This window comes from Rhabdonatronobacter sediminivivens (genome assembly GCF_013415485.1).
In the GTDB taxonomy this organism is placed as follows: Bacteria; Pseudomonadota; Alphaproteobacteria; order Rhodobacterales; family Rhodobacteraceae; genus Rhabdonatronobacter; species Rhabdonatronobacter sediminivivens.
Map to the genome: position 1 here is coordinate 1 of NZ_JACBXS010000014.1, position 55,991 is coordinate 55,991.

54 protein-coding genes and 1 tRNA gene (1 of these 55 running past the window's edge) are annotated in these 55,991 nt (G+C 65.5%); 25 read left to right on the forward strand and 30 right to left on the reverse strand.

What is annotated here, in order from left to right; genetic code table 11:
- Positions 1 to 52: 52 nt before the first annotated feature.
- The 13 genes from HUK65_RS08380 to HUK65_RS08440 all read right to left on the reverse strand — a co-directional run bounded on the left by HUK65_RS08380 (position 53) and on the right by HUK65_RS08440 (position 14,585).
- Entirely contained in the window at positions 53 to 343 is a 291-nt protein-coding gene (locus HUK65_RS08380; protein WP_179905713.1) for a hypothetical protein, read from the reverse strand.
- Between the two features lie 230 nt (positions 344 to 573).
- Entirely contained in the window at positions 574 to 924 is a 351-nt protein-coding gene (locus tag HUK65_RS08385; RefSeq protein WP_179905714.1) for a hypothetical protein, read from the reverse strand.
- 64 nt (positions 925 to 988) lie between these two features.
- A tRNA-Leu gene (locus tag HUK65_RS08390) sits at positions 989 to 1,075 on the reverse strand.
- A gap of 231 nt (positions 1,076 to 1,306) precedes the next feature.
- Positions 1,307 to 3,745 carry a GcvT family protein gene (locus HUK65_RS08395; RefSeq protein ID WP_179905715.1) on the reverse strand — a complete coding sequence of 813 codons (2,439 nt, stop codon included), beginning with the start codon at positions 3,743 to 3,745 and terminating at the stop codon, positions 1,307 to 1,309.
- 91 nt (positions 3,746 to 3,836) lie between these two features.
- Complete coding sequence (locus HUK65_RS08400) at positions 3,837 to 4,868, reverse strand: GlxA family transcriptional regulator (protein WP_179905716.1); 1,032 nt, start codon at positions 4,866 to 4,868, stop codon at positions 3,837 to 3,839.
- 30 nt (positions 4,869 to 4,898) lie between these two features.
- Positions 4,899 to 7,268: a DUF1989 domain-containing protein gene (locus tag HUK65_RS08405; protein WP_179905717.1), complete on the reverse strand. Its 2,370-nt coding sequence runs from the start codon at positions 7,266 to 7,268 to the stop codon at positions 4,899 to 4,901.
- A 66-nt stretch (positions 7,269 to 7,334) separates the two neighbouring features.
- A complete protein-coding gene (locus tag HUK65_RS08410; RefSeq protein ID WP_179905718.1) occupies positions 7,335 to 8,672 on the reverse strand; it encodes an NAD(P)-binding domain-containing protein in 1,338 nt (445 codons plus the stop codon).
- A gap of 25 nt (positions 8,673 to 8,697) precedes the next feature.
- Positions 8,698 to 9,324, reverse strand: coding sequence for a hypothetical protein (locus tag HUK65_RS08415; RefSeq protein WP_235441850.1), 627 nt, complete (start codon positions 9,322 to 9,324; stop codon positions 8,698 to 8,700).
- Between the two features lie 46 nt (positions 9,325 to 9,370).
- Complete coding sequence (locus tag HUK65_RS08420; protein WP_179905719.1) at positions 9,371 to 9,784, reverse strand: hypothetical protein; 414 nt, start codon at positions 9,782 to 9,784, stop codon at positions 9,371 to 9,373.
- A 29-nt stretch (positions 9,785 to 9,813) separates the two neighbouring features.
- Positions 9,814 to 11,181, reverse strand: coding sequence for an FMN-binding glutamate synthase family protein (locus HUK65_RS08425; protein ID WP_179905720.1), 1,368 nt, complete (start codon positions 11,179 to 11,181; stop codon positions 9,814 to 9,816).
- A gap of 67 nt (positions 11,182 to 11,248) precedes the next feature.
- A complete protein-coding gene (locus HUK65_RS08430; RefSeq protein ID WP_179905721.1) occupies positions 11,249 to 12,115 on the reverse strand; it encodes a GltB/FmdC/FwdC-like GXGXG domain-containing protein in 867 nt (288 codons plus the stop codon).
- On the reverse strand, positions 12,103 to 12,981 hold the full coding sequence (locus HUK65_RS08435; RefSeq protein ID WP_235441851.1) for a class II glutamine amidotransferase domain-containing protein: 879 nt from the start codon (positions 12,979 to 12,981) through the stop codon (positions 12,103 to 12,105). Before HUK65_RS08435 ends, HUK65_RS08430 begins: the two co-directional genes overlap by 13 nt.
- A 122-nt stretch (positions 12,982 to 13,103) precedes the next feature.
- Positions 13,104 to 14,585, reverse strand: a complete 1,482-nt coding sequence (locus HUK65_RS08440) for a glutamine synthetase family protein (protein WP_179905723.1) — start codon at positions 14,583 to 14,585, stop codon at positions 13,104 to 13,106.
- Between the two features lie 307 nt (positions 14,586 to 14,892).
- On the opposite strand from HUK65_RS08440, the gene HUK65_RS08445 reads away from it, so the two are divergent.
- On the forward strand, positions 14,893 to 15,561 hold the full coding sequence (locus HUK65_RS08445) for a FadR/GntR family transcriptional regulator (protein ID WP_179905724.1): 669 nt from the start codon (positions 14,893 to 14,895) through the stop codon (positions 15,559 to 15,561).
- An 87-nt stretch (positions 15,562 to 15,648) separates the two neighbouring features.
- Here the strand turns inward: HUK65_RS08445 and HUK65_RS08450 are convergent, their stop codons facing one another.
- Together HUK65_RS08450 and HUK65_RS08455 are read right to left on the reverse strand one after the other, a co-directional pair.
- Positions 15,649 to 16,374, reverse strand: coding sequence for a type 1 glutamine amidotransferase (locus tag HUK65_RS08450; RefSeq protein WP_179905725.1), 726 nt, complete (start codon positions 16,372 to 16,374; stop codon positions 15,649 to 15,651).
- Between the two features lie 134 nt (positions 16,375 to 16,508).
- A complete protein-coding gene (locus HUK65_RS08455; protein ID WP_179905726.1) occupies positions 16,509 to 17,912 on the reverse strand; it encodes an ammonium transporter family protein in 1,404 nt (467 codons plus the stop codon).
- A 621-nt stretch (positions 17,913 to 18,533) separates the two neighbouring features.
- Here HUK65_RS08455 and HUK65_RS08460 point away from each other — a divergent pair.
- The 3 genes from HUK65_RS08460 to parE all read left to right on the forward strand — a co-directional run bounded on the left by HUK65_RS08460 (position 18,534) and on the right by parE (position 22,111).
- Positions 18,534 to 18,875: an ArsR/SmtB family transcription factor gene (locus tag HUK65_RS08460; RefSeq protein ID WP_179905727.1), complete on the forward strand. Its 342-nt coding sequence runs from the start codon at positions 18,534 to 18,536 to the stop codon at positions 18,873 to 18,875.
- 42 nt (positions 18,876 to 18,917) lie between these two features.
- Positions 18,918 to 19,964, forward strand: coding sequence for a permease (locus tag HUK65_RS08465; RefSeq protein ID WP_179905728.1), 1,047 nt, complete (start codon positions 18,918 to 18,920; stop codon positions 19,962 to 19,964).
- A 194-nt stretch (positions 19,965 to 20,158) separates the two neighbouring features.
- Positions 20,159 to 22,111 (forward strand): DNA topoisomerase IV subunit B, encoded by a 1,953-nt coding sequence (gene parE / locus HUK65_RS08470; protein ID WP_179905729.1) that lies wholly within the window; start codon positions 20,159 to 20,161, stop codon positions 22,109 to 22,111.
- A gap of 378 nt (positions 22,112 to 22,489) precedes the next feature.
- Here the strand turns inward: parE and HUK65_RS08475 are convergent, their stop codons facing one another.
- From HUK65_RS08475 to HUK65_RS08520, 10 genes are all read right to left on the reverse strand, one after another.
- Positions 22,490 to 22,723 carry a DUF2442 domain-containing protein gene (locus tag HUK65_RS08475; RefSeq protein WP_179905730.1) on the reverse strand — a complete coding sequence of 78 codons (234 nt, stop codon included), beginning with the start codon at positions 22,721 to 22,723 and terminating at the stop codon, positions 22,490 to 22,492.
- Between the two features lie 61 nt (positions 22,724 to 22,784).
- On the reverse strand, positions 22,785 to 23,285 hold the full coding sequence (locus HUK65_RS08480) for a hypothetical protein (RefSeq protein WP_179905731.1): 501 nt from the start codon (positions 23,283 to 23,285) through the stop codon (positions 22,785 to 22,787).
- A 310-nt stretch (positions 23,286 to 23,595) separates the two neighbouring features.
- Positions 23,596 to 25,395 (reverse strand): translation elongation factor 4, encoded by a 1,800-nt coding sequence (gene lepA / locus HUK65_RS08485; protein ID WP_179905732.1) that lies wholly within the window; start codon positions 25,393 to 25,395, stop codon positions 23,596 to 23,598.
- Between the two features lie 62 nt (positions 25,396 to 25,457).
- Positions 25,458 to 26,927, reverse strand: a complete 1,470-nt coding sequence (locus HUK65_RS08490) for an SLC13 family permease (protein ID WP_179905733.1) — start codon at positions 26,925 to 26,927, stop codon at positions 25,458 to 25,460.
- Positions 26,928 to 26,955: 28 nt separating this feature from the next.
- The gene (locus HUK65_RS08495) at positions 26,956 to 27,696 is read right to left on the reverse strand and encodes a YebC/PmpR family DNA-binding transcriptional regulator (RefSeq protein ID WP_179905734.1); all 741 of its coding nucleotides are present in this window, start codon (positions 27,694 to 27,696) and stop codon (positions 26,956 to 26,958) included.
- Between the two features lie 138 nt (positions 27,697 to 27,834).
- Positions 27,835 to 28,344 carry a CarD family transcriptional regulator gene (locus HUK65_RS08500; RefSeq protein WP_179905735.1) on the reverse strand — a complete coding sequence of 170 codons (510 nt, stop codon included), beginning with the start codon at positions 28,342 to 28,344 and terminating at the stop codon, positions 27,835 to 27,837.
- A 249-nt stretch (positions 28,345 to 28,593) separates the two neighbouring features.
- Positions 28,594 to 28,932, reverse strand: a complete 339-nt coding sequence (fdxA, locus tag HUK65_RS08505; RefSeq protein WP_179905736.1) for a ferredoxin FdxA — start codon at positions 28,930 to 28,932, stop codon at positions 28,594 to 28,596.
- A gap of 51 nt (positions 28,933 to 28,983) precedes the next feature.
- A complete protein-coding gene (locus HUK65_RS08510) occupies positions 28,984 to 29,361 on the reverse strand; it encodes an RNA-binding S4 domain-containing protein (protein WP_179905737.1) in 378 nt (125 codons plus the stop codon).
- A gap of 3 nt (positions 29,362 to 29,364) precedes the next feature.
- Positions 29,365 to 32,247 carry a helicase-related protein gene (locus HUK65_RS08515; RefSeq protein ID WP_179905738.1) on the reverse strand — a complete coding sequence of 961 codons (2,883 nt, stop codon included), beginning with the start codon at positions 32,245 to 32,247 and terminating at the stop codon, positions 29,365 to 29,367.
- 50 nt (positions 32,248 to 32,297) lie between these two features.
- Positions 32,298 to 32,867: a tetratricopeptide repeat protein gene (locus HUK65_RS08520; RefSeq protein ID WP_407692424.1), complete on the reverse strand. Its 570-nt coding sequence runs from the start codon at positions 32,865 to 32,867 to the stop codon at positions 32,298 to 32,300.
- Positions 32,868 to 32,944: 77 nt separating this feature from the next.
- Between HUK65_RS08520 and HUK65_RS08525 the strand changes: the two genes are divergently transcribed.
- Both HUK65_RS08525 and HUK65_RS08530 read left to right on the forward strand, forming a co-directional pair.
- The gene (locus tag HUK65_RS08525; RefSeq protein WP_179905740.1) at positions 32,945 to 33,232 is read left to right on the forward strand and encodes an SCP2 sterol-binding domain-containing protein; all 288 of its coding nucleotides are present in this window, start codon (positions 32,945 to 32,947) and stop codon (positions 33,230 to 33,232) included.
- Positions 33,229 to 34,170 (forward strand): alpha/beta fold hydrolase, encoded by a 942-nt coding sequence (locus HUK65_RS08530; protein WP_179905741.1) that lies wholly within the window; start codon positions 33,229 to 33,231, stop codon positions 34,168 to 34,170. Before HUK65_RS08525 ends, HUK65_RS08530 begins: the two co-directional genes overlap by 4 nt.
- A 12-nt stretch (positions 34,171 to 34,182) precedes the next feature.
- Here HUK65_RS08530 and HUK65_RS08535 read toward each other — a convergent pair whose 3' ends face one another.
- Positions 34,183 to 34,578 carry a MerR family transcriptional regulator gene (locus tag HUK65_RS08535; protein ID WP_179905742.1) on the reverse strand — a complete coding sequence of 132 codons (396 nt, stop codon included), beginning with the start codon at positions 34,576 to 34,578 and terminating at the stop codon, positions 34,183 to 34,185.
- A 130-nt stretch (positions 34,579 to 34,708) separates the two neighbouring features.
- Between HUK65_RS08535 and HUK65_RS08540 the strand changes: the two genes are divergently transcribed.
- From HUK65_RS08540 to HUK65_RS08550, 3 genes are read left to right on the forward strand one after another with little or no spacing between them, the layout of a single operon-like run.
- Positions 34,709 to 35,143: a PaaI family thioesterase gene (locus HUK65_RS08540; RefSeq protein WP_179905743.1), complete on the forward strand. Its 435-nt coding sequence runs from the start codon at positions 34,709 to 34,711 to the stop codon at positions 35,141 to 35,143.
- The gene (locus HUK65_RS08545; RefSeq protein WP_179905744.1) at positions 35,140 to 35,655 is read left to right on the forward strand and encodes a PaaI family thioesterase; all 516 of its coding nucleotides are present in this window, start codon (positions 35,140 to 35,142) and stop codon (positions 35,653 to 35,655) included. Before HUK65_RS08540 ends, HUK65_RS08545 begins: the two co-directional genes overlap by 4 nt.
- On the forward strand, positions 35,652 to 37,001 hold the full coding sequence (locus tag HUK65_RS08550; RefSeq protein ID WP_179905745.1) for an MATE family efflux transporter: 1,350 nt from the start codon (positions 35,652 to 35,654) through the stop codon (positions 36,999 to 37,001). The genes HUK65_RS08545 and HUK65_RS08550 overlap by 4 nt, the downstream gene beginning before the upstream one ends.
- Positions 37,002 to 37,052: 51 nt before the next feature.
- On the opposite strand, the gene rpsI is transcribed toward HUK65_RS08550, so the two are convergent.
- From rpsI to HUK65_RS08565, 3 genes are all read right to left on the reverse strand, one after another.
- Positions 37,053 to 37,550, reverse strand: a complete 498-nt coding sequence (gene rpsI, locus HUK65_RS08555) for a 30S ribosomal protein S9 (protein WP_179905746.1) — start codon at positions 37,548 to 37,550, stop codon at positions 37,053 to 37,055.
- 2 nt (positions 37,551 to 37,552) lie between these two features.
- Entirely contained in the window at positions 37,553 to 38,014 is a 462-nt protein-coding gene (gene rplM, locus HUK65_RS08560) for a 50S ribosomal protein L13 (protein ID WP_179905747.1), read from the reverse strand.
- 189 nt (positions 38,015 to 38,203) lie between these two features.
- Positions 38,204 to 39,010 (reverse strand): SseB family protein, encoded by an 807-nt coding sequence (locus HUK65_RS08565; protein ID WP_179905748.1) that lies wholly within the window; start codon positions 39,008 to 39,010, stop codon positions 38,204 to 38,206.
- 115 nt (positions 39,011 to 39,125) lie between these two features.
- Between HUK65_RS08565 and HUK65_RS08570 the strand changes: the two genes are divergently transcribed.
- The 5 genes from HUK65_RS08570 to HUK65_RS08590 all read left to right on the forward strand — a co-directional run bounded on the left by HUK65_RS08570 (position 39,126) and on the right by HUK65_RS08590 (position 44,807).
- Positions 39,126 to 40,043 (forward strand): DMT family transporter, encoded by a 918-nt coding sequence (locus HUK65_RS08570; RefSeq protein ID WP_179905749.1) that lies wholly within the window; start codon positions 39,126 to 39,128, stop codon positions 40,041 to 40,043.
- A 64-nt stretch (positions 40,044 to 40,107) separates the two neighbouring features.
- Positions 40,108 to 41,625 carry a malonate--CoA ligase gene (locus tag HUK65_RS08575; RefSeq protein WP_179905750.1) on the forward strand — a complete coding sequence of 506 codons (1,518 nt, stop codon included), beginning with the start codon at positions 40,108 to 40,110 and terminating at the stop codon, positions 41,623 to 41,625.
- A gap of 5 nt (positions 41,626 to 41,630) precedes the next feature.
- The gene (locus tag HUK65_RS08580; RefSeq protein ID WP_179905751.1) at positions 41,631 to 42,611 is read left to right on the forward strand and encodes a quinone oxidoreductase family protein; all 981 of its coding nucleotides are present in this window, start codon (positions 41,631 to 41,633) and stop codon (positions 42,609 to 42,611) included.
- 10 nt (positions 42,612 to 42,621) lie between these two features.
- On the forward strand, positions 42,622 to 43,296 hold the full coding sequence (locus HUK65_RS08585) for a GntR family transcriptional regulator (RefSeq protein WP_179905752.1): 675 nt from the start codon (positions 42,622 to 42,624) through the stop codon (positions 43,294 to 43,296).
- A gap of 113 nt (positions 43,297 to 43,409) precedes the next feature.
- Positions 43,410 to 44,807 carry an aspartate aminotransferase family protein gene (locus HUK65_RS08590; protein WP_179905753.1) on the forward strand — a complete coding sequence of 466 codons (1,398 nt, stop codon included), beginning with the start codon at positions 43,410 to 43,412 and terminating at the stop codon, positions 44,805 to 44,807.
- 234 nt (positions 44,808 to 45,041) lie between these two features.
- On the opposite strand, the gene HUK65_RS08595 is transcribed toward HUK65_RS08590, so the two are convergent.
- On the reverse strand, positions 45,042 to 45,374 hold the full coding sequence (locus tag HUK65_RS08595; RefSeq protein ID WP_179905754.1) for a DUF6477 family protein: 333 nt from the start codon (positions 45,372 to 45,374) through the stop codon (positions 45,042 to 45,044).
- A gap of 209 nt (positions 45,375 to 45,583) precedes the next feature.
- Here HUK65_RS08595 and HUK65_RS08600 point away from each other — a divergent pair, with 209 nt between their 5' ends.
- The 11 genes from HUK65_RS08600 to HUK65_RS08650 form a co-directional block, all read left to right on the forward strand.
- Complete coding sequence (locus HUK65_RS08600) at positions 45,584 to 46,678, forward strand: DUF6456 domain-containing protein (RefSeq protein ID WP_179905755.1); 1,095 nt, start codon at positions 45,584 to 45,586, stop codon at positions 46,676 to 46,678.
- Positions 46,679 to 46,938: 260 nt separating this feature from the next.
- Complete coding sequence (locus tag HUK65_RS08605; protein ID WP_179905756.1) at positions 46,939 to 47,130, forward strand: hypothetical protein; 192 nt, start codon at positions 46,939 to 46,941, stop codon at positions 47,128 to 47,130.
- A 114-nt stretch (positions 47,131 to 47,244) separates the two neighbouring features.
- Positions 47,245 to 47,463, forward strand: a complete 219-nt coding sequence (locus HUK65_RS08610) for a hypothetical protein (RefSeq protein WP_179905757.1) — start codon at positions 47,245 to 47,247, stop codon at positions 47,461 to 47,463.
- A gap of 30 nt (positions 47,464 to 47,493) precedes the next feature.
- Positions 47,494 to 48,684, forward strand: a complete 1,191-nt coding sequence (locus HUK65_RS08615; RefSeq protein WP_179905758.1) for a UbiH/UbiF family hydroxylase — start codon at positions 47,494 to 47,496, stop codon at positions 48,682 to 48,684.
- Positions 48,685 to 49,298: 614 nt separating this feature from the next.
- Positions 49,299 to 50,309 carry a TRAP transporter substrate-binding protein gene (locus tag HUK65_RS08620; protein ID WP_179905759.1) on the forward strand — a complete coding sequence of 337 codons (1,011 nt, stop codon included), beginning with the start codon at positions 49,299 to 49,301 and terminating at the stop codon, positions 50,307 to 50,309.
- A 168-nt stretch (positions 50,310 to 50,477) separates the two neighbouring features.
- A complete protein-coding gene (locus HUK65_RS08625; RefSeq protein ID WP_179905801.1) occupies positions 50,478 to 51,068 on the forward strand; it encodes a TRAP transporter small permease in 591 nt (196 codons plus the stop codon).
- A gap of 13 nt (positions 51,069 to 51,081) precedes the next feature.
- A complete protein-coding gene (locus tag HUK65_RS08630) occupies positions 51,082 to 52,365 on the forward strand; it encodes a TRAP transporter large permease (RefSeq protein WP_179905760.1) in 1,284 nt (427 codons plus the stop codon).
- A gap of 12 nt (positions 52,366 to 52,377) precedes the next feature.
- A complete protein-coding gene (locus HUK65_RS08635) occupies positions 52,378 to 52,815 on the forward strand; it encodes a universal stress protein (protein WP_179905761.1) in 438 nt (145 codons plus the stop codon).
- 69 nt (positions 52,816 to 52,884) lie between these two features.
- Positions 52,885 to 53,874, forward strand: coding sequence for a hydroxyectoine utilization dehydratase EutB (eutB, locus tag HUK65_RS08640; RefSeq protein ID WP_179905762.1), 990 nt, complete (start codon positions 52,885 to 52,887; stop codon positions 53,872 to 53,874).
- A complete protein-coding gene (gene eutC / locus HUK65_RS08645; RefSeq protein WP_179905763.1) occupies positions 53,875 to 54,858 on the forward strand; it encodes an ectoine utilization protein EutC in 984 nt (327 codons plus the stop codon).
- A gap of 17 nt (positions 54,859 to 54,875) precedes the next feature.
- A protein-coding gene (locus tag HUK65_RS08650) for a M24 family metallopeptidase (RefSeq protein WP_179905764.1) crosses the window boundary here: on the forward strand, positions 54,876 to 55,991 show its 5' portion. Its footprint extends 63 nt past the window's final position; 1,116 of the gene's 1,179 nt are visible here — the first part of the coding sequence; it begins with the start codon at positions 54,876 to 54,878; the stop codon falls past the right edge of the window.

A 55,991-nucleotide genomic window follows, 5' to 3' on the forward strand; every position in this document is an offset into this window, starting at 1 on the left:
ACCCCGAGCCTACGGCTCAGGGAGAGCAACGCCACCCTTCATCCCAAAAAGTTCAACATCGACCGGGACATTCCCCCCACCCTCGGAACCCAGAATGTAAACTTGCCCAAAGCCAGAATCGTCGATTTCTTGAGGAAACACGCACATCGGCCCGGCCCAAGTTTACATTTTCGAGGCTGACCAGATTGATGATCGCCGGCAAGCGCAGGGTGCGTTGTTCGACGGCCAGATCGCAGGCCATCTCGACCACGTCGATGCCATGCTCAAGTGCCAGCAGCAGCAGGTCGACAAACTCCCGGTCGCCACCTTTCTCGCGCATGTAGTGATCCTTGATCTGCTCCATCGATTTGGGCAATTCCCAACCGACAAAAGGTGCGCCATCACGCGAGCCGCGCCGGGCTTGCGATCGAGCAGCAGCACATAGTGCCAAGGCTCGAAGTAACTGATATTGCGTGTAAAGCGCCGTTCGCCAGTGGGCTTGAACCGTCGCCCATCGTCGCTCGGACCGATGGCGCAACGATGGGCAACCGCCTTCACTGGCTCACTGTTCAGCGATAATTTCATCGTTTGCGATCATGACAAGCCGATCAGCATAGGCGCGCAACGAGACGTGATGCCCCGCATGTTCGCACGGCACGGCTCGTAGCGATTGCTGTCATACTGCACGAGGCAGGTGGATCTATCGGTGACGGTGGTGACGCCGGTGTCATCGTCGGTGTCGATCAGGTAGTCCGCGCGGTTGCCGGAAAAGACCGCGGTGTTGTGGCCGCCGCCGAACAGCAGGTCGTCGCCGGTGCCGCCCTCAAGCGTGTCGTTTCCGGTGGTCTTGGCGATAATGGCGAAGGATGCGGGGTTGCCTCCAAACGAACAGTGCTCAGACTGGCCTTGGTGGAGGTCCTGCGCTATTGCCCGGATTCGGGCCATCGAACCGCCGAAATCCCCCTCCCTTTCAGGAAGTCAGGAGAGGTTTCAACGTCAGTATGCCAGATGGTGGCCCCTGTGGGACTCGAACCCACACGCCCAAACGGGCCTCAGATTTTAAGTCTGGTCTGTCTACCAGTTCCAGCAAGGGGCCTTTCCCTGTCCTCTATCCACAAGCTTCTGGTTTCTCAATACAAACTTCATGGCCTGACATTGGCCCGGACCACGCAGGTGATCCGCAAGCGCATGTTTTCATTTCGCAATTTCAGGGAAGCACAGGAATTCATGCCCTTTGTGTTTGCCCGACCTGCGCGCCTCGCACAGCGTCTGCCGCGCAGGGCGGCAGCGCCCTGTCATGGCTGCCCAAGGGATAAATTGCGCGCAATCACTGGCGAAGGATGCGGCCCTGCGGGTCAAAGGGCGGCCCCTCCAGCTGCACCGCGCGGTGCGGGCGGCCCAGGATCGCCACGTCGAACTCGGCGCCGGGCCGGGCGTGGGCGGCCTTGACATAGGCGATCGCCAGCGACTTGCCAACGCTGTAACCATAGGCCCCGGAACTGACCTGCCCCACGGGCGTGCCATCGGGCAGGAACACCGGTTCGGACCCGGTGGCATCGGCGTTCGAGGCCGCCACGGCTTCGGCGTCCACCTCCAGCATCACCATCACGTCGCGCGGGGCGTTGTCGGCCACGGCCGCATAGGCGGCGCGGTTCAGGAAATCGCCCTTGTCCATCTTGATCAGCCCCGCCAGACCGCTTTCCTGCGGCCAGTATTCGGGGCTGTATTCGCGGCCCCAGCTGCCATAGCCCTTTTCCACCCGCAGCGACATCAGCGCGCGTGATCCCACGGGACCGGCGCCAAATTCGCGCCCGGCCTCCAGCAATGCAGTGTAAAGCGCCACCTGATCGGCCGCGGCGCAATGCAGCTCCCAGCCCAGATCGCCGGTGAAGCTGACGCGGATGGCGATGCAGTCGATCCCGGCCACGGTGATTTGCGCCGAGCGCATGAAGGCGAAATCCCCGGTCGCCAGCGAGGCGTTGGTCAGCCGCGAGATCAGCGCACGCGACTGCGGCCCGGCAACGTTGAAGCCGCAGAGCGCCTCGGTCTGCGACTCAAACGTCGTCCCCTCGGGCAGTGGCACGGCGTTGAAGAAGCGGCGGTGGTAGCGTTCGGCCATGCCCGAGCCGACCATCAGGAATTCATCCTCGGCCAGCCGCGTGACGGTAAAGTCGCCCGCAACGCCGCCGCGCACGCCGATCAGGGGCGAGAGGCAGGACCGCCCCACCTTGCGCGGCATCCGGTTGGCCAGGAGCGCGTTCAGCCAGTCCTCGGCCCCCGGCCCCTTCACGCGATATTTGGCGAAGTTGGAGATGTCGATGATCCCCGCCTTCTCGCGCAGCATTCGGGCCTCGGCGCCCACCGGCTCCCACCAGTCCTGCCGGGTGAAGCCGTAGCTTTCCCGCGCCGCCTCGGGGCTGCCTGCGAACCACAGCGGATGCTCCCAGCCGTAGTTCAGCCCGAAGACCGCGCCCATTTCGCGCTGCATGGCGTGGGCCGGGCGGGTGCGGACGGGGCGACCGGCCGCGCGTTCCTCGTTCGGAAAGTGGATCTTGAAGCGGTTGGCGTATTGGTCGCGCACGCGTTCGCGCACGAAACCGGGGGTGTTGGCCCAGGTGCCGAAACGCGCCATGTCCCAGGCGAACATGTCATATTGCGGCTCGCCTTCGATCATCCATTGGGCTGACATCAGCCCCAGCCCGCCGGATTGCGAGAAACCCGGGATCAGCCCGCCGCAGCAGAAATAGCCCTTCAGCTCGGGCACGGGACCGAAGAGCGCCGCCGCATCGGGCGACCAGATCATCGGGCCGTTGATGACGCGCTTGACGCCTGCGGTGGCGGCGACCGGCACGCGCTCCATGGCACGCAGCATGTTCTCCTCGATCCGTTCCAGATCGTCGGCGAACAGCTCATGGCCGAAATCGGGCGGTGTGCCATCCTCGGCCCAGAAGCGCATGTCGCGTTCATAGGCGCCGATCAGCAGACCCTTGCCCTCCTGGCGCAGGTAATACTCGCCGTCCCGGTCGGCGACGGAGGGCAACCGGCGGTCCATCGCGTCGATCTCGGGGATGGTTTCGGTGACGAAATACTGATGCTCGGTCGGTTGCAGGGGCAGTTCGAACCCCGCCATCCGCGCCAGTTCCCGCCCCCAGAGCCCGGCGGCATTGACCACCCAGGGCGTGCGGATTTCGCCCTTCGGCGTTTCCACGATCCAGGTGCCGTCCGCTTCCTGGCGCAGGGCGGTCACGGGGGTGAAGCGGTGAATCTCCGCCCCCCGCGCCCGTGCCCCGGCGGCATAGGCGGCAGTCACGCCCGAAGGGTCCACATTGCCGCCACCCGGTTCGAACATGATGCAACGGATGCCGGTGAAATCGACCAGCGGGTGCAGGCGCTCGGCCTCGTCGCGGCTCAGTTCATGGAAGTCGATCCCGTATCGGCGACCCTTGGCCTCCTGCAGGCGCAACTGATGCTCGCGCGCCTCGGTCTGCGCCAGATAGAGCGAGCCGGGCTGGAACACGCCGCAGCCCTGCCCGGTTTCGGCCTCAAGCTCCTTGTAGAGGTTCATGGTGTAGTGCTGCATGCGCGAGATATTGGTGTTGTCATGCAGCCCGTGCAGGTTCGCCGCCGCGTGCCAGGTAGAGCCCGAGGTCAGCTCGTCCCGCTCCAGCAACACCACATCCGACCAGCCCAGCTTGGCCAGATGATACAGGATCGAGCATCCGATCACCCCGCCGCCGATGACAACGGCCTGTGCATGCGATTTCATGGTATCCTCCGCTCGGCGCATCTGCTGTTACCTGACACCGCCTGCGCCGCCCGGACCAGTGCAGTTTCCGACAGATACCGCATCAGAGCCGTCAGGCCGGCGCGGATGCGCGCACGCGAAACAGGTCCACGCCGTCGCGGTCCTCGCGCGGGGTGACCCCGAATGCGGCGCGGTAATGGCGCGCCATGCGCGAGGGCGTGGAATAGCCCACCGCAAAGGCGATGTCGCGCAGGCTGTCAGCGGAATAGCGCACCATCTGGCGGGCCTCGTTCAGGCGCATCTGCCGGTAATAGGCCAGCGGCCCCAGCCCCGTGGCCCGCTTGAAGGCGCGTTCCAGCTGGCGTTCGGACACGGCCACCTGCCGGGCAACATCACCGATCAGCACCGGGGTTTCGATGTTTTCGGCAAAGATGGCAATGGCGCGGGTCACCGGCGCGGGCAACATGTCACTGGCCGCGCCGCCATTGGCCGAAGGGCGGCGCTGGCTGACCGATTCCGAGCGCACCATCGGATGCTGGAACCAGCAGGCGACTTCGGTCATGATCCGGCTGTCCAGTTCAACGCCGATCCGCCGCAGCATCAGATCGAACACGGCATTCGCGCCCGATGCGGTTTCGCGCCGCCGGTCGATGGTCATGACCGCGTCATCGGGGATCGCCAGCGGAAACTCCGCGCGAAAGGCTGCCTCGTAACACCAATGCACCGACACGCGGTGCCCATCCAGCAACCCGGCGCGGGCCAGCGGGAAGACGCCGCCACTGAAGGCGCCCATCATCACCCCCTTGCGCGCAAGCCTGCGCAATGCGCCCAGCGTGCGCCGCGGGTCGGCCATGTCAGCCTGCGGGCTGGAGATGATGTAGAACGCATCCGCGCGGTCCAGTTCTTCCAGCGCCGCATCGGCGGCAAAGTCGATTCCGGCGCTGCAGGTCACCGGCGCGCCGCTTTCGCTGACGATCTTCCAGCGGTAGCTGTCCGTGCCCGATATCTGGTTGGCCGCCCGCAGCGGTTCGATCGCCGAGGACAGGCACCCCATGGGAAAGCCCGGCAGGACCAGCAGGGCAATCCGCAGCGGACCCCGGCCCGGATCAATGCGCAATCCGTCAAACGCGCGCTGCGGCTTCATGGGCTCCGGTCCTTTCTGCGGGGCTGCGGCTCAGCCATAGTTGCCTTTCACCCGCTCCTTGGTCGGGTCAAGATGCGGGGTACGCGCCACGCGCGCGGACAGGCGCTTTTGCTGGCCATCCAGTTGCCCCACTTCCAGTTCGGTGCCGATCTCGGCATGGGTCACATCCACCCGCGCCAGCGCGATGACGCGGCCCAGAATGGGCGAGCGCATGGCCGAGGTGATCTCGCCCACCTGCGCGCGGCCCAGCCGGATGCAGTCACCGCCCGCAGGCACGATGCCGCCGTCAATGTCCAGCCCCACCAGCTTGCGCACCGGGCTGGCCTTGCGCCGTTCCAGTGCTGCGCGGCCGATGAAATCATCCGGCTTGGACTTCAGCGGCACGGTGAAGCCGATCCCGGCCTCGAACGGGTCGGTCTGGTCGCAGAATTCCATGCCCGCGAAGACCAGCCCGGCCTCGATCCGCACCATGTCCAGCGCGGCCAGGCCAAAGGGGATCATCCCGTGCGGCTGCCCGGCCTGCCAGACGGCATCGAACACCGTTTCGGCATCCTTGGGCGCGCAGAAGATCTCGAACCCCAACTCACCGGTGTAGCCCGTGCGGCTGAGCACAATCGGCGCCCCGTCATAATCCCCGATCCGCGCGATGGCGAAGCGGAACACGCCCAACTCATCGACCGTGGGCTGCGTCGGCGGGGTCCAGATGATCTCACGCAGTATCTCGCGCGATTTCGGCCCCTGCACGGCGATGTTGCACAGATGGTCAGTGGCGCTGCGCACATGCACGTTCAGGCCCTTTGCCTGCGCCACCTCGCGCAGATGCAGCCCCGAGGCATCGGCGCCGCCCACCCAGCGGAAATTGGAATCCCCCAGCCGATAGACAATGCCGTCGTCCATCATCCCGCCGTGGTCATGGCACACAGCGGTATAGGCGCATTGCCCGACCGACAGCTTGCGCATGTCACGGGTCAGGCAGTATTGCAACAGCGCTTCGGCATCGGGGCCCAGCACCTCGAACTTGCGCAAGGGCGACAGGTCCATCACCACCGCGCGTTCGCGGCAGGCCCAGTATTCATCGATGGCGCCATGGCCGGTCATGTCCTGCGCCAGCCAGAAGCCGTTGTACTCGACGAAATTGCGGGTGTGGCGGGCGAAACACTTGTGGAAACCCGTCTCGCGGGTTGGCTGCACGGGGCTTTCGGCGCTCATGCGGTACCCTTTCGATGGTCTGAAATCCTGCCCCTGGTCATAGACCCGCACCTGGATGTCGGTGGGGTTCCAGCCATTGGCGGGGTCGATGTCGCACGGACAGGCGGTGGAGACGCAGACAAGGTCCGTCAGCGCCTGCAGCATCACATAATCGCCCGGGCGCGACCACGGATCATCCATGCCGATGGCGTTGGTCGCATCCAGCATGGTGTTGAAGAAGAAGTTGATCGCAGGCCAGCCCTTGCGCGGGCGCACGTTCCAGCGCGCCAGATCGCGGGTGATGTTGTCCGAGCAGTTCACATGGCCGGGATAGCCCATGTCCTCGTAATACCGCGCGGTGCAGGCGAGGCCAAAGGTGTCATGCCGCCCGCAGGTATCCTGCACGATCTGCACCAGCGGTTCATGGTCCACGCTCCAGTATTTCGAGAATATGCCCGGCTCGGGGTAAAGGCTGCCCATGAGCGAGCGCGTGGTGGTGGGGTCGATGTCACGCTCCAGCCCGTCATCCAGCGCGCGCAGGGAAAACGCCTGGAAATCCGAACACTCGCGCCCCTGCACATCCAGGATCTGGATGAACTGCCCCTTGCGCACCTCATAGGCCTTGGCCTCTCCGGGCAGGATGTTGAGGTCCGTCAGCGGGTCGGCCAGTGGCTCGGGCGGGGCCAGCCCGCCCTTGGCCGGTCCGGGATTGGCGCGGCGGACATAGAGCGCCAGTTCCGTCGGCGCCGTCTGCGCGGCGGGGTCCGGCACCGGGCCGGGCGCACAGACAATCAACAGCCCGTCGCAGGAGGCGTGCAGCCGCACATGATCGCCCGCGTTCGAGCCTTCGTCGAACAGCCGCACGGCATCGGCGCGGCCGATGTCAAAGCCCGTGGCCTTCAGCGCGCGCAGCACCCGGCGGCCCGATGCATCGGCCATGAGCGCCGCCTGCAGCCCCCCCGGCGCCCCCTGCCCCTTTGCGCCGATCATGCCCGCGTCCGAGCGCCCCTGCGGATCGAAGAAGGTCAGTTCCGCAAGCTGCATCCCCTCGCGGTCCATGATCCAGATTTCGTCGCCCGCCTCGATCCGCACGGCGCGCGAGCCGCCCCCCGGCACGGGGTGGCGTTCGGTGCCGTGGGGCAGGATCGGCAGGCCCGGCACCCGTGCCGCGCCCAGTTGCGTGACCCGTTCGAATGGCAGGTAAAGGCCCATTTTCGCCTCCGTCGCCTTAAGAATTTGCGCCCCGGCGGCCTTCGCCGAAGCGCGGTGCTGCGCGTGTCAGGCGCGCAGATAGGCTTCCATGCTGTCATCGAGCGCATCGACCCAGGGCGTGTGATGCTTCGGCGCCATAGAGCCGGTCATCACCGAGCGATAGCTGTTGTTGCGGAAGCCCATGATGTTTTCCTTCTTGTGCTTCTTCCATTCGTAGAAGGCCGCACAGGCGCCGTCCACATCGAAGGATGGATAATCAGTTTCCGCAATCAGTTCGCGCACATAGTCGCCCTGATACCCGATGGGATCGTCGCTGGCGTCTTCCTCGGCCACGCGTCGCTCCACGTCGCCGTCCAGCACCGCGCGGTCGGACGGGATCTCGATCCGCCCCAGGATCGCATCGCGCACCCACCAGGCCTGCGCGTCGAACATGTTGAAGGTGAACCACTGGTCCTGCATGCCCAGGTAGAACAGCTTGGGATTCGCGTTCCAGACCACCCCCTTGTAGAGGTCCGCCGTCGCCAGCCGGTTGGCGGTGCGCAGCTTCAGCGGCTCGTCCATGAAGGGGAAATGGTGCAGGTAGCCGGTGCACAGGATGATCGCATCCACTCGTTTCTGGCTGCCGTCCTTGAAGGTGCAGGTGTTGCCTTCAACCTTGGTCAGCAGCGGCACCTCTTCCCAGTTGTCCGGCCATTTGAACCCCATGGGCGCGGTGCGGAAGCTGACGGTGACGGATTTGCAGCCGTATTTCCAGCATTGCGAGCCGATATCCTCGGCTGAATAGCTGGTGCCGATGATCAGGATGTCCTTGTCCTTGAACTCCAGCGCATCGCGGAAGTCATGGGCATGGAGCACGCGGCCGTTGAAGCCGTTCAGCCCCTCGAAATGCGGCACATTGGGGGTGGAGAAATGCCCCGAGGCGCAGATCACATGGTCGAATTCCTCGGTATAGACCTTCTGCGCCTTCAGGTCCTCGGCGGTGACGTGGAAGGTGCCGGTATCTTCCTTGTAGGTGACCCAGCGCACCGGATGGCGGAAGCGCACCCAGTCGCGGACGCCTGCCTTTTCCACCCGGCCCAGGATATAGTCGCGCAGCACCTCGCGCGGCGGGTACGAGGCGATCTGCTTGCCGAAATGTTCCTCAAAGGTGTAATCGGCGAATTCCAGCCCCTCCTTGGGGCCGTTGGACCACAGGTAGCGATACATCGAGCAATGCACAGGCTCGCCGTATTCATCGAGGCCCGTGCGCCAGGTGTAGTTCCACAGGCCCCCCCAATCGTCCTGCTTTTCGAAGCATACGATCTCGGGGATCTCCGCACCCTTCTCCGCCGCTGATTGAAAGGCGCGCAGTTGCGCGGTGCCCGAGGGGCCGGCGCCGATGATGGCAACGCGTTTCTTGCTCATGTGATTGCTCCCTTTGGTCCTTGAATTATCGTTGCTGCGCCCCGGCGGGGGCGGGATCGGCGCTGGCGCCGGTCCAGTCGGGCGCAAAGCCCAGGATCACCGCCTCACGCGACAGCGCGGGGTTGAACAGCGCATTGTGCCACCAGGTCGCCTGCCACGCCGGGTTGTTTTCGGTCAGGGTCCAGACCCGCACCGGAATGTCGAAGCGCTGGTTGAAGGCCGAAAACCGCAGCCGCAACCGCTCGGCCCGGCGGAGCGCCGCAGCACCGGGCGATCCGGGCGCGAAACTGGCGCAGAGCATGTCCGAGAATTCATGCGGTTTCTGGTAGTAGAATTCGGAAAACAGCTTCAGCGCCGCCTCGCGCCGGGCCGCCGGGTCATTGGTGCGGCGCACCATGTGCTGCATTTCCGGTGTCTTGTCATGCGGGCCGGTCTTGTTCATCACGGTGATGATCTGGCCGAGGCTGTCGCCCCCCTGGGCGGGCAGCACATCGGGCATGATCCCGGGTCCGGGGCGGCCCATGTCCTCGCGCATCATCATCTGGCGCACGCGGCACTGCCAGCGCATGAAGGCCATGCGCAGCGCGCCGGCGGGGCTGTCGCCGGGGGGGGCGGATTGGGGCCAGAGCATCTGGCGCGCCTGTTCGCTCATGCAACCTCCGTCGGGCGGGCGGGGCATATGGCCCCGCCGCCCATTCTCAGAACTTCATATACGCCTTGCGCAACTCCACCAGCGGGTGCCGGTCCGACATCTGGAACTTGATCAGCAATTCGCGCGCGATCATGTCGCGGTCCTGCTGGTTGTCGGGCAGTTCGATACTGTCGGGCACGCGCACCCAGCCGTTGATGTTGCGGTCGAACACCGCCGGATGCCCTTCCTCATAGCCCATGTGCACGTCTTCCAGCCAGTTGAGGTCATCCCAGCCCATGACCTCCATGTATTTCGCCAGAAACGGCGTCAGGCGGTCATAGTCGGGGACCAGGTTCACATCGTAGCGATAGCCGATATGCTGGCCAATCTCCTTTTCACGCTCCGAAACCAGCCCGTCAGCATCCTTCAGGAACTGATCCACATCGGTGATTTCGGACCCGCGGTATTGGGTTCCTGCCATGTCATTCTCCTTTCACTGCCCTGCGGCGCTCACAGATGGTGATAATCATCGACGCCCACGGTCATGTTGGTGCCCGCCAGCGGCACTGCGGCCATGGCCGAGGCCTCCATCGTCAGCGCGGCCAGATCCTCGGGCTCCAGGCTGTGGATATTGGTCTTGCCGCAGGCGCGGGCAAAAAGCTGCGCCTCGATGGTCAGCGTGTGCAGGAAGTTGTAGACCCGCTCGGCGGCCTCATCGGGGTTGAGGCGCGCGCGCAGCTTGGGGTCCTGCGTGGCCACGCCGACCGGGCAGCGGCCCGTGTGGCAATGGTAGCAATAGCCCGGCTCCACCCCCATTTCGGATTCGTAATCGGCCTCGGGGATGTCCTTGTTGCAGTTCAGCGCCATCATCACCGAATGGCCCAGCGCGATGGCATCCGCGCCCAGCGCGATGGCCTTGGCCACATCGGCGCCGTTGCGGATACCGCCTGCGTAGACGAGGCTGATCTCGCCGCGCTTGCCCAGATCGTCGATGGCACGCCGCGCCTGCCGGATGGCGGCCATGCCGGGCACGCCGGTGTCTTCGGTCGCCAGATGCGGACCGGCCCCGGTGCCGCCCTCCATCCCGTCGATATAGATCGAATCGGGGTCGCATTTCACGGCCATGCGCACATCGTCATAGACCCGCGCCGCGCCCAGCTTGAGCTGGATCGGGATTTGCCAGTCGGTCGCCTCGCGGATTTCCTGGATTTTCAGCGCCAGATCATCCGGCCCCAGCCAGTCGGGGTGACGTGCCGGGGACCGCTGGTCGATCCCCGCAGGCAAGGACCGCATCTCGGCCACCTGATCGGTGACCTTCTGGCCCATCAGATGCCCGCCAAGCCCCACCTTGCAGCCCTGCCCGATGAAAAACTCGCAGGCATCGGCCAGCACCAGATGGTGCGGGTTGAAGCCGTAGCGCGACTGGATGCACTGGTAGAACCACTTGGTGGAATAGCGGCGTTCGTCGGGGATCATGCCGCCTTCGCCCGAACAGGTTGCCGTGCCTGCCATCGTGGCGCCGCGTGCCAGCGCGGTCTTCGCCTCATAGCTCAGCGCGCCAAAGCTCATGCCGGTGACATAGACCGGAATGTCCAGCTCAATGGGGCGCTTGGCGCGGGGGCCGATCACGGTCTTGGTCTCGCATTTCTCGCGGTAACCTTCGATCACGAAGCGCGTCAGCGTGCCGGGAAGGAAGGTCAGGTCATCCCAATGCGGGATTTTCTTGAACAGCGAGAAGCCGCGCATCCGGTAGCGGCCAAGCTCGGACTTGATATGGATGTCATCGATCACATGCGGCGGAAAGATCGAGGAATTGCCCAGCCGGTTGGGATCACGGTTGAGCGGTTTCTTGGTGCGGGGGATGTCGCCATCTGCCATGGGTCACTCCGTCAATTTCGGTGTTGCTGGCCCGCCCCGAGGGATGCCGGAGCGGGCGCGCTGACGCTCAGAGGATCAGCTTCTTCTCATTCGGTTCCAGATTGTCGTAGTTCCAGAGCTGCTTGCCCGCGACGACCTTGGTGAAATGATCCACTCCCTGTTCAGGCAACAGCCCGTACTGGCGCAGCTTGCGGGTCAGCCAGGCCTTGTCCAGATCGGTCAGTTCCGCCTCCACCGCATCCACCCCAAGCGACCGGATCTCGCCGCCCACATAGATGGTGCCGTCATACATGGAATCGCCGAGGTTCTTGCCCGCGTTGCCGCAGACCACCATGCGCCCGCGCTGCATCATGAAGCCCGACAGCGCGCCGGTGTCGCCGCCGACGATGATGGTGCCGCCCTTCATGTCGATCCCCGTGCGCGAGCCGACCGAGCCGCGGCAGACCAGATCGCCGCCGCGAATGGCCGCGCCGAAGGTGGAGCCCGCGTTCTTTTCGATCACCACGGTGCCGGCCATCATGTTCTCGGCGCAGGACCAGCCGACACGGCCCGTGATCCGCACATTCGGCCCGTCGATCAGCCCGACCCCGAAATAGCCCAACGAGCCTTCGAAGATCAGGTTCAGACGGCTGAGGATACCCACCCCCAGCCCGTGCTTGCCGCGCGGGTTCTGGATGACGACCGTGCCATAACCTTCGGCCATCAGGTCGCGCAGGCGCTTGTTGACCTCGGTCGTGGTCAGCCCGTCGGCGTCGATCTCGGTGCGCTTGTTGTAGTCGACTTCCGGCGCCCAAGGATAGGTGAAGCGCTCTTCTTCCGAAGGTTCAAAGAACACCTGCTGCGTGCGACCTGACAGCGCTTCGGTGGTCATGCCCATGTCGCGGGCGCGCTGTTCCTGCCCGTCACCGCGGGATTGTGCGTTCACGCCTGCCATACCCGAACCTCCTCATCATAAGGGTCAACCGTGTCGATTTCGTGGGGAAGGATGGCGCGGATCGCCACCTCTTCCGAGGCCATGGCGATCAGGTCATCGCTTTCGTAAAGCACCAGCGGCTTGGCGGCCATGGTGTCCTTGGCCATGCCCAGCTGGTCCTTGGTCGCCACCAGATAGGTGAACACGCCGTCAATTTCGTCGATGGATCGGCGCAGGGATTCCTCCAGCGTCATGCCATTGGCCAGGTTATGCGCGGTATAGACCGCCAGCAATTCGCTGTCGCAGTTGGACATGAAGCGATGGCCCCGGCGCTCCATCTCGCGGCGCATGTTCCAGTAATTGGTGATCTGGCCGTTATGAACCACGCTCACGTCATTATAGGGAAACGCCCAGTAGGGGTGCGCCGAGCGGATATCGACATCCGATTCCGTGGCCATCCGGGTGTGGCCGATCCCGTGCGTGCCCTTGAAGCCCTGCAGCTTGTATTCATCGGCCACGCGGGTGGCATCACCCAGATCCTTGATCAGCTCCAAGCCGTTGCCGAAGCTCAGGATCTCGGTGCCGTCGACTTCCTCGATGTATTTGGCCAGATCCTCGGTGTCGCCGTCATGGCTGAGCACGTAGCGCACCGCATGGGGGCGCACACGGTCGCGCAGCTTGATCACCGCGCCGCGCTCTTCCATGCGGCGCTCGACCTCGGCGATGCGTTCATCGACGATCTTGTCGATCCCGCGCCCCTTGCCCATGTCCTCCTGCTCGGCGGCCTTGAGCCGCAGCACATAGTCCCCTTCGACCGGCTCGCCGTAAACGGCAAAGCCGGTGCTGTCGGGGCCGCGGTGCTTGAGCGCCTGCAGCATCGCGGTCATTTCCGACCCTACATCGGACCGTTTGCCGCGATGAATCAATCCTGCGATTCCGCACATGTTTCATTGCTCCTGCGTGTTGCGCCGGGCGGGCGAGCCCGCACCGGCCAGCTTCCCTGCCCCGCTCAGGGCAGGCATTCCATGTAGAAGTCCTTGTCCCAGTCGGTGACGGTGGACATGAAGCGCGCCCATTCGTCGGACTTGTATTCGTGATACAGGCGATACATCTCGCCCGGCATGCCGCGCTGGACCACCTTGTCCTGCTCCAGCGCCTCCAGCGCTTCGCCCAGGCTCATGGGCAGTTTCCTGACCTGCTTGCCCGCTTCCATCGCCTCGTAGATGTTGCGTTCCTCGGGCGCGCCAGGGTCAAGGTTGTTGTCGATCCCGTCATCGGCGGCGGCCAGGATGGTGGCGCCCATCAGATACGGGTTCACCATGCTGTCCACCGAGCGGTATTCGAACCGCCCCGGCGCCGAGACGCGCAGCCCGGTGGTCCGGTTCTGGAAACCCCAGTCGGCAAAGACCGGCGCCCAGAAGCCCGTGTCCCACAACCGGCGATAGGAATTCACCGTGGAACAGCCGATCGCGGTCAGGGCGCGCAGGTGGTGGACAATGCCCCCGATCGCCGCCAGCCCGGCCTTGCCCGGCATCTGCGGGTCATCGCCATCGGGCATGAAGGTGTTGTCGCCGCCCTCCACATACATATAGTTGTCGGCCATCCCCGGCAGGTTTTCCGGGTCGTTGCCGCAGCGCACGAACTTGTCCTCGCCGCCGCGCCACAGGCTCATGTTGTGGTGACACCCCGAGGCCGAAACCCCCATGAATGGCTTGGTCATGAAACAGGCAAAGATGCCATTCTCGCGCGCGACCTGCGCGCAGATCTGGCGATAGGTGGTCAGCCGGTCGGCGTTGCGCAGCACGTCATCGAAATTCCAGTTCAGTTCCAGCTGGCCGGGCGCGTCCTCATGGTCGCCCTGGATCATGTCCAGCCCCATCTTGCGGGCGTAGCGGATCACCTGCATGGACACCGGGCGCAGGCTTTCGAACTGGTCGATATGGTAGCAATAAGGCTTGGAATAGCCGTCACGCGGCTTGCCATCCTCATCGAATTTCAGCCACATCATCTCGGGCTCGGTGCCGACGCGCAGCTGCAGCCCGTTGTGTTTCTTCTGGAATTCCTGATGCAGGCGCCGCAGGTTGCCGCGGCAGTCGGCGGTCAGGAAGGCGCCGGGATCGACCTTTTCCTCGCGGTTGCGAAACAGCGTGCAATAGAAGCGGCCGATCTCGGGCGCCCAGGGAAGCTGCATGAAGGTTTCCGGCTCGGGGATGCCGATCAGCTCGGCCGCCTCGGGGCCATAGCCCAGATAATCGCCGCGCCGGTTCAGGAACAGGTTCATGGTGGCGCCGTAAACAAGCTGGAAGCCCTTCTTGGCCACGCGCTCCCAGTGGTCGGACGGAATGCCCTTGCCCATGATCTTGCCGGTGACGGACACGAACTGAAGATACAGGTATTCGATCCCCAGCTCGTCAATCTTCTTGCGCACCTCGCGGATCTTCTCGTCGCGACCCTCGGCTTCGACAAAGGCTTCAAGGTCTGTTTCCGGCATTGCACCCTCCTGCTGTTGGCTGGGTGCTTCCGCGGCGCACAACACGTCCGGGCATTGACGCCCCGATCCGGCTGCTTGCTGGAACCACCCCGTTCTGGTTCTGGCCTGGCGCGAACCACTCCTCCCGTAGTTCGAGGGAAGACTGCACCAATACCCTACCAATACGCAACCACATTATTACCCATTTTGACCATAATTTTTGAATTTGGCTCAAGCGGAAATCTCACTATATCTTGAGTATGACCGCGCAGTGTGCATACAGGCGCGGATTTGTGCCGATACGAAATCCCTGCGAGTTCAAGATATGATGACCGTCAACGCCACCGATATTGCCACCACGCTGAAGCGGCAGATTTCATCTGGCCGATTCGGCGCGCAGGACCGGTTGCCGCCCGAGCGCGTGCTGGCCGAGCAATACGGCGTTGCGCGCGGCACCATCCGCCAGGCCCTGCGCCAGCTGGAGGAATCGCGCTTTGTCGAGCGGCGGCCGGGCAGCGGCACCTATGTCACCTGGACCGACGGCCATGATGAGCGTCCGATTTCCGAAGTGACGCGGCCCATGGATCTGGTCGATGCCCGCTTTGCGGTGGAACCGCAGATGTGCCGGCTGGCGGTGCTGCATGCGACCGGGGCAGAACTGGACAAGCTGCGCGGCTACATGGAGCGGATGGAGGCCTGCGAGCACGACAGCGCCACCTTTGCCGAGGTGGATGAGGCGTTTCACCTGGCGATTGCGCGTTGCACGCAGAACCCGATGATCCAGTGGATGATGCGCAAGATCCACGAAACCCGCAGCCATGCCCAATGGGCGCGCATGCGCGAACTGACCCTCGACCCCGAGATCATCCGCATCTACAACCGGCAACACCGCGCCGTGGTCGAGGCGATCGTCAACCGCGACCCCGAAGCCGCCGCCGAGGCGATGAAGAAGCACCTGTCCACGGCCCGTCAGACGCTGGTGGGGCTTGCGGACTGACGCCTTGCACGGACACCGGCGCCCGGGCGCGGGGGCGCGCCGCATCATGCCAGGGGGGAGGCTTCGGACGTGACGCCGCGCGCCGACTCAGCGCGTGTCGGCCTGGGTCATGGCCTGCAACCAGTTGATGTAGATCCGCTCGGCGGTGCGGTTCATGTCATCGACGGCGGCGGCGCAATCGGCTTCCAGCCGCCCCGCCCCGCCCTGCCCCAGCGCCGCATCCAGTGCCGCGGCATATTCGGGGATCTCCAGCCAGTTGCGCACCGTGTCGGCTTCCACTTCGACGTGAAATTGCAGGCCCAGCGCGCGCGGCCCCCATTGCAGCGCCTGCACGGCGCAACCGGCCGAGGTTGCCAGGATGCGCCCGCCTTCGGGGGCTGCCTGAACCTCGGCGCCGTGCCATTGCAGCGCGGGAAACGGCCCCTCGATCCCGTCGAAGAACACGCTGCCCATACCGGCCTCGGTGTAGCTGACCGGCAGGACGCCCACCTCGGTCCCGCCCTTGCCGACCTTGCCGCCCAGGGCATCGGCCAGCAACTGATGGCCCAGGCAGATACCCAGAAAGGGCAGAGCGCGTTCCGCCACAGCCGCACGGATGAAGCGCTTTTCCTCGGCCAGCCACGGAAAGTCACCCTCCTGCCAGACATCCATCGGCCCGCCCATGACCCACAGGGCCTCGACCGCATCCAGCGGCGGCAGTGGCTCGCCCCGGTGCAGGTTGACCGTGCGCATCTCGTGGCCGTCCTCGGCCAGGAACTGGCGCAGGCTTCCGGGGTGCTCCGGATCGGCATGCTGAAGCACAGTGATCTGCATGATCTCTCCTGTTTCCTGTGTCCGGGCAGGATGGCGGACCCGTGCAGGCCGTGCAACCGGCCGGACATGAGGCTGCCCCGGACGGGCCGGGGCAGCAGGTTTCAGCGCGCAGCGTGGCGCAGACGGCGGCCGGATCAGGCGCCGCGCGGGCCCGCCTCGGTCATGCCCGCCGCCTTTTCCTCGATCTCGGCCAGGGTCTTCACATCGGTCTTGATGTCCCAGAACCGAGCGTCCAGACCATCGATCTGCATGTCCTCATCCACGCGCAACCCGGTCGTGCGCTCCAGGATGAAGGTGAGGATCGCCGCCGTGACCACGCCCAGGCCGATCACCACGCCAATACCGACAAGCTGCATCACCAGGCTGATTTCGGCGTGCTGAAAGGCAAAGGCGCCCTCTTCGAAGCCCAGATAGCCGCTGCGCGGGGTCCCGGCCTTGAAGATGCCCACCATGATCAGCCCATAGACCCCGGCGCCCAGAAACAGCGGGATCAGCTTGTGCTCGTCGATCAGGCGCTTGTAGGTGAATTCATACACCACATAGGACACCACCGGCGCCCCCAGCGCCACCACGAAGGTCTGCCAGGGCATCCAGACATCGAAGCCCGATGCTCCCGCGACATAGCCCGCCAATGGCCCCAGCAGCAGATAGGTGTATTTGCGGGTGCTGTAGGCGATGATTGCCCCGCTTACAGCGCCGCCGGCCCAGGACAGGCCGTAATTGTTGAAAGCCACGCCGACGCTGGCCTCGGCCATGGTCACGGAAACGGCCAGCGCCTCGGGGTCGAAGAAGAACAGACAGGACAGGATGACCATGGGAATGCCCGCGAAAATGGTCATCACCCCGGCGGCGGCCAAGCCGATGCTGGGCGGGTAATAGCCGGACACCCGCGGATGCGGGCTGAAATACCCGGGACGCGCGCCCAGCTTGTAGGCGAAGACAACCCCCATGGCGGCGGGGAAGATATAGACGAAGCCCACGCCGAAGAAATCATGGAAGCCCGGATTGGTCAGCGGACCCACCGACCCCCAGGTCAGGAAGCTGAGATAGGACGAGACGATCGTCGCCACCACGCAGGTGATGTAATAGGCCGAGGCCTTCATCCGCTCCGACACTGCGTAATGCAGCAACACGTTGATGATGCCCGCAAAACACGCCAGGAAGAACACGAAGATCTGGAAGTTGTTCAACCCCGGGAACACCGCCGGGTCGATGTCCTGCGCATAGGCGTTCACCAGCCCGCCGCCAAGCCACCAGTCGGCGATGGAATCGCCCATGGTGAAGTCTTCCATGATGTAATACTGCGCCGCCCAGATCGCGAAGCCGATCACGAAATAGGTTGCAAACCCGATAAAGAAGCCAACGACCTTTTCGATGGTGGTGCTGAACAGGTTCTGTCGTCGGACCATGCCCGCATCGATCAGCAGCAGCCCCACCACAACAAAAATGGCACCAACGGTGCCAGATGCGTAGACCAGATTCTGTACCAGCGAATTCAGGGAAACCTGATCCGCAAAGATGACTGCTTCCGCTTCCATACCGCTTTCCTCCCGGTTTTATACCAAATTTATCATTGCAAGCAGACTCGGTCTGTCAAGCGTTCAGTTTTGGGTCATCTTTGGTTGTTGATCCGGCCGGGCAGCCCCGACGCCCTGCGTCACCTGGTCGCAGAGCCCGGGACTTTTGCCTGGCGCAGCGCGCAGGCAATCCAGCATGCCGCGCTGCGGCCAGGCCCCGCTCCGGCGCGCTCAAAGGGCATGACTTGCGGGCAGCGTCAGGCAAAAGCCCCTGACAACAATCGCTTGGCGTTGGCGCTGAGGGAACTGACACGCGCCTGCATCGCCACCGCGGCGCACCCGGCATCGGGCATGACATCAAAGAATGCTGCAACCCGGCACCAACGGGTCGGCAGGATCGCACCCTTGCCAAGGATGTGGTCACGGACCACGGGCAGGCGGGCAGACCGGAGCGGTGCTTTCGGGCCTGTCCTGCACGCAAAAGCAGCGCGCTCTCGCATGGGTTGAGGCGATTGCCGGGCTCAGGCCAGACCGGAGCGGGTGATTCGGCGCTTCCCGGGCACGACCCTGCAGGGCCAGACAACCAACGCCCCTGCATATGCACCCCATTTACAAATCCGGTTTTATAGTTATATTCAACCCATGACCTATGGCTCCGCCCCACCCCGCCTTTCGGTTCCGCGCGCCCTTGCCGCGCTGGGGCATGATGCACGGCTGTCGATCTTCCGCCTGCTGGTGCGCGCGGGCGATGATGGCATGATTGTCGGTGAGATCGGGCAACGGCTTGATCTTCCGGCGTCCACCCTGGCGCATCACCTGTCAACGCTGGTTCAGGCCGGACTTGTCACCCGTGAGCGGCGTGGACGCGAAACCGTGAATCGCGCCGATTACAAGGCCCTGCGTCAGGTGCTGGACTACGTGACCGAAGAGTGCTGCGCCGGTGTCGCCTCCGCAGACACGCGGGAGTCCCGGATTGCCGAGTGATTTCTGCACCTCAAAAACAACTACTAAACCGGATATATTGCCATGACAGACGTCAACATCGCCTCGCATCCCCGCCTTGCAGCGGCGCGGATATGGAAGCAACAGAAACCCTGGCTGGCGGTGCTGGCCATCCTGGCCGTTCTGACCACCATAGACGCGGGTCAGGCCATTGAAACAGCGGGCTTTGCCGCTGCACAGCTGGTGTCGATCGCTCCGTTCCTGCTGGCCGCGATCGCTGTTGCGGCCTGGGCGGGGGCAACGGGGGCTGACCATCTGATCGCACGCGCTTTTACCGGAGCCCCCGCGACCATGATCGCCATGGGGGCGCTGGTCGGGGCGCTCTCGCCATTCTGCTCCTGCGGGGTGATCCCGTTGATTGCCGCCTTGCTGGCCATCGGCGTACCGCTGGCACCGGTCATGGCCTTCTGGCTGGCCAGCCCCCTGATGGACCCGTCGATGTTCGTGCTGACCAGTGGCGTGCTGGGGGTCGAATTCGCGCTGGCCAAGACCGTGGCAGCGATTGGCATGGGGCTGCTGGGCGGCAGCGTGGTGCATCTGGCCCAGCGCGCGGGCGCATTGGGCGACCCGCTGCGCGAGGGGATCGGCGATGGCGGCTGCGGCGGGGCCAGACTGCGCGCGCCGCAAGCCCCCGTCTGGCGGTTCTGGCAAGACCCGTCCCGGCGCCAGAGATTCGGCCGGGAAGGCCTGCGCACCCTGCTGTTTCTGGCCAAATGGCTGACCCTTGCCTTTGTGCTGGAAAGCCTGATGCTGACCTATGTGCCCGCCGAAACCATCACCGCGCTGCTGGGCGGAACCGGGGTCATGCCGATCCTGACCGCAACCTTTGTGGGGGTGCCCGCCTATTTCAACGGCTACGCCGCGCTGCCGCTGGTGGGTGGGTTGATGACCCAGGGCATGGCCCCGGGGGCGGCCATGGCGTTTCTGGTGGCAGGCGGCGTGACCTCGCTTCCGGCGGCAATTGCGGTCTGGGCCTTGGTGCGCACGCATGTCTTTGCGCTTTACGTTGCCGTGTCGCTGGGCGGCGCCTTTGTGGTCGGCATGGGGTTTCAGGCCTTCTCGATGCTCTGAGCGCGCGCAAAGCGGCGGGGGGGCTCCCGCCCGTCGCCCTGCGCGCGGGGCGCGCAGGCTCCCGTTGGGCCGGGCAGCGCGCAGGCGCGCGCTGCGGTTGCCCTTCGGGGCCGTTGTGACCCAAGGTCTTGCGGCTGAGGGGCTGCAGTGGTCTATTGCTGGGAAACCTCCGCCATAACCGGAATCGAGCAGCCATGAATGACCTCCTGTCCTCGGCCCCTGAGACATATGACGCCGCCTCGATCGAGGTGCTGGAGGGGCTGGAGCCCGTTCGCAAGCGCCCCGGCATGTATATCGGCGGCACGGATGAGCGCGCGCTGCACCATCTGGTGGCCGAGGTTCTGGACAATTCCATGGACGAGGCCGTCGCCGGCCATGCCAACCGGATCGAGGTAGAGTTCCACGCCGACCACAGCGTCACCATCCGTGACAATGGCCGCGGCATCCCCATCGACCCCCACCCCAAGTTCCCGGAGAAATCCGCGCTGGAGGTGATCCTGTGCACGTTGCATGCGGGGGGCAAGTTCTCGGGCAAGGCGTATCAGACCTCGGGCGGGTTGCACGGGGTCGGGGCCTCGGTGGTCAATGCGCTGTCTGACCATATGCGGGTCGAGGTTGCGCGCAACCGCGAGCTTCATGCACAGGAGTTTTCGCGCGGGATCCCCCAGGGGCCGGTGGCGCGCGTTGGCCCGGCACCCAACCGGCGCGGGACCTCGGTCACGTTCCACCCGGACCCGGAGATCTTTGGCACGCTGAAGCTGCGGCCCGCGCGGTTGCTGCGGATGGCGAAATCCAAGGCCTATCTGTTTTCGGGCGTGGAAATCCGCTGGAAATCCGAGGTTGCGGATGGCGATACGCCGCTGGAGGCCACGTTCCATTTTCCGGGCGGGTTGGCCGATTACCTGGGCGAGCAGCTCTCGGGCGCCGTCACATATGCCGATCGCCCCTTTGCCGGGCGGGTGGAGTTTCAGGAGAAATTCGGCCAGCCCGGCGCCGTGGAATGGGCGATCAACTGGACCCCGGCGCGCGATGGTTTCGTCCAGAGCTATTGCAACACCGTCCCCACCCCCGAAGGCGGCACCCATGAGGCCGGGTTCTGGTCCGCGGTGCTGCGCGGCATCCGGGCGTATGGCGAACTGGCGGGCAACAAGAAGGCCGCCCAGATCACGCGCGAGGACATGGCCGCGGGCGGTTGCGCGCTGGTGTCCTGTTTCATCCGCGAGCCTGAATTTGTGGGTCAGACCAAGGATCGCCTCGCCACGCAGGAGGCCGCGCGCATGGTCGAGGGCGCGGTGCGGGACCATTTCGACAACTGGCTGGCCGCCGACACCAAGGCCGCGGGCGCGATCCTGGATTTCCTGGTGCTGCGGGCCGAGGAACGGCTGAAACGCCGCGCCGAGAAGGAGACCAGCCGCAAATCCGCCACCAAGAAGCTGCGCCTGCCCGGCAAGCTGGTGGATTGCACCGCCACCAACCGCATCGGCACCGAACTGTTCATTGTCGAAGGCGACAGCGCGGGCGGATCTGCCAAGATGGCGCGCGACCGCAAGACCCAGGCCCTGCTGCCGCTGCGGGGCAAGATCCTGAACGTGATCGGCGCAGCCAGCAGCAAGCTGGGCCAGAACGCCGAGATCAACGACCTGTGCCAGGCGCTGGGCGTGGGGCTGGGGTCGAAGTTCCGGCTCGATGACCTGCGCTATGACCGGATCATCATCATGACCGATGCCGATGTGGACGGGGCGCATATCGCGGCGCTGCTGATGACCTTCTTCTTCACCCAGATGCGCCCGATGATCGACGCGGGCCACCTGTATCTGGCCTGCCCGCCGCTGTTCCGGCTGACCCAGGGGCCAAAGCGCGCCTACGCGCTGGACGAGGCCGAAAAGGCGCGCCTGATCGCCGAGGGGTTTGGCGGCAAGGGCAAGATCGATGTCTCGCGCTTCAAGGGGTTGGGCGAGATGGACGCCAAGGACCTGAAGGAAACCACCATGGACCCGGCGTCCCGGCGGCTGATCCGGGTGAGCGTGGATGACGACCTGCCGGGTGAAACCGGGGACCTGGTGGAGCGGCTGATGGGCAAGAAGCCGGAACTGCGGTTCCAGTATATCAGCGAGAATGCCCGGTTTGTGGAGGAGTTGGATGTGTGAGGCTGTGGGCGGGGTGATGCCGTGCGGCGGGCTTTTGCGCTTGAAGAAGAATGAGCCAATCCATTTGACGACACCTCTTCGGCCCCCCGAGTGACCTTAGGGCGTGAACTCCGAAACCCGCACCCCGCGAAAACACCGTTCTCAGAGGGCGAAATGTTGACCTTTGGGGGAGAAGATCACGGACGAAATACCGCACGCTGGCCATGGTCCCGATGAACCCCACGACCACGACAAGGATCACGATGGCGATGACACGGGGGGACATGGGCAGGCGCTCCGGGTTGGTCTGGGGCGCGTTGTAGCTTGCGGGGGGGAGGGGAGCAACGGGGGCGGTTGTCGCTGTGGACGGGCGCCGGTGTTGGCGCGGTCACAAGCTGGTCAGGCGGCGCTGGTGGCGGGTTTGCCTGCGAGAAGGGCTGGGATCGAGATGTCTTCATCCAGCTCCGCCCAATGCAGGCCGAAAGGGGTAATCTCAACCGCTTCGCGCTGTTCCGGGGTCGCGTTTAGCAGGCGCGGGAACCAGACCAGCGGCACACCGAGGGTGCGGCCATCCGTCAGGGCGAGCCACAGGGTTGCGTCGTCGAAGCTGACCTTATGCGCTGAAATGGTCATTTGGAGATATTGTGGTACAAAACACTAGTTTCTTGATGCCGCTCACATTGTTCCAGACACTCTACTCAAGCCTAAACTCAACCCCACTTCGTTCAAAACTCTCGATCACTTGCTGTTGCTCTTGCGCGCTAATCCCAGAGAAGCTTCGGCGCGGTACAAACACCCAGTCTTTTTGCCCAAAACTTGAGTAATGAAAATCAGATAGCTTATTGCTTTGGTACAAGTGGAGGACCAAGTCATTCGGCAATAATTCAATAAAATTAGTAACATAGGTCGGGGCTATCGCATTTGTAGTAATGCCATCCGCTACAATAAGCAGGAATGCCTCATTTATTGGCTTGGCATCCATCCTAGCGATAGAGAATTTCATCTCTGAAATCTCGGTGAGTAGCTTTGATGTGTTTTCCGCTGCTTCGACGCTAGCGTCCATGGCGATCGAAATGCCATCATTCAATCGATCAAATTCGCGTGGTAGCCAAACGTACGTGGGGATTGCAACGAGCGCGATCGCGACTGCTCCTCCCGCAAAAGTTGCAGAGGCGGTTTTGAGCCAATCCTTCATTTCTGAATCCAACACATACTCACCCAATACGTCTATTTGAGTAACAAAAAAAGAGTACCCAAAGACAGCACACCAAAAGCAAAGAATGTCAAAAGCGCTGTCATAAATGCTATCAGGGTTTTGTGGCGCACGAGTCTCTCCCCAGTATCATAGCTTAACATGCTTACTCAAACAAACTAAGCTTCCGTTACCAACGCGGACGCAAATCTAGCTTATGATCCACCAGCCCTCCGCTTGCGCTCCGGGCGTTCGGACCTGAAAACGCTCCCCCGGAGCATTTTCACTCTCGGCCAAGGCCGAGGGTCGGTCCTCACCCATCCATCTTCAACGCGCTAATGAACGCCTGTTGCGGGATCTCCACTTTCCCGAACTGGCGCATCTTCTTCTTGCCGGCCTTCTGCTTCTCCAGCAGCTTCTTCTTGCGCGTCACGTCCCCGCCGTAGCATTTGGCGGTCACGTCCTTGCGCATGGCGGCCAGGGTCTCGCGGGCGATGACCTTGCCGCCGATGGCGGCCTGGATCGGGATCTTGAACATGTGCCGCGGGATCAGTTCCTTCAGCTTCTCGCACATGGCCCGCCCGCGCCCCTCGGCCCGGTCGCGGTGGACCATCATCGACAGCGCGTCCACGGGTTCGTCATTCACAAGGATCTGCATCTTGACCAGCCTGTCCTCACGGTAGCCGGTGATTTCATAATCGAACGAGGCATAGCCCTTGGTGACGGATTTCAGCCGGTCGTAGAAATCGAACACGACCTCATTGAGCGGCAGGTCATAGACCACCATGGCGCGCGACCCGGCGTAGGTCAGTTCGGCCTGGATGCCGCGCCGGTCCTGGCAGAGTTTCAGCACATCGCCCAGGTATTCATCCGGCACCAGGATCGTGGCCTTGATGCGCGGCTCCTCGATATGGTCGACATGGGTCAGGTCCGGCAGGTCGGCGGGGTTGTGCAGCTCCTGCATCGAGCCATCGCGCATATGGACATGATAGACCACGCTGGGCGCGGTGGTAATCAGGTCGATGTCATATTCGCGTTCCAGCCGGTCGCGGATGACCTCCAGATGCAGCAGGCCCAGAAATCCGCAGCGGAAGCCAAACCCCAGCGCGGCAGAGCTTTCCATTTCATAGGTAAAACTGGCGTCATTCAGCGCCAGCTTGTCGATTGCACCGCGCAGGCCTTCGAAGTCATTGCTGTCCACGGGGAACAACCCGCAGAACACCACCGGGATCGACGGCTTGAACCCCGGCAGGGGCTCGGTGCAGCCTTTCTTTTCATGGGTGATGGTATCGCCGACCTTGGTGTCGCGCACCTGCTTGATGGAGCCGGTGAAGATGCCGATCTCGCCCGGGCCAAGTTCCGGCGTGTCCACCATGGCCGGTTTCAGCACCGCCAGCTTGTCCACGCCATGGGTCGCGCCGGTCTGCATCATCTTGATCTTGTCGCCCTTGCGGATGACCCCGTCCATCACCCGGATCAGCACCACCACGCCCAGATAGGGGTCATACCAGCTGTCCACCAGCATCGCCTTCAGGGGCGCATCGCGGTCGCCCTTTGGCGCAGGCAGGCGGGTGACGATGGCCTCCAGCACCTCCGGAATGCCCAGGCCGGATTTGGCGCTGATCTCCACGGCTTCCGAGGCGTCGATGCCGATCACATCCTCAATCTGTTCGCGCACCCGGTCCGGTTCCGCCGCGGGCAGGTCGATCTTGTTCAGAACCGGCACGATCTCATGGTTTGCGTCGATGGCGGTGTAGACATTGGCCAGTGTCTGCGCCTCAACCCCCTGGGAGGCATCCACCACCAGAAGCGAGCCTTCGACCGCGCGCATGGAGCGGCTGACCTCATAGGCGAAATCAACATGACCCGGCGTGTCGATCAGATTCAGGATATAGGTGTGGCCATCCTTCGCCGGGTATTCGATCCGCACGGTGTTGGCCTTGATGGTGATACCGCGCTCACGCTCGATATCCATGGCGTCAAGCAACTGATCCTTCATGTCGCGTTCGGCCACCGTCCCGGTGAGCTGGATCAGCCGGTCGGCAAGGGTGGATTTGCCGTGGTCGATATGCGCCACGATGGAGAAATTGCGGATGCGATCAAGCTGGGTCATGGCGCGGATATGCGGCGCAAAAGGGTTGCGGTCAAGCGCTGTTCGCTGTGGCACGGTGCGGTTCAGCCCGCCCCGGGCAGCATCGGCGCCAGCAGCAGCGCCGCCCCCGTGACCAGGGCGATCGACAGCAGGTTCATCCACACCCCGGCGCGGATCATGGCGGCAACCGTCACATGTCCGGTGGCAAAGACAATCGCATTGGGGGGCGTTGCCGCAGGCAGCATGAAGGCGCAACTGGCGGCCATGGCCACCGCCGCCGACAGCACCACCACATCCATCCCCGTTCCGGCCGCAATCGTGGCCAGGATCGGCAGGAGCGCGGCCACCACGGCGGTGTTCGAGGCGATCTCGGTCAGCAGGATCACCGTGGCCGCCAGCATCAGGACGAACAGCACCGGCGGCACGGCGCCAAGACCGGCAAACGCTTCGCCGATCCAGACGGCCAGCCCGCTGCGCTCCATGGCGCCGGCCAGCGACAGCCCGCCGCCAAACAGCAGCAGCACCTGCCAGGGGATGCGCTTGCCCTCATCCCAGGTCAGCAGGGGCCGCGCCTGCCCCTGCCCGGCCGGGATCAGATACAGCGCCCCCGCACAGAGCAGCGCAATCCCCGCATCGCTCAGCCCCTCCAGCCCCGGCAGGCGGTTGAGCAACGGGCGGGTCATCCACAGCACCGCAGCGGTGGCAAAAACCAGGGCCACCCGGGCCTCAGCCCGTTGCAGGGCGCCGGGGCGCAGATCGGCCAGCAGCGCCTGACCACCGGCGCCATCGCCACGGGCCACCGGATAGACCAGCCGCGTCAGCACCAGCCAGCCCAGCGGCAGGAACACCACCACCAGCGGCAGGCCAACCAGGGACCAGGCGGCAAAGGACAGGTCAATCCCGTGGCTGTCCAGAAGATACCCCGCCAGCAACGCATTGGGCGGCGTGCCGATCAGCGTGCCCACCCCGCCGATACTGGCGCCGAACGCCAGTCCCAGCAGCAGCGACAGCGCAAAGCGGCGGCTGGCGGCGCCATCACTGGCCCGCGCCTCAAAGGCTGCGATCACCGACACCGCCACCGGCAGCATCAGCACCACGGCGGCGGTATTGCTGATCCACATGGACAGGAAACCGCTGGCCAGCATGAACCCCAGCACCAGGCGGCGCGGCGCGGTCCCCACCAGGCGCACCACCCCATGGGCCAGCCGCGCATGCAGCCCCCAGTGCTGGACCGCAGCCGCCAGCATCAGCCCGCCCAGAAACAGGAATATCAGCGGATTGCCATACGAGGCCGCCGCCGCCGCCACATCGCCGATCCCCGCCAGCGGCAGCACGATCAGCGGCAGAAGCGAGGTTATGGCGATGGGCACGGGTTCCGTGCTCCACCAGATCGCCATCATCAGCGCCAAGCCCAGCACCCGCCAGCCCGCCACCGGCAGATCGCCGGGGGGCGGCAGCACAAACACCACCGTCAGCGCCAGCACCCCTGCCACCAACCCCAACCAGGCCGAGGCAGGCAGCAATCCCTTCGGGGGCTGGTCGGTTGCGGCCATGTCTGCGTCCCTGCCGGGCCTGCCCCGCTCAGAGCTGGGCCATCACCTCGTCCGAAACCTCGAAATTGGCGGTGACGGATTGCACATCGTCATCATCCTCCAGCGCTTCGATCAGCTTCATCAGCTTCTGCGCGCCTTCCAGATCCAGTTCGGTGGTGGTCTGCGGACGCCAGACCAGCCGCGTGGTCTCGGATTCGCCCAACTCCCCTTCCAGCGCGGTCGAAACAGCGTTCAGATCCGACCCCTGGCACCAGATCACATGCCCGTCGTCCGAGCTTTCGACATCCTCGGCCCCGGCCTCGATCGCCGCCAACAGCACGGTTTCGGCATCGCCCACATCGGCCGGATAGACCACCTGCCCCATGCGGTCGAACATGAAGCCCACGGACCCGGTCTCGCCCAGGTTGCCGCCGTTCTTGGAAAAGGTGGACCGCACGTTCGAGGCCGTCCGGTTACGGTTGTCGGTCATCGCCTCGACAATCACCGCCACACCGCCGGGGCCATAGCCTTCGTAGCGGATTTCCTCGTAATTCTCGGCATCGCCGCCCGTGGCCTTCTTGATCGCGCGTTCGATATTGTCCTTGGGCATGGAATTCGACTTGGCTTCCTTGACCGCCAGCCGCAGGCGCGGGTTCTTTTCGGGGTCAGGGTCGCCCATCTTGGCGGCGACGGTGATTTCCTTGGACAGCCGCGAAAACAGTTTGGCACGGACCGCATCCTGCCGACCCTTGCGGTGCTGAATATTGGCCCATTTGGAATGACCTGCCATGGGGGCTCCGTTCTGACTGAATGATCCGGGCTTGCTATAGGACAGGGGCACCCTGCGGGGCAAGAGGAACCCCGCCCAGCAAAAAGGGCCGCGCCCCCTCCGGCACGGCCCTTGCGGGTGTGTTGTGCAACGGCGCGCTCAGGCGGCGCGGGCGCCCAGGACTTCGTTGACCTGCTGCTGGGCGCGCGACTCATCATTTCCGCTGACCGCCGCAACCTCACGGGTCAGGCGCTCCAGCGCGGCCTCGTAGAGCTGGCGTTCGGAATAGGACTGTTCGCGCTGGTCATCGCTGCGGTGCAGGTCGCGCACCACTTCGGCGATGGCCAGCAGATCGCCCGAGTTGATCTTCTGCTCATATTCCTGCGCCCGGCGCGACCACATGGCCCGCTTCACCCGCGCCTTGCCGCGCAGGGTTGCCATGGCCTTGTCCACCATATCCGGCGAGGACAGCGACCGCATGCCCACCGTTGCCGCCTTGTTGGTCGGCACGCGCAGGGTCATCTTGTCCTTTTCGAAGGAGATCACGAAAAGTTCGAGTTTCAGCCCGGCGATCTCCTGCTCTTCGATCGAGACGATCTGGCCCACGCCATGCGCAGGATACACCACATAGTCATTTGGCCGAAATTCGGCTTTCCTGGTCTTCGACATGCTTTGCTATTCCCCAAGGGTCCACGCTGCAGCCCGAAAAATGTCGCTCCAAGGGAAACCCTCCCCTGAACGACCATGAATTCTCCGACGATGCAGACCGCCTGGTCGAGCAGAACCGGCGGCCACGGGACAGGTTTCGTTGCGTAACGATTCTATAACACAAAACCGGCACGAATCATAGGGTCACAGGCAGCCCTCGGCTGGCCTCAAGGCGTGACCCTGCGTAAACTTTTCAGCACACCGGCGTGATCATCCCCCTTCGCCGGGCGCTTCCGAGAAGTATTTCTCCAGCTTCCCGGTCTCTCCGTCCCGTTCGTCCGCCTCGGGCAAGGGGTCTTTCTTGGTGATGATCACCGGCCACTGTTCCGAATACTTGCGGTTGAATTCGACCCACTGGTCCATGTCCGGTTCGGTATCCGGGCGGATGGCGTCGGCGGGGCATTCGGGTTCGCAGACGCCGCAGTCAATGCATTCATCCGGGTGGATGACCAACATGTTCTCGCCCTCGTAGAAACAGTCCACGGGGCAGACCTCCACGCAATCGGTATATTTGCAGGAGATGCAATTGTCGGTCACCACATAGGTCATGTCGAACGTCCCAAGGTTTCAGTCACCGGGGAACTAATCAACGGTGCCGGATCAATCAAGCGCATCCCGGCGGGCTGCGTCGAAAACACGCCGGGCGCGCTTTTCCGGGCGCCCTCCGGCGCGGGGGCGGGGGGCGGCGTCATCGCGCGGCGGCGGCGGGGGCGAGAGGTCCTCGTAGAGCGCCTGCGCCTCGGGCGCGGGGCCGCGGCGGTCCCCCAGGGCCAGCACACGCGCCACCCGGACACGCGGGCCGGTGGCAAAGGTCAGCACATCGCCCACCGCCACCGTGGCCGCGGGCTTGGAGACGCGCATGCCATTGATCCGCACCCCCTGCCCCGCCACGGCCTTGGCCGCCAGCGTCCGGGTGCGGAAGAACCGCGCGTGCCACAGCCATTTGTCCAGCCGCAGGGTCGGTGCCGGATCGCTCACGGCTCAGGTCTTGTCCCGCAGCCCCATGAGCGCGGCGGCAAAGGGGTTGTCCGGGTCGATCCGGTCGGATTTCTTCGGGCCGGCGCTGAAGCTGCCGGGGCGGTCATTGCCCTTTGGCCCCTTGCCACGCGGCGGGCCGTCGGCCTTGCCCTTGCGCGGCTTTCCGCCCTTTGCCCCTTTGGGGGCATCACCACGCTCGGGCCGTTTGGCGCGCTGGTCGCGCGGCCCGCCACGGCGGGCGCGCGGGGCCCAGCGGAAGGTGAAGAAGACCTCCATCTCGGGGGCGGCTTCATCGGTGGTGTCCGCGGCGCTGTCCGGCGCGGCCTCGGGCTGCGGGTCGGTGGGGGCTGCGTCGCTTTCGGCGGCTGGCGCGGGCGCAGGCTCGGCCGCTTGTGGGGGCGCCACTTCGGTCAGTGCCTCGGCCTTGGGTGTTTCGACTTCGGCCTCGGGCGCAGCCTCGGCAGCGGGGCTGTCGGGCGTGGTGCTGGCGGCGCCTTCGGGCGTGGCGGGGGTTTTCACACGCTCCCCACGTTCGGCGGTGTAGCCCAGCCCGGCCATCAGATCGGCGAATTGCTCCAGCGTCAGGCCGGTGATGGACAGCATGTCCGCCGTGGCCTCGAACCCGCCGCGGCTGTCCTGACCGCGCAGCAGATCGGCCAGACGCTCCAGCATGTCCACCCGGATCGCACGCTCACCCGAGGGGCGGTAGCCCGCCAGCAGGTAATCCTCGGGCGGGACCTCGGCCAGGTTGGGGATGGTGACTAGCCCCGGCGGTGGGCTTTCGGGGAACTCGTCGCGCCCGGCATGGAGCGAGGCCAGAACCAGCCGCAGCCGCGTCGGTGCGGGTTTCAGCAGCAGCGGCAGAAACACGGTGAACTGGCCAAAGCGCACCCCATGCTTGCGCAGACTGCCGCGCGCATCCTGATCCAGCGCGCGCACATCCTGGGCCACCTTTTCGCGCGGGATGACGCCCATCGCCTCGACCATCTGGAAGGCAAAGCCGCGCGCAAGCCCCGTCAGCGCCTCGTCGCGCGACATGGCGACCAGCGGTTCGAACAGCGCGTTGATCTTGCGGTCGATGAAATGCTGCAAGCGGCGGCGGACCTTTTCGGCCACATCCGGCCCGGCCTCGTCATCGACGAAGGCCTCGACCTGCGGGCGCAGGGCATCGGCGCCGCTGACCAGCTTGCCCACGGCCTCGGTCCCCCACATCAGCCCGCCCTGTTCGGTGAACTCGAACTCGGTATCCGGGGCGTTGTAGAAGCGGTCGGCGCGCAGATGGAACTGCGGCAGCAGCGCCGCCTGGGCGGCCTGGCGCAGGGTGCGCGCCTCATCGGGGCTGGCGGTCTTGTCCTGGCGGAAGCGGAACCCCTCCAGCCGGCCGATCAACTGATCCTCGACCGTCACTTCACCCTTGTCGTTCACCTCGGCCACAAGGCTCTCCTTCTGCTTCAACCGGCGCATCAGGACGCTGGTGCGCCGGTCAACAAATCGCTGGGTCAAACGTGCGTGAAGCGCATCCGACAAGCGGTCTTCTACAGCGCGAGTCGCCTCACGCCAATGGCTTTCATCATCTACCCAGCCCCGGCGCTGCGCCACATAGGTCCATGTGCGCACATAGGCCAACCGCTTGGACAGCGCGTCGATGTCGCCGTCGATGCGGTCAATCCGGGCCACGTTGCGGGCGAACCAGTCACCGGGGATACGCCCCGAATCGCGCAGAAAGCCGAAGATGCGCGCCAGCAGCCCGGCATGTTCCCCGCCCGAAATCCCCCGGAAATCCGGGATCCGGCAGACATCCCACAACAGCCGCACATCACGCCCGTCGCGCAGGGTGTCGGCGATCTCGGGCATGTCCGACAGGGATTTGAGCGCCAGCAGGTCCTCGGCCTCGCGCACGCGGGTCAGCCAGTCGTCGCTGGTCGGCGCCTCCAGCGAGGCGATCAGCCGCGCCGCCGATCCGAAATCCAGCGCCGTGTTGCGCCATTGCAGCTTCTTCACCGGCACGAAGCGGTGCGATTCGATGGCCTCGACCGTTTCTTCGGCCATGGGGCGGGCCTCGCCGGTGACGCCGAAGGTGCCCGCGTTCATGTGCCGCCCGGCGCGCCCGGCGATCTGCGCCAGTTCATCGGCACCCAGATCGCGCATCCGCCGGCCGTCGAACTTGCGCGTGGCGGAAAAGGCCACATGCTTGATATCCAGGTTCAGCCCCATGCCGATGGCATCGGTCGCCACCAGATAATCCACATCGCCATTCTGATAGAGCGCCACCTGCGCATTGCGCGTGCGCGGGCTGAGCGCCCCCATCACCACCGCGCAACCGCCCTTCTGACGCCGCAGCAGCTCCGCAATCGCATAGACATTTTCGACCGAGAACCCAACGATCGCACTGCGCGCGGGCATCCGGCTGAGCTTTCTGGACCCGGCATAGCCCAGCGTGGACATGCGCTCACGCCGCTGGAACTGCACCCCGGGGACCAGCGCGGCAATCGCCCCGCGCATGGTATCCGACCCCATGAACAGCGTCTCATGCAGGCCGCGGGCATGGAGCAGCCGGTCGGTGAAGACATGGCCGCGGTCAGGGTCATTGCAGAGCTGAATCTCGTCGATGGCCACAAAATCGGCGCCGATCTCCAGGGGCATCGCCTCGACCGTGCAGACCCAGTATTGGGTGCGGTCGGGGACGATGCGCTCCTCGCCCGTGACCAGCGCCACCACATCGGGGCCGCGCAGGTCGCGGATGCGGTCATAGACCTCTCGCGCCAGCAATCGCAGCGGCAGGCCGATGACGCCGGTGCGATGCGCCAGCATCCGTTCGATGGCGTAATGGGTCTTGCCGGTATTCGTGGGCCCCAGAACCGCCACCGCCCGGGATTGCGCGCGCATGTTCATGGGTCTGTGCCTTGCCTGTCTTCGTCACACCACCGGAACCCCGGTCAGAGTGGCCGCCCCTCAAGCGAGAGTTCCAGCCGCTCCAATGCGCGTAATATGTCAGGGCGGTGCGGATGTATAGCATTGGCGGCACGATAAGCCTCCAGCGCGGCGTCGCTCATCTCCAGCTCTTCCAGGATGATTCCCATGCCCGACAGCGCGCCGAAATGATCCGGGTTCAGCGCCAGCGTCTGCTGGATGTCGGCCATGGCGGGGCCATACTGGTTGGCCATGAAAAACGCCGTGGCGCGGGTGTTGTAGCCTTCGGCGAAATCGGGAGCGTGGTCTACCAGCGCGGTCAGATGCTCGATCGCCGCGCGGGTATCACCGGTGCGCAGCGCCTCGCGCCCGCGCTGCAACAACAGATCGGCCGAGGCTGACCCCGATTGCGACCAGGCCCGCACGATCCGCCGTTCCAGCCGCTGCCAGCGTTCCAGGTCCGGGTCTGCCAGCTCCTGCAGCATCGCGCCCAGTTCCGCCTCACGTTCATTGGCGATCTGCGCATCACTGGCCGACAATGGCAGCGCCAAGGATGCCAGCACCCCTGCCGCAACGATATGATTGAGTCTGCGCATAGCTTTGCCCATAGTCCCGAGTGTAGCGCAGCCTGCGGAAAAGACCACATCCGCACCGATCACAAACGGAGCATATCATGAGCGAGATCATAAATCAGGCCGTCATCGCCCTGTCGGAAAAGCTTTCGGGCGGATTCGATGGCTCGGCCAAGTTCGTGATCAAGGATGAAGGCGCGGTCATGCTCGATTCGGAGGGCGTGCGCGCCGGCGATGAAGAGGCCGATGTGACCCTGACCGCCAGCGCCGACACGTTTCGCGCCATTCTCGATGGCGACCTGAGCCCCACCATGGCCTTCATGGGCGGCAAGCTGAAGGTCGATGGCGACATGGGCGCGGCCATGCGGCTGGGATCGGCGCTGGGGTGACCCGGCCCACCGAAGCCCCCCTGTTCCACACCATCGCCGAGGCGCCCCCGGGCGGGCAGGCCCGCTGGCTGGTGGCGCGCGACGGCATCCGTCTGCGCATGGCCCATTGGCCGGGGGCGGGTGCCGGGCTGGTGATGGTGTTCCCCGGCCGGACCGAGGTGATCGAGAAATATGGCCGGGTGATCGCCGATCTGGTGGCTGCGGGCCATTCGGTCAGTGCCATCGACTGGCGCGGCCAGGGGCTTTCGGACCGGCTGACCGGGGACCCTCTACTGGGTTATGTTAACAATTTCAGTGACTTTCAGGCTGATGTTGATGTCTGGCATGACGCACTGCGCGATCTGGACCCTGCCGCCGAACAGCCCCTTGTGTTGGCCCATTCCATGGGCGGGTGCATCGCGCTGCGGGCCCTGACCCGCGGCCTGCGGGCCCGCGCCGTGGCCTTCAGCGCGCCCATGTGGGGGCTGCGCGCAGGGAAATTCATGCGGCTGGGCATGGCGGGGCTGGCGCGGGCCGCGCGGATCACCGGGCGCGATGCCATACCGGTGCCGGGCGCGGGCATCGAATTCCGGCTGTGGGACAATCCCTTTGACAACAATGACCTGACAACTGACCCGGACACCTATGCCTGGATGCAGCACCAGGTGAACGCGCACCCTGAATTGCGCCTGGGCGCCCCCAGCCTGCGCTGGCTGGGCGCTGCGCTGGCGGAAACCGCCGCGCTGGCCCGGCTGCCTGCGCCAGACGTCCCGGCCTGGTGCGGGCTGGGCACGCGCGAAAGAATCGTAAGCGCCGAGGCCATCGAGACCCGGATGCAGGGCTGGCCCGGGGGGCAACTGGAGGTGTTTGACGGCGCCGAACATGAACTGCTGATGGAGGCCCCCGCCCACCGGACCCGCTTCTTGACCGCCACACTGGCCCATTTCGCTGCAAACTGAAGGGCTTGCAGGCTACTTCTGCGGCGTTTCCTCGGGCGCGGCGATCAATCCCTGCGCCTCATCGCGCAGGGCGCGCAGGTCTTCGATGGTGACCGCCAGTTCAGCCTGCTGGCGGGTCAGTTCCGCCACCTGCCGGTCGGCCATCTCGACCCAGGCGCGCAGCTGCGGCACGGTGCCCTTTGTTTCATAGATTTCAAGCCACTGGCGGATTTCCTCAAGGCTGAACCCAAAGCGCCGCCCGCGCAGGATCAGGGTCATCCGCGCCACCTCACGCGCGCCGTAGAAGCGGTTGCGGCCCTCCTTTTCGGGGCGCAGCAGCTCGATGTATTCGTAATAGCGCAGGGTGCGCGGCGTGACGTCGAAGCGCGCGCACATTTCCTTGAAGCTCAACCGAACCGTGTCGCTCATCCGTCGGTCCTCCCCACCCCTCTCTTAGCGCCCGAGGCAGGCACAGGCAATCAACCCGACACACCGCAAGGGGTTGCACCCCGCGCGCGCCGGGCGCAAAACACGGGTCATCCCAATCGGAGCGTGCCCCATGACCTCGCCCCCCATAGCGCCGCAGAAGTTCATCGAAGCCCTGCCCTTTGCCCGCGCCCTGAACATGACGTTGGAGGAGATCGGCGACGGCCGCGCCGAAATCTCGATGCCCTGGGACGCGCGATTCGTGGGCGACCCGGCCACGGGCGTGATTCATGGCGGCGCTGTCTCGGCGCTGATGGACACCTGCTGCGGGGCGGCGGTGCTGTCCTTTCCCGGCGCCAGCAGCACGGCAACGATTGACCTGCGTATCGATTACATGCGCGCCGCGCGCCCCGGCGCCCGCATCACCGCCCGCGCCGAATGCTACCACGCCACCCGCAGCGTGGCCTTTGTGCGCGCCACCGCCACCGATGGCGAAAGCGACACCCCTGTGGCCAGCGCCGCAGGGGCCTTTGTCATCGAGCGGCTGAATTCGGAGGGCAAGCCATGAGCCGCCCCGCCCCCGAACCCGTGCAGGTGGTCAAGCAGCGCCGCGATGCAGCACTTGCCGCGCTGGTGGACGGTGTGCCCTATATCGGCTTTCTGGGCGTGCGGTTCGAACGTCTGGGCGATGAGCTGACCGCCATCCTGCCCTTTGACGACAAGCTGATCGGCAACCCCGCCCTGCCCGCGATCCATGGCGGGGTGACGGCGTCCTTCCTGGAGGTCACGGCGATCATCGAGCTGAGCTGGGCGATGATCTGGGCCGATATGGAAAGCGGCAAGCTGGACCCGCTGACGCTGGACCGCGAACACCTGCCGCGCCTGCCCAAGACCATTGATTTCACGGTGGATTACCTGCGCTCGGGCCTGCCGCGCGACGCCTATGCCCGCGCCCGCGTCAACCGCTTTGGCCGCCGCTATGCCAGCGTGCATGTCGAAGCCTGGCAGGACAACCGCACACGGATGTTCGCCCAGGCCACAGGTCATTTCCTGATGCCCGCACGCGAGGGGACAGAGTGAGCCACCCCGCTGCCGCAGGCCCGCTGACCCATCGCCGGGTGCTCAACATCGCCGTGCCGATCGTGCTGGCCAATATCACCGTGCCGATCCTGGGGCTGGTGGACACCGGCGTCGTGGGCCAGTTGGGCGAGGCGGCGCCCATCGGTGCCGTGGGGCTTGGCGCGGTGGTGCTGACCACGGTCTACTGGATATTCGGCTTTCTGCGCATGGGCACGACCGGGCTGGTGGCGCAGGCGCGCGGGGCCGGAGACGCCGCCGAATCCGGGGCGATCCTGACCCGGTCGATGATGGTGGGCCTGGGCGCGGGATTGGCGATGATCACCCTGCAGGCGCCGCTGATCTGGGCGGCCTTTGCCATCGCCCCGGCCAGCGATCAGGTGGAATCGCTGGCGCGCGACTATCTGGCCATCCGCATCTGGGGCGCCCCGGCGACGATCTCGCTCTATGCGCTGACGGGGTGGCTGATTGCGACCGAACGCACGCGCGGCGTGCTGGTGCTGCAGTTCTGGATCAACGGGCTGAACATCGGGCTGGATCTGTGGTTCGTGCTGGGGCTGGGCTGGGGCGTGCAGGGGGTGGCGATTGCCACGCTGATCGCCGAATGGTCGGGGCTGGTGTTCGGGCTGTGGCTGTGCCGGGCAGCGTTTTCGGGGCGGCAATGGCGGGACTGGGCGCGGGTGTTCGACCGCGCGCGCATCCGCCGGATGATGCAGGTCAATGGCGATATCATGCTGCGCTCGGTGGTGTTGCAGGCCTCGTTCACCAGCTTCCTGTTCATCGGCGCGGGGTTCGGCGATGTAGACCTGGCCGCCAATCAGGTGCTGCTGCAATTCCTGGCGGTGATCGCCTATGGGCTGGACGGCTTCGCCTTCGCGGCCGAGGCACTGGTGGGTCAGGCGGTGGGCGCGCGATCGCTTGCCGCAATGCGCCGCGCGGGGGGGATGACCAGCCTCTGGGGCTTCGGCACCGCGGTGGGGCTGGCGCTGGGGTTCTGGGCGCTGGGGCCCTTGGCCATCGACATCATGGCCCGCGACCCGGCGGTGCAAGAGACCGCGCGGATCTACCTGCCTTACGTGGTCGCCGCCGCAATCATCAGCCTTGGCGCCTATATGCTGGACGGGATCTATATCGGCGCCACGGGCACGCGGCAGATGCGCAACACGGTGCTGTTTTCGGCGCTGTGCTATGCCGGGGCGCTGTGGCTGCTGGTCCCGGCTTTTGCCAATCACGGGCTTTGGGCGGCGCTGTTGCTGTTCAACGCCCTGCGTGGGGTGGCGCTGGCGGTGCTCTATCCCGGGTTGGAGCGGCAGTGTTTCCCCACCCACCGCCCGGCACCGCAGGCATGAAAAAACCGGCCCATCGCAGGGCCGGGGTCTTGTGCAGCAAAGGCTGGACGGTCAGCGCTTCGAGAACTGGAAGCTGCGCCGCGCCTTGGCCTTGCCGTATTTCTTGCGCTCAACCACGCGGCTGTCGCGGGTCAGGAAGCCCGCGGACTTCAGCGCGCCGCGCAGGGCCGGATCATAAAGCTGCAGCGCTTTCGAGATGCCGTGCTTGACCGCACCGGCCTGGCCAGACAGGCCGCCGCCCTTGACCGTGGCCATAACGTCGAACTGATCGCTCACCCCGGCCACCTGGAAGGGCTGGCGCAGGATCATCTGCAGCACCGGGCGCGCGAAATATTTGGTGTAGTCGATGTATTCGCCCTTGTGGTCACGGATCAGGACCTTGCCCGAACCGGGCTTGATCCAGACACGGGCCACGGCGTCCTTGCGCTTGCCGGTGGCATAGGAGCGGCCCAGCGCATCGCGCACGGGTTCGCGGGCGGGTGCCTCGGCGGTGGCGACATCACCGACGGCGGATTTCAGCTCGTCCAGGGATTTGAGTTCTTCGGCCATGTTCAGGCGCTCCGCGTGTTTTTCGGGTTCATCGACCGCAGGTCGAGCACTTCGGGCTGCTGGGCTTCATGCGGGTGCTCGGCCCCGGCATAGACGCGCAGATGGGTGAGTTGCTGACGGGTCAGCGGACCGCCGGGCAGCATCCGCTTGACGGCCTGCGTCACCACACGCTCGGGGAATTTCCCTTCCAGGATTTCGCCGGTGGTGCGCGACTTGATCCCGCCGGGGTGGCCGGTGTGCCAGTAGTTCGGCTTGTTGCGCTTGTTGCCCGTCAGCTGCACCTTGTCGGCGTTGATGACGACGACATTGTCACCCATGTCCATATGGGGGGTGAAGGTGGCCTTGTGCTTGCCGCGCAGGCGCATGGCGATGATCGAGGCAAGACGGCCCAGAACGATGCCTTCGGCGTCGATCAGGATCCACTTCTTCTCGATATCCGCCGGTTTTGCGGTGTAGGTTTTCATGTCAGACCCTATCGGCTGAAGTTGGACACGGCGGCAGAGTCCCCCACCGTGTGAAGATGGCGTGTTTCTACGGATTGCACGCGCCGCGTCAAGGGCGGAACATCGGCAATATTTCAATGTTTTCATGTGCTTAGAAAATAGGTATTATTTTACCCCAAAATATTGCCCCGGATCCCTGCCCCGGCGGCGTCAGCGCAGCCGCGGAGGGCGGTTGGGGGGGCTGGGCGGGGCGGCAGGGGTGTTGGCGGGCGCGGGCAGGTCAAAGCGCAGACCCACGCGCGCCAGACGTGCTGCCGCAGGGTCGGAGGCTTCGAAAAAGGCGATGTCCAGCGCCCCGGCCTCGATGCCTGAGAAGGTCAGCGCCTCGCCCAGCGCGCGGGCCAGCGTGGGTTCGGCCCCAGGTGCGGGATCGACAAAGGCCAGCAGATGCCCCTGCCCGCCCCCCGCATAGCGCACCGCCACCAGCCACGCCGCCGCCGCCAGCCCGCCGGCCCGCGCCAGCCGCGCATCCAGCGCGGGCAGCAGCGCCTCGGGCAGGCCGGCGGGGGCAGTGACGGTTTCGATCCGGGCGCTGACCTCGGCCGGGCGCTGCGCCAGTGCTTCGGCCAGCCAGGTCAGAACCTCGGGCGGCAGATGGCGGGACGAGGGCGCGACGCCCAGGTTCAGCCCCAGCGCCACGGGCGGATCGGCGGCGGCCAGCATCTCGACCAGCGCGCGCCCGGGCAGCGCGGCATAGGGCGCGGGCAGGCCGGTGAATTCGGACAGCCGCGCCTCGGTGTCGAAGGCAACCACCATGGGGCCATCCTCCAGCGGAAAGACGCGCGGGTCGATCTGCGCGCCCTTGGCCTCGCGCTCCAGCAGGACGAACAGCTCGCCCTCGGTCAGGCGGGCGTAGAAGCGCAGGCGCGCGGTGTCATCCTCGGGCGCGGCAAGGGCGGCCAGCCAGGCATGGTCCAGCGCGGTCTGGGGGGGCAGGGTTTCAGGGTCATCGGACATGGGGTGCGGCCTTTTTCCTTTGCGCAACAGCTAGGCCCCGGGCCCGACCCGCGCAAGGGCTTGCACTTCCTGCGCGGGGGGCGTTTACTGAACAGGTTAAACGCCGGAGCCCCCCATGCGCCCGTTGCGCGGCATCGCCCTCAAAGTCACCTCGATGATGTTCTTCATCGTCATGGCATCGCTGATCAAGGCCGTGGCGGACACGGTGCCCCCCGGGCAGGCGGTGTTTTTCCGGTCCTTCTTTGCGCTGCCGGTGATCCTGGCCTGGCTGCTGTGGCAGGGAGAGCTGTCCACCGGGTTGCGCACGGCCAATCCGCTGGGGCATTTCTGGCGCGGGCTGATCGGCACAACCGCCATGGGGCTGGGCTTTGCCGGGCTGGCCTTCCTGCCCCTGCCCGAGGTCACGGCCATCGGCTTTGCCGCCCCGATCCTGACGGTGGTCTTTGCCGCCATGTTCCTGGGCGAACAGGTCCGCGCCTTTCGCCTGACCGCCGTGGGGCTGGGGATGCTGGGGGTGATGATCGTGATCTGGCCACGGCTCAGCCTGGATGCCGATCTGGGCACGGGCGAGGCCCTGGGCGCGATTCTGGTGCTGATGGGCGCGGTGTTCGTGGCGCTGGCGCAGGTGTTCCTGCGCAAACTGGTGAATACCGAGACCACGCCCGCGATCGTGTTCTGGTTTTCGGTCACCGCCAGTGTGCTGTCGCTCATGACCCTGCCCTTTGGCTGGGTGCTGCCCACGGCGCAACAGGCGGCGTTTCTGGTGCTGGCGGGGCTGCTGGGCGGGATGGGGCAGGTCTGCCTGACCGCCAGCTACCGCGAGGCCGATGTCTCGGTCATCGCGCCCTTCGGCTATGTGCAGATCCTGTTTTCGCTGGCCATCGGCTATTGGGTCTTCGCCGAGGTCCCCACCCTGCCCATGCTGTCCGGCGCCGCGCTGGTGATTGCCGCCGGGGTGCTGATCATCTGGCGCGAACGCAAGCTGGGGCTGGAGCGCGCCCAGCCCAGCAAGGCCGGAACGCCCCAGGGCTAGGCGCCGCTTGCCTGCATCCGGTGCAGCGGCTAAGCACGCGCCCGCGCTCACAAAAGGACTGACCATGGCCAACCCCCTCCACGATGCCCTTTATGCCCCGCTGCGCGGGCAGGACCGCGTGTTGATGCATCTGCCAGACGGCGCCACCCTGTCGGCGGACGGGTTCGCGCGGATGGTGGCGCAGGCCGCCGGGGCGCTGCGGGCGCTGGGGCTGGAACCCGGTGACAGGGTGGCGCTTCAGGTCGCCAAAAGCCCGCAGGCGCTGGCGCTGATCGGCGGGGCGGTGGCGGCCGGCGTGGTGTTCCTGCCGCTCAACACCGCCTACACGCCGCAGGAGGTCGCCTATTTCATCACCGATGCCGGCGCCCGCCTGCTGGTGGCCGATCCCGCCCGGGCCGAAGCCCTGGCCCCCGTGGCCCAGGCCGCCGGGGCGCAACTGGCCACCCTGGGCGCCGATGGCGGGGGCAGCGTGGCGCAGGCCATGGCCGCCGCGCCAGATACCTTCGCCCCCCAGGACCGCGCGCCCGATGATCTGGCGGCCTTCCTCTATACCTCGGGCACCACGGGGCGGTCCAAGGGCGCGATGCTGACGCAGGACAACCTGCTCTCCAACGCCCGCGTGCTGGCCGAGGCCTGGCGCTTCAGCGCCGATGACGTGCTGCTGCACGCGCTGCCCGTCTTTCACACCCACGGGCTGTTCGTCGCCACCAACACCGTGCTGCTGACCGGCGGCGCCATGATCCTGCACCCGGGGTTCGATCTGGACGCGGTGATTGCCGATCTGCCCAGCGCCACGGCCATGATGGGCGTGCCCACCTTCTACACCCGGCTGCTGGATGACCCCCGCTTCACCCGCGATCTGGTGGCGCATATGCGGCTCTTCACCTCCGGCTCGGCCCCCCTGCTGGCCGAGACCCATGCCGCGTTTCAGGCCCGCACCGGCCACCGCATCGTGGAACGCTACGGGATGACGGAAACCAACATGAACACCTCGAACCCCTATGACGGCGACCGCCGCCCCGGCACCGTCGGCCCGCCCCTGCCGGGGGTCGAGGTCATCATCACCGACCCCGATACCGGCGCCGACCTGCCACAGGGCGAGACCGGCATGATCGAGGTGCGCGGCCCCAACGTCTTCAAGGGCTACTGGAACATGCCCGAAAAGACCGCCGAGGAACTGCGCCCCAACGGCTTCTTCATCACCGGCGATCTGGGGCGGTTTGATGCCGATGGCTATCTGCAGATCGTGGGGCGGGCGAAGGATCTGATCATCTCGGGCGGCTACAATGTCTATCCGAAGGAGGTCGAATTGCTGCTGGACGAGGCAGAGGGCGTGCTGGAATCCGCCGTGATCGGCGTCCCCCACCCCGATTTCGGCGAGGCCGTGCTGGCGGTGATCGTTCCCGCCCCCGGCGCCGCGCCCACGCCCGCAGCCCTCGAAGGCTTGTTGCGGGACAGGATTGCGCGCTACAAGCAGCCAAAGGGCTATGAGATCCTGCCCGCGCTGCCGCGCAACACCATGGGCAAGGTCCAGAAGGCCGAATTGCGCGCGCGATTCGCGCAGCGCTTCAAGGGAGAGTGACACAGATGAGCAACGCCAAGACCGTCATCATCGAGGAAAACGGCGGCCCCGAGGTTCTGAAACTGGTGGACCGCCCCGTGGGCGAGCCCGGCCCGGGCGAGTTGCGCCTGCGCCAGCACGCCTGCGGGCTGAATTACATCGATGTCTATCAGCGCACCGGGCTTTACAAGCTGGCCCTGCCGCACCCGCTGGGGATGGAGGCCGCAGGCGTGGTCGAAGCCGTGGGCGAGGGCGTCACCCATGTCAAACCCGGCGACCGCGTGGCCTATGCCGCAGCCCCTCCGGGCGCCTATGCCGCGGCCCGCGTCATGCCCGCCGCGCAGGTCTGCCCCCTGCCCGACGGGATTTCCTTTGACGAAGGCGCGGCCATGATGCTGCAAGGGCTGACGGTGGAATACCTGTTCCACCGCACGGTGCCGCTGAAGGCGGGCGATACGGTGCTGTTCCACGCCGCCGCCGGGGGCGTGGGGCTGATCGCCTGCCAATGGGCGCGCGCGCTGGGGATCACCCTGATCGGCACCGCCGGGACGGATGAGAAATGCGCGCTGGCGCTGGAACACGGCGCCGCCCATGCCATCAACTACACCACCGAGGATTTTGCCGCCCGCGTGAAGGAGATCACGAACGGGCGCGGCGTCGATGCGGTGATGGATTCTGTGGGGCAAGCGACCTTCGATGGCTCCATCAATTCGCTGCGGCCGGTGGGGATGATGATCAGCTTCGGCAATGCCTCGGGGCCGGTGCCGCCCGTGGATCTGGCGCTGCTGGCGGGCAAGGGGTCCTTGCAGATCACCCGGCCCACGCTGTTCACCCATATCGCCGATCACGCCCGCTGCCAGGAGATGGCCGCCCGGCTGTTCGACATGGTCATCAGCGGCAAGGTCAAGATTACCATCGGCGCGCGGATGCCCCTGGATCAGGTGGCCGAGGCGCACCGCGCGCTGGAAGCCCGCGCCACCACCGGCGCCACGGTGCTGATCCCCTGAGGCCGCGCGCATGGCCCGGTCCCTGCCCGCCCATCAGATCGCCTATGCCCGGCTGCGGGACATGGTGCTGTTCGGGCATCTGGCGCCGGGTGATGCGGTGACCATCGAAGGGCTGGTGGAGCGGCTGGACCTGGGCATGACCCCGGTGCGCGAGGCTCTGCGCCGCCTGATCGCCGAAGGGGCGCTGACGCTGCAGGGCAACCGCCGGGTCAGCGTGCCCCGGCTGGACCCGCAGGCGCTGGCCGATCTGGGCTTTGCCCGCAGCGCCATCGAATCGCAACTGGCGGTGCAGGCGCTGCCGTGCGTTTCAGACGCGCTGATCGCCGATCTGCGCGCCATCGATGCCGAGGTGGACGCCGCCATCGCCGCCGGGGATGTGCCGGGCTATCTGCGCTGCAACCATCGCTTCCACTTCACCCTCTATGCCGCCGCCGGGTCCGAGGTGCTGGAGGCGCTGGCGCGCTCGCTCTGGCTGCGGGTGGGGCCATCCCTGCGCGCGGTCTGCACCGGGCCGCTGGGGATCACCCTGCCGGACAACCACAAGCTGGCGCTGGATGCGCTGGTATCGGGTGATCCGGCGGCGCTGGCGGGGGCGATCCGGGCCGATGTGCAGCAGGGCGTGGATCAGATCCGCGCCGGAATGGCTGCGGGGCTGTTTGACGGGGGGGCTGCGCGGAAAATTTGATCAAATCCCATTGACCCCGCCGGATTTGATCATATGCTGGCCCCATCGCCGACCGCACGGGCGCCCTGCCCCCGGCCTGTCGGCATGTCCCTGCAGCATCCGGAGCGCGTGCCATGTCCGTCATCACCAATTACCCCCCGACCGCCGAGCTTCAGGCCCTGGACGCTGCCCATCACATGCACCCTTTCACCGCCAATGCGGAACTGGCGCAAAAGGGCGCGCGGATCATCGTGCGCGCCGATGGTGTGCGCCTGACCGACAGCGACGGCGCGGAAATGATCGACGCCATGGCCGGGCTGTGGTGTGTCAACATCGGTTACGGTCGGCACGAACTGGCCGAGGCCGCCGCCCGCCAGATGCGCGAGCTGCCCTATTACAACACCTTCTTTCAGACCAGCCATGTGCCCGCGCTGCAACTGGCCGCAAAGCTGGCGGAACTGGCGCCGGGCGATCTGAACCATGTGTTCTTTGCCGCTGGCGGGTCCGAGGCCAATGACACCAACATCCGCATGGTGCGCCATTACTGGGCGCGCAAGGGCCAGCCGGAAAAGCGCGTGATCATCTCCCGGCGCAACGCCTATCACGGGTCCTCCATGGGCAGCGCCAGCCTGGGCGGGATGGCAGGGATGCACGCCCAGGGCGGTATGCCGATCCCCGATATCGTGCATATCGACCAGCCCAACTGGTATGCCGAGGGCGGCGACAGCGACCCGCAGGAGTTCGGCATCGCCCGCGCCCGGCAGCTTGAGGCCAAGATCGCCGAGCTGGGCGCCGACAAGGTGGCCGCCTTCATCGCCGAGCCGGTGCAGGGTGCAGGCGGGGTGATCGTGCCGCCCGAAAGCTACTGGCCCGAGATCAAGCGCATCTGCGCCGAGCATGACATCCTGCTGATCGCCGACGAGGTGATCTGCGGCTTCGGACGGATCGGCCATTGGTTCGGCAGCCAGAGTTATGACATCCAGCCCCATATCATGACCATCGCCAAGGGGCTGAGTTCCGGCTACGCGCCCATCGGCGGTTCCATCGTCTGCGACGAGGTGGCCGAGGTCATCGGCGGGGGCGAGTTCAACCATGGCTATACCTATTCCGGCCATCCGGTGGCGGCGGCCGTGGCGCTGGAGAACCTGCGCATTCTGGAGGAAGAGAAGATCGTCCAGCGCGTGCATGATGACACCGGCCCCTATCTGACCGAAGCCTGGGCACGGCTGGCCGATCACCCGCTGGTGGGGGAAGCGGTCAATCGCGGGCTCATGGCCTCGATCGCACTGACCCCGGACAAGGCCCGGCGCGCGCCCTTTGCCGCGCCGGTGGGCACCGTGGGCCTGATTGCGCGCGAACGCTGCTTTGCCAACAATCTGGTCATGCGCCATGTGGGGGACCGGATGATCATTTCACCGCCGCTGATCATCAGCCGCGATGATATCGACGAGGTGATCCTGCGCGCGACCCGCGCCTTGGACGAAACGCTGGAGACCCTGCACCAGCGCAACCTGATGACCGCCGCCGCCTGATCCCGGCACGAAAAGCGCGCGACTTCCCCGCGACAGCGCGGGTCCATGGCGGTGCAAGCGCCACCGAGCCGCGCCCACCCACCCACCCTGCGCGCCTCGGGGGCGCTGCCGTGCGCAGGGGCGCCCGGCGGAGCATCTGGTTGGGTGACGGCCCCGAAACCTGCGGGTTCGCGCGATGGCTGTCGCAATGGCGCGCGTCATGGTCACAGATGGCGGCAACGGCTGCGCCCCTGGTCAGCATGCAGCTGCGGTTCCTCCCGGCACTGCACTGACGGCAGGCTGATGGTGCAGGGCCTGCGCTTCGGCCATCAGGGCTGACAGGACCGCGACATGCCGCGCCGCCGACCAGGCTGCGTCATGGCTCTGGCGCATCTGTTCCAGACGGTCTTCGACCTGCAGCAGCAGGATCAGCGCCTCTGCGGGGCCGGGGGTCGGACCATCATGGTATCCGCGCAACGCGGCGCGCAGGGTGACCTCGCGCTGGTAGCTTTGCTGCGCGAAGCGCGCTGCCGAAACCAGCAGGCCCGGGCGTTTCAGCTTCCGAAATTGTTCGAGGGGGTGGCGCATCGGTCTCTCTCCATCAACCATTACGCGAACACCTTGCCACAGCTTCCGGGGGTGTTGCGCCCGGCTGCAACCCGTACGCGACATTTAACAGTGTTTAATGATTGTAAGTGATTGTGCTCCCATCAACCGGTTTTTAACCAACCTGAACCGACAGCAACCAAAGGTTGAAAACCCGGAACCCGACGAACCGAGCAAGGGACGGAACACGGATGGATGCGAGCGCTGCCAACCTTCGCAAGATCGAAAAATTGCCTGACTGGGTGCCCGATGCGGTCAGGCTGTATCTGTCGCACACCACATCGGGGCAATCGCTGCGATCGCTGGCACGCGAACGCGGGTGCCATGCCTCGACCGTGTTGCGCCAGGTGCGCCGATTCGAGAACCGCCGCGATGACCCGCTGGTGGATGATGCGCTCAACCGTCTGGGCAGCATGGCTGCCACGCATCCCTCCTGCAACCCGGATGAGGACCATTCCCAGATGACTGCCCATGCCCGCATGCCCCTGCCCCGTGATGATGAAGACATGCTTGATGATGACCAGCTTCGCGCGATCCTGGAGCGGCTGGAGGCGCCGGGCGCCATCCTTGCCATTGCCCCGGATATGGAGAAAGCTGTGGTGCTGTGCGACACGGGCGACGGCAACCCGCGGCGCACCGCAATCATGGAGCGCCACATTGCCGAGGCTTTTGCGCTGAAGGAATGGATCACCTGCCACCGCCCCGGGCGCGTGGCCAGCTATGTGATCACCGCCGCGGGGCGGGCCGAACTAGCCCGGCTGCGCGGCCGCGGCCGGGTGACCATCTGCCCGGATGGGCACCTGCTGCCCGCCGCCGGCACCGAGGATGAGGACAACCCGCGGCGCCCCCGTTTTTCCGGCAATGAAAGCCCCGTTGCCGCACTGGCTCGGCGCCGGGACCAGAGCGGCGCGCCGTTTCTGACCCCGGCGCTGGTCGCCGCCGCCGAGCGCCTGCGCGAGGATTTCGAGCTGGCCCAGATGCAGGACGGCGACGATACCGACTGGGAAGAGATGCTGGCCGCTGCCGAAAACCTGTCGCCCGCACCGAAAGCCGCGGGCACGGCCACGGCCGTTGCCCGCAACAGGGTGATCGGAGCGCTGCGCGAACTGGGGCCGGGTCTGGCCGACATGGCGCTGCGCTGCTGCTGTTTCCTGGAGGGTCTGGAAACCGCCGAACGCCGCATGGGATGGTCGGCGCGGTCCGGCAAGATCGTGCTGCGCATCGCCCTGCAACGGCTGAAGCGGCACTATGACAACATGGGCCAGATGCACCAGATGATCGGCTGAGGCGCGATGATCGGCAGCGGCGCGGGGCGGCTTCGCCAATGGCGCAAAGCCCACCGCGCCGGGCGACCGTCTTGGCCACCATCGCGGCCATCCTGCGACCGGCAAGGGACGCGGGCGTTGCAGGGCGCGCGCCTAAAACCCGGACAACCGGTGCGCGGGGACGATTTGTCCCATGCGGCCATCAAGGGACATATTGCCGCGCGCCCCGCCGGCGTGGCATAAGGTGGTGAACGCGCGCTGTCAGTCCGAAGGAGACACCCATGGCCGACACCACCCCCCGCCCCGCCCCCCATCGCGAACCCGAACCCTGGGGCATCTGGATCGGCATTCTGGTGGCTGTCCTGCTGCTGGTGGGCAGCTTTGTGGTCGGCGGACTGGCCGGTGTGGCCATGATCGGCGTGATCGTCTCGCTGGTCGCGCTGGCGCTGTTGTCGCGGATCGTCCTGGGCTGAGCGTGCAGCGCACGGGATGCGCGCAACGCGCACCCCATGCGCTGCGGCAATCTGCCATGCTGCCATGCAGCATGGAAGCCTTAGGTCATGGCACGGATACGAACAGGAGATGCCATGACCGACACACCCGACACCCGTTCCGAAGACCACAAGCCCGCAGGCAACTGGCGCAATGCCGAAGAGCCCTGGCCCTTCTGGGCGGGCGTGCTGGTATTTCTCAACATCGTCGTCTTTGCCGCCATGAATTACGGCCTTCCGGGGCTGGTCACGGTGATGGTTCCGGCGGCGATCGGAATGCTGATTGTGGTGTTGCTGATTGCAACCGGCCGCTAGGAGCGGCGGCTGAACAGGCAGGGCGGATGAATGCGCGACAGCTATGACATCGTGGTTTCGGGCGGGGGCGTTGCCGGGCTGGCGGCAGCGGCAGCCTTTGGCGCGGACGGCTGGTCGGTGCTCTGCGTCGATCCCGCACCACCGGTCACCGACGAAGCCGCCGACGGCGCCGATCTGCGCACCACTGCCTTCCTGCAGCCCTCGATACCGGTGCTGGAGCGTGCGGGGCTCTGGCAGCGTCTGGCCCCCCATGCGATGGCGCTGCAGGTCATGCGGATCGTCGATGCTGGCGGCCCCGAGCCTGTGGCCCGCGTCAGCCATGACTTCGATGCCGCCGATGTGTCCGACCAGCCCTTTGGCTGGAACCTGCCCAACTGGCTCTTGCGGCGCGAGATGGTGGCCCGGATCGAAGAGCTTCCCAATGTCATCTTTCGCCCCGGGCTGGGCACCACCGGCCTGACCGCGCGCGAGGCAGAGGCGATCGTGCGTCTCAGCGACGGGACCAGCGTTTCGGCCCGGCTGGTGGTTGCCGCCGACGGCCGCAACTCGGCCCTGCGTGAGGCGGCGGCCATCGGCGTGACCACCACCCGCTACGGGCAAAAGGCGCTGGCCTTTGCCGTCACCCACCCCGTCCCCCACAACAATGTCTCGACCGAGATTCACCGCTCGGGCGGGCCCTTTACACTGGTGCCGCTGCCGGACCGTGAGGGGCAGCCCTGCTCGGCCATCGTGTGGATGGAGCGCGGCCCCGAGGTCGCGCGCCTGTCGGCACTGCCCACAGCCGAGTTCGAGGCGGCGATGACCGAACGCTCCGGCGGGCTGTTCGGGCCGCTGAAACTGGCCTCCCGGCTGACTGTCTGGCCGATCATCAGCCAGGTGGCCGACCGCTTCGGCGCCCAGCGTCTGGCCCTGATGGCCGAGGCCGCGCATGTGGTCCCGCCCATCGGCGCGCAGGGGCTGAACATGTCCCTGGCCGATCTGCGGGTATTGCTGGATCTGGCCCGCCCCGACACCCTGGGGGATGCGGCCATGATCGACACCTACAACCGCCACCGCTGGGCCGAGGTGCGCGCCCGCGTGGCCGGGGTGGATGTGCTCAACCGTGCCTCGATGGCCGGGGCGCAGCCCTTGCGCGACCTGCGCGGGCGGGCGCTGGACCTGCTGTATTCCGCGGCACCGGTGCGGCGGGGGCTGATGCACCTGGGCATGGGCCTGCGCTGAGCGTGAGGTTGCCCCGGGCGCCGTGCATTCCGACCCTTTCACGCGCTTTTCAGGCCCCGTCAGGTGGCTGACACGCTGGCGCTGCTGCCCTGCGCAGGGCGGTTGCCCATGCCTGCGGGCTGATTGCCGCGCATGACGGTTGCGCCGGAGCGGCCACCGGCCTCCGCGAAGCAGGTCAGGATACCCCGACAGGCAAAGGGATCAGACCCTGCATCCCCGGCCGAAAGCCACGCAAAAGCCCGGTGAAACAAGCCATGCAACGCAACGGATTGGCACCGGGTTCGGCCACCTGCGGGATTGGCACCGGCGCGCATCATCCAATGGCGGGGCCCCTCTCCGCCCTTGCGCCCTCCGGTGGTCAATACGCGAGGGGCGCCGGGGTCTTTTTCAAACGACCCTGCCGGCGCTGCCCTTCGGGGTTCGGGCCTCAAGCCATGCGCTGAGTCTTGGATGATTCAGCTTGATGCATCCGATCATCACGCCATTTTCAAGAAAACAAGTTACTGATTTCGCTGAAAATTTCAATCTATGGTTGACACGCAGAGGCTTGAGTGTGTCTCCTGAGGTAACAATCGCGGCATTTTTTGGGCTGCAGAATGAATAAGGAGAGACGCATGACCCTGAAAAATTCACTCGTAACGACTGCGGCACTGGTAGCCTTGACCGCCGGTGCCGCGCAGGCCGGAGAAACCTGGCGCTACGCATTCGAAGAGGCCATCGACGAGGTTCAGGGCGTTTTCGCCCAGCAATTCCAAGAATATATCGAGGCAAATTCGGATCACAGCGTGCAGCTTTTTCCGTTTGGCACGCTGGGGGAATCCGATGACATCATGGAGCAGACCCAGGCGGGTATCCTGCAATTCGTGAACCAGTCGCCGGGCTTCACCGGGGCGCTGATCCCCGAAGCGCAGGTCTTTTTCGTGCCCTATCTGTTGCCGCAGGAAGGCGAGGCGCTGAACGAGTTCTTCCGCACCTCGGTCGCAATCAACGAGATGTTCCCCGAGCTTTACGCCCAGCACGGGCTGGAACTGCTGACCATGTACCCCGAGGGCGAGGTGGTGATGACCACCAAGCAGGAGGTGCGCAGCCCGGCGGATCTGAATGAGCAGAACATCCGCGTGATGACGAACCCGCTGCTGGTGGAAAGCTATCGCGCCTTCGGGGCCGTGCCCACACCGCTGCCCTGGGGCGAGGTCTATGGCGGGCTGCAGACGAACATGATTCAGGGGCAGGAAAACCCCATGTTCTTTGTGGAATCCACCCGCATGTATGAGGTGACGGACTACATCACCTTCACCGGCCACAACAACTTCACCACCGCGTTCATGGCGAACAAGGATTTCTTTGACGGTCTGTCCGATGACGACCAGCAACTGGTCCGCGATGCGGTGCAGGTCGCTTTTGACCACATCCTTGAATATCAGGACGGGCTGACCGAAAGCGCGCTGGAAACGATCCTGGAGTCGAAGCCCGAGATGCAGGTCGTGCATCTGACCGAAGAAGAGCGCCAGCCCTTCATGGAGGCCGCCGCATCTGTGGAGGCCGAGTTCATCCGCATGACCGGCGACAGCGGCGAGGCCATCCTGGAGCAGATGAAGGCTGATCTGGAAGCGGTCACGGACTGATCCGCAGCCATCACCGGGGGCGGGCGCCCTGCCCCCGGCGCTATTCCATTCATAACTTTCCAGTCAGATCGGATCGCAGCCGTGAGTGAGCACAGGAAAGGCGACAACGCCACCGAAAAGGGCACAGCCGAAGAAGGCTTGACGGTCACGCCCGTCGACCCCAAGGACATCCCCAAATCCGGCGGCGACGACAGCCCGTCATCATATCGATCCGACCTGCCCGGACCGCTGGGCTGGGTCGATAATGGCATCGCGCGCGCCGAGGCGTTTTTGCTGGCCGCCGGTGTGCTGCTGATGGCTGTGAACACGGTGGCCAATGTGGTGGGCCGCTTCGGTTTCGGCACGTCGATTCAGGCCACCGAAGAAGTCAACCGCATCCTGATCATCCTGATCACCTTTGCAGGCATCAGCTATGCCGCGCGCCATGGCCGCCATATCCGCATGACCGCCTTCTTCGACATGATGCCGGTAAAGCTGCGCAAGCTGGTCATGATCATCATCGCGCTGGTGACTGCCGGGTTCATGTTTGCGCTGACATGGTATTCCTGGGGCTATCTGCAGACCACATTGGGCCGCGGCAGGGTGCTGCCATCGCTGCAGATTCCGGTTTGGTGGACATTGGTCTGGGTGCCTGTCGGCTTCTTCATGACCGGGCTTCAGTATCTTCTGACAGCGATCAAGAACATGCTTGAGAAGGACATCTACCTGTCCACCAACGTGCTTGAAGGCTACGCCGACGAGTCCGAGCAGGAAATCTGAGGGAACCCGCGCCATGGCATTGACGATTTTTTCGGTGATGGTGGTCCTGCTGCTGCTGGGCTTTCCGATGATGATCCCGCTGATCGCCGCGGCGGGCCTGGGCTTCTGGATGATGTTCGGCGGCTTTGGCCAGATGGAAACCATGGTGTCGCAGATGATGGCCGGGATCCGCCCCGCCTCGCTGATCGCGGTGCCCATGTTCATCTTTGCCGCCGACATCATGACGCGGGGCCATTCGGCGGGTCGGCTGATTGATCTGGTCATGGCCTTCGTGCGCCACCGCAAGGGCGGGCTGGCGATTTCCACCGCCACCGCCTGCACCATGTTCGGCGCCGTATCGGGCTCCACCCAGGCGACGGTGGTTGCCATCGGCTCCCCCCTGCGGCCGCGGATGCTCAAGGCGGGCTACAAGGACAGTTTCACCCTGGCGCTGATCGTCAACGCCTCGGACATCGCCTTCCTGATCCCGCCGTCCATAGGCATGATCATCTATGGCGTGATCTCCAACACCTCGATCGCCGAGCTGTTCATCGCCGGCATTGGCCCCGGCCTGCTGATCCTGTTCCTGTTTTCGATCTATTGCTGGATCTATGCCGTGCGCAACAATGTGCCCACCGAAGACCCGCTGCCCATGCGCGAACGCGCCATCGCGGTGCAAAAGGCGCTCTGGCCGCTGGGCTTTCCCGCCATCATCATCGGCGGTATCTATGGCGGCATCTTTTCCCCGACCGAGGCGGCGGCGGCCTGCGTGCTCTATGCCCTGATCCTGGAAATGGTCGTTTTCCGCACCATGGATTTCAAGGGCCTTGTGGCCACCGCACGCTCCACCGGGCTGATCACCGCAGTGGTGTTCATCCTGGTCGGCGCGGGGGCTGCATTTTCCTGGATCATCTCCTTCGCGCAGGTGCCGCAGGCGGTGCTGGGCGCCATCGGGATTGACGAGATGGGGCAGATCGGCGTGCTGGTGGTGATCTCCATTGCCTTTTTCGTCGGCTGCATGTTCGTCGATCCGATCGTGGTGATCCTGGTTCTGGTGCCGATCTTTGCGCCGGTGGTGAATGCCGTGGGGCTGGACCCGGTGCATGTGGGCGCGATCATCGTGCTGCAGGTGGCCATCGGATCGGCCACGCCACCCTTCGGCTGCGATATCTTCACCGCCATCGCGGTGTTCAAGCGACCCTATATCGAAGTCATCCGCGGCACGCCGCCGTTCATCGTGATCCTGTTCGCGGTGTCGGTGCTGCTGATCTTCTTCCCGCAGATTGCCCTGTTCCTGCGCGATCTGGCCTTCAACTGAACGGAGGGCGCGATGTTCCGGAGAATCCTTGTCCCGTTCGACGGCTCCACCAATGCCGAAGTCGCATTGCGAAAGGCGGTGGAGCTGGCGGCACTGACCGAAGGCGAGGTTCTGATCCTGACGGTCTACCGGCATCACTCGATGCTTGAGGCCTCGTTCTCCATGGTGCGGCCGGGCGACCCTGGCAACATGGACGATATCATGCGCGCCCACGCGCGCGAGGTTGCCGACCACGGCAAGAAGATCGCGCAGGAGCTAGGTGCCGGATCGGTCCGCGCCTTCATCAAGTCCGGGCAACCCGCGCGCACCATTGTCAACTGGGCCGCGGAAAAGGAGGTCGATCTGATCGTCCTGTCCTCACGCGGGTTGGGATCGGTCGAAGGGTATCTGCTGGGTTCGGTGTCGCACAAGGTCACGGCGCTGGCCAAGTGCCCGGTGCTGGTGTTCTGAAACCGGGGCAAGGTGGAGGCGCATGCCGTGGCTGATCCGATGTCGCCATTCGGTGCCGCGTCAGGACCCATGACCGAAGCAACCCGCCCCGGACTGGCCGCGTTTCGCGCCGCCGCCGCGCGTATCGCCCCGCATGTGCGGCGCACCTTCTGCGATCCCTCGCCCGCGCTGTCAGACCGCGCGGGCGTTCCGGTCTGGCTGAAGCTGGAACACCAGCAGATCACCGGCGCCTTCAAGCTGCGCGGGGCCAGCAACGCCATCCTGCAGTTGCCTGCGGATACCGTCGGCGTCACCACCGCCTCGACCGGCAATCATGGCCGGGCGGTCGCCCATGCCGCCCGCGCGCGCGGGTTGCGCGCCGTCATCTGCCTGTCAGAGCTGGTGCCCGAAAACAAGCGCGCCGCCATTCGCGCGCTGGGGGCGGAAGCGCGCATCATCGGCATGTCGCAGGATGAAGCGTTTATCGAGGCGCAGCGCCTTGTGCGCGATGAGGGGTTCGCCCTGATCCCCCCCTTCGATCATCCGCATGTGGTGGCAGGCCAGGGCACGCTGGGCCTGGAAATGGCCGATGCGGTCCCTGATGCCGCCGTGGTCGCTATCCCGCTGTCCGGTGGCGGATTGCTGGCGGGTGTGGCCGCTGCCATGAAGGCGCTGAACCCGCGCATCCGGGTCGTCGGGGTCAGCATGGAGCGCGGCGCGGCGATGGCCGCATCGCTGCGCGCGGGCCATCCGGTCGAGATACCCGAACGTCCCACACTGGCGGATTCGCTGGGCGGCGGGATCGGGCTGGACAATGGCCTGACCTTTGCCATGGTGCGCGATCTGATCGACGATCTGGTGCTCCTGACCGAAGCGGAAATCGCCGCCGGGCTCAGGCACCTGTATCTGCACGAACGCCAGATCGTCGAAGGGGCGGCCGCTGTGGGGGTGGGGGCGATCCTTGCGGGCAAGTTGCCCGCGAAGGGTCCGATCATCATCCCGCTCAGTGGCGGCAATATCGACATGGCCCTGCATGCCCGTATCATGGCCGGTGATCTGCCTGACCTCATGGAGCCGTGAATGCCCCGGATACGCATCCTGACCGAAACCGATCTGCGCCGCGTCATGGCCCTGAGCCCTGAACTGATAGAGGCCATCGACCACGCCTTTCGCCAGCTTGCCTCGGGCCGGGTCGTGATGCCGAAGGTCCTGTCCATGGCCATCGCCGAACATAACGGCGAGGTGGACGTCAAGACCGCCTATGTCCCGGGGCTGGACGGGTTTGCAATCAAGGTCAGTCCGGGCTTTTTCGACAATCCGAAGATCGGGCTGCCCTCGACCTCGGGGTTGATGATGGTGCTGTCGTCGCGCACCGGGCAGGTGCAGGCGCTGCTTCTGGACAATGGTTACCTGACCGATCTGCGCACCGCCGCCGCCGGGGCGGTGGCCGCGCGGGCCCTGGCGCGCCCGGACGCCACCTCTGCCTGCATCATCGGGGCCGGTCTGCAGGCGCGGTTGCAGTTGCAGGCACTGACCCTGGTGCGCCCGCTTCGGACCGCGCTGGTCTGGGCGCGCGATATGGACAAGGCCCACGCCATGGCCGCCGAGATGGCGCAGGTGCTGGGGATCGACCTGCGCGCCGAGGCCGACCCGGAAGCTGCCGTCGCCCAGGCCGAAATCATCGTGACGACCACCCCCGCAACGGCGCCGGTGCTGCAGGCCGCCTGGCTGCGCCCGGGCCAGCATGTCACGGCAATGGGCAGCGACCAGCACGGCAAGAACGAGATCGATCCCGCAGCACTGGCGATAGCGCGCTACGTGCCCGACCGGCTGTCGCAAACCCGCGAAATGGGCGAATTGCGCGCGGCGATAGCGGCAGGTGTCATCGCGGCGGACCGGGAATATGCAGACCTTGGCGCGGTCCTTGCCGGCGCGGCACCGGGGCGGCTGGACGCAAGCGACATCACCCTGGCCGATCTGACCGGAACCGGCGTGCAGGATACGGCCATTGCCACGCTGGCGCTGGCGCGCGCGGGCACCGCAGGAACCATGATCGAAACCTGAGCAAACCGGAGCCCTGAATGGATCACACAGCCTATCGCCACGCTCTGAGCGCACAGCTTGCACAGTCGGAATTGCCTTTCGCCCCGGAGGAGTTCACGGCGCGGCTGGCACGGACACGGGCCGCCATGCGCGACGCCGGGATTGACGCGCTGCTGCTGACCGATCCCGCCGATATCTTCTACCTCACCGGGTATCATACGTTCGAGGTGTCGGTGCACACCGCGCTGATCGTCAGCACTGAGCGGCTGGTGCTTCAGGTCCCGTCGATCGAAACCGGCCCCGCCGTGGTGACCGCGCTGGTTGATGAGATCATCGGTTATCTGTGGGAGGATATCGACGCCGTGATCGACCCGCTGGCGGAATTGCTGGCGCCCTATCAGGCCATCGGGCTGGACCTTTATGCCGCCAGTCTGCGCCACGGGGTGATCCGCGCGCTGCAATCGCGTCTGGGGGCAGCGCGCTTTCGTGATGACGGCGGCGCGCTGGTGGACGGGTTGCGTCTGGTCAAGACCGAGGCCGAACTGGCCTGCCTGCGTGAAAGCGCGCGGATCACATCCGCCGCCCTGCGCGCCGCCGAAGCCGTGGTGCAGGCAGGCACCACCGATAATGCCATTGCCGCCGAAGGCGCCCGCGCCCTGCTGGCCGAAGGCAGCGAGTTCATGAGCCTGCAACCCATCGTCACATCCGCGCGGCGTATCGGCACGATCCATGTGAACCACAAGCGCCATGTCATCGCACCGGATGCGCCGGTGTTCCTTGAATTCGGCGCGGCCTTCCAGCGCTACACGGCCCCGATGATGCGCACGGTGGTGGCGGGAAAGCCCACCGACCAGATGCGCCGCATTGCCGATCTGTGCCGCGCGATCTTCGAGGCGCTTGGCGCCGAGATGCGCCCGGGGCGCAGCTTTGACGATGCAGCGCGTGCGGCCGATGCCGTCCTGTCACCCCATGCCGATGCCCTGTTCTTCTCGGGCGTGTTCGGCTATGCGGTCGGGGCGCAGTTCCCGCCAAGCTGGGTCGAAGGCACAGGCTATATCGCGCGCGGCCAGACGCGCCGCTTTGAACCCGGCATGGTGTTTCACCTGCCGCTCTGCCTGCGCCTTCCGGGGCAATGGGGCATAGGTCTGAGCGAC

Excerpts from the sequence above, each read along its gene's own strand:
- rplM (WP_179905747.1), bottom strand. The coding sequence starts at position 38,014 with ATGAAAACCTACACCGCAAAACCGGCGGATATCGAGAAGAAGTGGATC.
- HUK65_RS08635 (WP_179905761.1), top strand. The coding sequence starts at position 52,378 with ATGTTCCGGAGAATCCTTGTCCCGTTCGACGGCTCCACCAATGCCGAA.
- HUK65_RS08535 (WP_179905742.1), bottom strand. The coding sequence starts at position 34,578 with ATGAGCGACACGGTTCGGTTGAGCTTCAAGGAAATGTGCGCGCGCTTC.
- HUK65_RS08480 (WP_179905731.1), bottom strand. The coding sequence starts at position 23,285 with ATGAAGGATTGGCTCAAAACCGCCTCTGCAACTTTTGCGGGAGGAGCA.
- HUK65_RS08585 (WP_179905752.1), top strand. The coding sequence starts at position 42,622 with ATGGCCCGGTCCCTGCCCGCCCATCAGATCGCCTATGCCCGGCTGCGG.
- HUK65_RS08630 (WP_179905760.1), top strand. The coding sequence starts at position 51,082 with ATGGCATTGACGATTTTTTCGGTGATGGTGGTCCTGCTGCTGCTGGGC.
- HUK65_RS08420 (WP_179905719.1), bottom strand. The coding sequence starts at position 9,784 with ATGGCAGGAACCCAATACCGCGGGTCCGAAATCACCGATGTGGATCAG.
- rpsI (WP_179905746.1), bottom strand. The coding sequence starts at position 37,550 with ATGGCCGAAGAACTCAAATCCCTGGACGAGCTGAAATCCGCCGTCGGT.
- HUK65_RS08580 (WP_179905751.1), top strand. The coding sequence starts at position 41,631 with ATGAGCAACGCCAAGACCGTCATCATCGAGGAAAACGGCGGCCCCGAG.
- HUK65_RS08595 (WP_179905754.1), bottom strand. The coding sequence starts at position 45,374 with ATGCGCCACCCCCTCGAACAATTTCGGAAGCTGAAACGCCCGGGCCTG.
- HUK65_RS08460 (WP_179905727.1), top strand. The coding sequence starts at position 18,534 with ATGACCTATGGCTCCGCCCCACCCCGCCTTTCGGTTCCGCGCGCCCTT.
- HUK65_RS08400 (WP_179905716.1), bottom strand. The coding sequence starts at position 4,868 with ATGAAGCCGCAGCGCGCGTTTGACGGATTGCGCATTGATCCGGGCCGG.
- parE (WP_179905729.1), top strand. The coding sequence starts at position 20,159 with ATGAATGACCTCCTGTCCTCGGCCCCTGAGACATATGACGCCGCCTCG.
- HUK65_RS08465 (WP_179905728.1), top strand. The coding sequence starts at position 18,918 with ATGACAGACGTCAACATCGCCTCGCATCCCCGCCTTGCAGCGGCGCGG.
- HUK65_RS08430 (WP_179905721.1), bottom strand. The coding sequence starts at position 12,115 with ATGGCAGGCGTGAACGCACAATCCCGCGGTGACGGGCAGGAACAGCGC.
- HUK65_RS08445 (WP_179905724.1), top strand. The coding sequence starts at position 14,893 with ATGACCGTCAACGCCACCGATATTGCCACCACGCTGAAGCGGCAGATT.
- HUK65_RS08440 (WP_179905723.1), bottom strand. The coding sequence starts at position 14,585 with ATGCCGGAAACAGACCTTGAAGCCTTTGTCGAAGCCGAGGGTCGCGAC.
- HUK65_RS08450 (WP_179905725.1), bottom strand. The coding sequence starts at position 16,374 with ATGCAGATCACTGTGCTTCAGCATGCCGATCCGGAGCACCCCGGAAGC.
- HUK65_RS08620 (WP_179905759.1), top strand. The coding sequence starts at position 49,299 with ATGACCCTGAAAAATTCACTCGTAACGACTGCGGCACTGGTAGCCTTG.
- HUK65_RS08380 (WP_179905713.1), bottom strand. The coding sequence starts at position 343 with ATGGAGCAGATCAAGGATCACTACATGCGCGAGAAAGGTGGCGACCGG.
- HUK65_RS08410 (WP_179905718.1), bottom strand. The coding sequence starts at position 8,672 with ATGAGCAAGAAACGCGTTGCCATCATCGGCGCCGGCCCCTCGGGCACC.
- HUK65_RS08395 (WP_179905715.1), bottom strand. The coding sequence starts at position 3,745 with ATGAAATCGCATGCACAGGCCGTTGTCATCGGCGGCGGGGTGATCGGA.
- HUK65_RS08545 (WP_179905744.1), top strand. The coding sequence starts at position 35,140 with ATGAGCCGCCCCGCCCCCGAACCCGTGCAGGTGGTCAAGCAGCGCCGC.
- lepA (WP_179905732.1), bottom strand. The coding sequence starts at position 25,395 with ATGACCCAGCTTGATCGCATCCGCAATTTCTCCATCGTGGCGCATATC.
- HUK65_RS08575 (WP_179905750.1), top strand. The coding sequence starts at position 40,108 with ATGGCCAACCCCCTCCACGATGCCCTTTATGCCCCGCTGCGCGGGCAG.
- HUK65_RS08520 (WP_407692424.1), bottom strand. The coding sequence starts at position 32,867 with ATGCGCAGACTCAATCATATCGTTGCGGCAGGGGTGCTGGCATCCTTG.
- HUK65_RS08455 (WP_179905726.1), bottom strand. The coding sequence starts at position 17,912 with ATGGAAGCGGAAGCAGTCATCTTTGCGGATCAGGTTTCCCTGAATTCG.
- HUK65_RS08495 (WP_179905734.1), bottom strand. The coding sequence starts at position 27,696 with ATGGCAGGTCATTCCAAATGGGCCAATATTCAGCACCGCAAGGGTCGG.
- HUK65_RS08525 (WP_179905740.1), top strand. The coding sequence starts at position 32,945 with ATGAGCGAGATCATAAATCAGGCCGTCATCGCCCTGTCGGAAAAGCTT.
- HUK65_RS08500 (WP_179905735.1), bottom strand. The coding sequence starts at position 28,344 with ATGTCGAAGACCAGGAAAGCCGAATTTCGGCCAAATGACTATGTGGTG.
- HUK65_RS08435 (WP_235441851.1), bottom strand. The coding sequence starts at position 12,981 with ATGACCGCGATGCTGCAGGCGCTCAAGCACCGCGGCCCCGACAGCACC.
- HUK65_RS08615 (WP_179905758.1), top strand. The coding sequence starts at position 47,494 with ATGCGCGACAGCTATGACATCGTGGTTTCGGGCGGGGGCGTTGCCGGG.
- HUK65_RS08600 (WP_179905755.1), top strand. The coding sequence starts at position 45,584 with ATGGATGCGAGCGCTGCCAACCTTCGCAAGATCGAAAAATTGCCTGAC.
- eutC (WP_179905763.1), top strand. The coding sequence starts at position 53,875 with ATGCCCCGGATACGCATCCTGACCGAAACCGATCTGCGCCGCGTCATG.
- HUK65_RS08475 (WP_179905730.1), bottom strand. The coding sequence starts at position 22,723 with ATGACCATTTCAGCGCATAAGGTCAGCTTCGACGACGCAACCCTGTGG.
- HUK65_RS08405 (WP_179905717.1), bottom strand. The coding sequence starts at position 7,268 with ATGGGCCTTTACCTGCCATTCGAACGGGTCACGCAACTGGGCGCGGCA.
- HUK65_RS08540 (WP_179905743.1), top strand. The coding sequence starts at position 34,709 with ATGACCTCGCCCCCCATAGCGCCGCAGAAGTTCATCGAAGCCCTGCCC.
- HUK65_RS08565 (WP_179905748.1), bottom strand. The coding sequence starts at position 39,010 with ATGTCCGATGACCCTGAAACCCTGCCCCCCCAGACCGCGCTGGACCAT.
- HUK65_RS08605 (WP_179905756.1), top strand. The coding sequence starts at position 46,939 with ATGGCCGACACCACCCCCCGCCCCGCCCCCCATCGCGAACCCGAACCC.
- HUK65_RS08490 (WP_179905733.1), bottom strand. The coding sequence starts at position 26,927 with ATGGCCGCAACCGACCAGCCCCCGAAGGGATTGCTGCCTGCCTCGGCC.
- HUK65_RS08385 (WP_179905714.1), bottom strand. The coding sequence starts at position 924 with ATGGCCCGAATCCGGGCAATAGCGCAGGACCTCCACCAAGGCCAGTCT.
- fdxA (WP_179905736.1), bottom strand. The coding sequence starts at position 28,932 with ATGACCTATGTGGTGACCGACAATTGCATCTCCTGCAAATATACCGAT.
- HUK65_RS08570 (WP_179905749.1), top strand. The coding sequence starts at position 39,126 with ATGCGCCCGTTGCGCGGCATCGCCCTCAAAGTCACCTCGATGATGTTC.
- HUK65_RS08610 (WP_179905757.1), top strand. The coding sequence starts at position 47,245 with ATGACCGACACACCCGACACCCGTTCCGAAGACCACAAGCCCGCAGGC.
- HUK65_RS08590 (WP_179905753.1), top strand. The coding sequence starts at position 43,410 with ATGTCCGTCATCACCAATTACCCCCCGACCGCCGAGCTTCAGGCCCTG.
- HUK65_RS08415 (WP_235441850.1), bottom strand. The coding sequence starts at position 9,324 with ATGAGCGAACAGGCGCGCCAGATGCTCTGGCCCCAATCCGCCCCCCCC.
- eutB (WP_179905762.1), top strand. The coding sequence starts at position 52,885 with ATGACCGAAGCAACCCGCCCCGGACTGGCCGCGTTTCGCGCCGCCGCC.
- HUK65_RS08515 (WP_179905738.1), bottom strand. The coding sequence starts at position 32,247 with ATGCGCGCGCAATCCCGGGCGGTGGCGGTTCTGGGGCCCACGAATACC.
- HUK65_RS08425 (WP_179905720.1), bottom strand. The coding sequence starts at position 11,181 with ATGGCAGATGGCGACATCCCCCGCACCAAGAAACCGCTCAACCGTGAT.